Raw genomic sequence first — 55,746 nt, forward strand, 5'->3', positions numbered from 1 at the left:
CGGGCCGCGGCTCGATCACGATGCGTGCCGTGGTCAGCGTCGAGGAACTGCAGGGTCGCACCTGCCTGGTGGTCACCGAGCTTCCGTACCAGGCCAACCCGGACAACCTGGCGATCAAGATCGCCGACTTGGTCAAGGACGGGAAGATCTCAGGCATCGCCGACCTGCGCGATGAAACCTCCGGCCGTACCGGCCAGCGCCTGGTCATCGTGCTCAAGCGAGATGCCGTCGCCAAGGTCGTGCTGAACAACCTGTACAAGCACACCGAATTACAGTCGAACTTCTCGGCGAACATGCTCGCCATCGTCGACGGGGTGCCACGCACGCTCTCGCTCGATGCGTTCATCCGCCACTGGGTTGCCCACCAGCTCGAGGTCATCGCCCGACGCACCCGCTACCGCCTGCGCAAGGCCGAGGAAGAAGCGCACATCCTGCGTGGCCTGCTCAAGGCCCTGGACATGCTCGACGAGGTCATCGCGCTCATCCGCGCCTCGAACACCACCGAGATGGCACGAGACGGACTGATGGGCCTGCTGGACATCGACGAGCTCCAGGCCCGCGCGATCCTCGATATGCAGTTGCGCCGCCTGGCTGCGCTGGAACGCCAGAAGATCCAGGATCGCCATGCGGAACTGGAATCGATGATCGCCGAGTTCAACGCGATCCTCGCCTCCGAGTCGCGCCAGCGCCAGATCATCAGCACCGAGCTGGCCGAAATCGTCGCCAAGCACGGCGATGACCGCCGCGCGAAGATCCTGATGGGCTACGACGGCGACATGAGCGTCGAGGACCTGATCCCCGAGGAAGAAATGGTTGTCACCATTACCCGCGGCGGATACGTCAAGCGCACCCGGTCGGACAATTACCGCTCGCAGAATCGCGGCGGCAAGGGCATCAAGGGCGCTGCGCTGCGCGGGGACGATGTGGTCGAGCACTTCTTCGTCACCACCACCCACGACTGGCTGCTTTTCTTCACCAACCACGGCCGGGTCTACCGCTCCAAGTGCTACGAACTTGCGGAGGCCGGGCGCGACGCCAAGGGCCAGCACGTGGCGAACCTGCTGGCCTTCCAGCCGGACGAGCACATTGCTCAGGTCTTGGATCTGCGCAACTACGAGCAGGCCCCGTACCTGGTGCTTGCCACCCGCAACGGCCTGGTCAAGAAGACGCGTCTGGTCGACTACGACACCAACCGCTCCGCCGGCGTGATCGCCATCAACCTGCGCGAGGGCGACGAACTGGTTTCGGCTCGCCTGGTTTCGGCTGAAGACGATTTGATGCTGGTTTCCCGCAAGGGTCAATCGGTGCGCTTCACCGCGACGGATGAGGCACTGCGCCCGATGGGCCGCAACACCTCGGGCGTCACCGGCATGAAGTTCCGCGATGAGGACGAACTGCTCGCGGCGGACGTCGTCACCGAGGGATCATTTGTGTTCATCGTCACAGAGGGCGGCTATGCCAAGCGCACCTCGGTCGATGAATACCGCGTGCAGTCGCGGGGTGGTCTGGGCATCAAGGTGGCCAAGTTGGCCGAGGAGCGCGGCCATCTGGCCGGCGCCCTGATTGCCAATGAAGAAGACGAAGTGCTGGTGGTCATGGAGGGTGGCAAGGTCGTTCGCTCCGATGTCTCGCAGGTTCCAGCCAAGGGCCGCGACACCATGGGCGTGATCTTCGCGAAGCCGGACAAGAAGGACCGCATCATCGCCGTAGCCAAGAACGTGGAGCGCGGACTCGGCGGAGACTCCGAGGATGATGCAGTACCGTTGGTTGACGAACAGTCCCAGGACCAGGTTCCGCAGGGCGCTGGCGCGCAGGACGATGCGCCGCAAGCCACCATCATGGTGGAAACGCCGACTGACGGAGCCGAAAACGACGGAGGTAATGCGTGAGCACCCCCAATACTCCACGCCCGGCAACTCCCCGTCCGGCGGCAGGCAACGGAGCAGGCCGCCCGGCCGCGCCGCGACAGACCCCGGCGGGAGCTTCCCGTCCGGCAGGCGCGGCGCGCCCGCCGGCAGCGGGTCAGCGCCCGGCAGGCGCACAGCGCCCGCCCGCAGCGGGCCAGCGCCCAGCGGGAGCTCGGCCCCCGGCGGCGGGCCAGCGGCCCCAGCAGCTGGTGCGCCCCGCACCCAAGGCCAAGGTCCGCAAGGCCCGCCTGCTCATCAGCAAGGTCGACCCCTGGTCGGTGCTGAAGATGGCGTTCCTGCTTTCCGTGGCGCTGGGCATCGTCACCGTGGTGGCGTCCGTCGTGCTCTGGTCGGTCCTCGACCTCACTGGAACCTTCGACCGGGTCAATGAACTGCTGCAGCAGATCGTTGGCACCACCGACAGCAAGTTCGACCTCAAGACGCTGGCATCGCTGGGGCAGGTTGCCTCGTTCGCTACCATCATCGCCGTGGTGAACGTGGTCCTGCTGACCGCACTCGCCATGCTCTCGGCAGTGCTTTACAACATCTCCTCGACCTTGGTCGGCGGCATTGGCGTGACGCTCACCGACGACTAAAAGCAGTCGGTTTCGGCCCCCGAAAAGGTTCCATGTGGACAGCGTCGGGGGCCGATTTGTTTCTTTGGCATTTCGTCAGGTAGAGTCTTATCTCGTCCTCACGGGGACAAAGAGGGCGCATAGCTCAGGCGGTTAGAGCGCTTCGCTGATAACGAAGAGGTCCCAGGTTCAAGTCCTGGTGCGCCCACGGATCCCCTCATCCGTACATGGAAGAACGGAGCTCCGCATGCGGAAACTACTATTGGTGGTTGCCACGGTTGCTGGAGTCGCCGGATATCTGAAATGGAAGGAATCCGAGGCCGATAAGGCCACATGGAGCAAGGCAACTGATAAGGTTGTTTAGCAACACTTCGGGGGCATGGCGCAATTGGTAGCGCACCTGCTTTGCAAGCAGGGGGTTCGGGGTTCGAGTCCCCGTGCCTCCACCGAAGAAAAGAAGTCCCGGATCGGAAGATCCGGGACTTCTTTGTTTAATCAGTGGCTTTGGACCCCGGAGTAGGCTCCGGGCATCTGTTTTCAGAAAATGTGACTCAAAGTACAAAACTGCTTCACGGCCGGAATCGAGCCAGGTGAAGCTCCAGCGAACCCTAGAGTGTACGGGTGATGTATCTTCTCGCGCTGATCGGCGTTCTCGGCGTTTCGGCGTCCGGGCCCATTGTTGCAGCGTTCCCCTCAGTTCCCGCGCTCTCCATGGCCCTGTGGCGCAACGCCTTGGGAACTGCTGTGATGGCCGCTCCCGTCCTCGTACGCGATCCGAGGTCCTTTGGTCGCCTAAGGCGCCGCGAGTGGGGCTGGAGTGCCGCTGCAGCCTTGTCGCTGGCTCTTCACTTCGCCTGCTTCATGACATCGATCAGAATGACCAGCGTTGCTGCCGCAACGGCCTTGGTCTGCCTCCAAGCCGCCTGGATCGCCCTCTTCCAGACGCTGCAGGGCGTACGGTATGGCTGGAGAGTCGGCGCCGGGTCGCTCTTGGCCGTGGCGGGTGTGATCGTGATCACCGGATTCGATCTAGGTGGATCGTCCCAGGCGCTGACCGGGGACCTGCTGGCCATTCTCGGTGGCGTCCTGGCTGCCTCCTACACGCTGTGTGGGGCGAAGGCCCGCGAAAGCATGGGGACCGGCACCTATACGAGCCTTTGCTACGGCATGACCGCGGCGGTCCTGCTGGTCATGTGCCTGGCCCTTGGAGAACCACTGTGGGGATTCGGTGTCAAAGGGTGGATCGGGATCATCGCGCTGGCCATCTGTGCCCAGGTGCTCGGGCATTCGGTCTTCAACCACCTACTCTCCAGCATGGGCCCGCTGACGGTTTCCACGCTGGTCCTCTTCGAGATTCCGGGTGCGGCGATCTTGGCTGCCGTCTTCCTGGGCCAGGAACTTCCGGCAGGTACGGTGGTGGGCCTAGTCATCATCCTGGCCGGGCTCTACTTCGTGGTCCGTGGCCAGGTACCGCGCAAAGCGGCCCTATCTACCGCCGAATAGTGGCGGTGGCTACGAGTGGGGAAAACGAAGGCGGGAACACCCCAAGGGTGTTCCCGCCTTCCTCCCGGCGGGTGCCGGTCGGCAGAAGCTAGGCCTTCGGATCTGCGTCCTTGGCCCGCGGTGCCGGCTTCGGGCCGGGCTTGGGAGTCGCGGACTTGGCCTCGCCGGTTTCAGTTGTCGTCCCCGCGTCGTCGAGCGCCTCTTCGGCGGAGGACACGGCATGGCGGGCGCTGGCCTTGACCGACGCGGCGGCCTCGGTGGCATCTTCCTTCACGGATTCGGCTGCCTGGGCGGCAGCCTCGGCTGTTGCCGATCCGGTCTCGGCAACCTCCTCGAAGGTTTCGGCGATCTTTTCGCGCACCGTTTCCACCGGAGTTTCCTTGGCGGCCGGGACGGTTGCCGGTTCGATCGGAGCCGGGGACTTCCACGGATCATCGACCGGGCGCGAGGCGCGCCATGCCGCGACACCGGCCGTTGCAGCGGTGGCACAGACGGCAAAGATCAGCAGTCCCCTGCGGCGCTTGTGCTTGCGCTGTTCCTTGGACAGTTCCTTGGCGGCCTCATGGGCGACGGCTGCCGCTGCCTTCTGGGCCCGGGCCAGCGCCTTGGGATCGGGGGTGGGAAGGGAATCAAGCTTCCGCGCCGTGTATTCGGCCGCCTCGCCCAGCTTGGCGCTGGCTGCGGGAATGTAGTCGTTCACGACGACGTCGCGGGCGTGCTGCAGGGCCGGGGCGGCCTTGTCCAGCGTGTCACTGATGACCGGTGTCGCACGGTCAACTGCCTGCTGCAGGCGAGGCGCGGCATCGTCGATGGCGTCGGAGATCCTAGGGCCGACCTTTTCCAGGCCCTCCTGCAGGTAGGGGGTCACCCGGGCGACGCCATCGGACAATTCCTGGGCGGCGCGGGTCAAACCCTCCTGGATTTTGGGGGATGCCGATTCAATGCCCCTTTCAATGCGCGGCACCGCCCACTTCACGGCAGCGTCGACGCGCGGAGCCGCCCAATCCTTGGCATGTTCCGCGCCGGAAACAACGGTGTCGCTGAAATCTCGGACAATACGGTCAGACTTTTTCATAGGACCCTCCATCGAATTGGAACTTCGCCCCTAGCCTACGTCGTGAGCACCTCTCATGGAGGCCCCGGGCAAGATCGGTGGCGCACACTCACCGGTGTTCACTGAACGCGTAGCGCTGGAGTTCGGGGTAGATCGGCGACATGGAAGAATGAACGCATGACTGCAATCCCCACACACAAGGCCATCATCCACACCAACGCCGGTGACATCGTCGTCAGCCTCTTCGGGAACCACGCCCCGAAGACGGTCAAGAACTTCGTTGGTCTCTCCACCGGCGAGCAGGCTTGGACCGACCCGAGCTCGGGCGAAGAAAAGACCGGCACCCCCCTGTACAACGGGACGATCTTCCACCGCATCATCTCCGACTTCATGATTCAGGGCGGGGACCCACTGGGCCAGGGCATTGGCGGCCCGGGCTACAACTTCGATGACGAGATCAGCCCGGATCTGGACTTCACCGCACCGTACAAGCTGGCCATGGCCAACGCCGGCACCCGCGGCGGCAAGGGCACCAACGGTTCCCAGTTCTTCATCACCTCGATCCCGACCACTTGGCTGCAGGGCAAGCACACCATCTTCGGTGATGTCGTTGACGCCGATTCACGCGCCGTGGTCGACAAGCTGAACGCCGTTGCAACCGACGGCCGCGACAAGCCGCTCGAAGACGTCGTGATCTCCAGCATCGAGATCGAAGCACTCTAAACCGACTCCCGACCGGAAACGGTCGAGTAGCGATTTGCGGCCCTGCCGCGGTTTCCCGAATCGGAACCCGCGGCAGGGCCGTCTCGTTTAACCAGCCAGCCCACCCATACACAGCCCAGGAGTCCCCATGAATTTCGGCGCCACCCCTGAACAATCCCCGACGCAGGTCCCGGTATGCCCCAGGCATCCCGACCGCGTCTCGTATGTCAGCTGCCAGCGCTGCGGTCGGCCCGCCTGCCCCGATTGCCAGGTTACTGCCGCCGTGGGCACCCAGTGTGTGGATTGCGTGCGCGAATCCGCCAAGACCGTCCCGCAGACCAGAACGGCCTTCGGCGGCAGGGCAGTCGGTGGCAGGCCGATCATCACCTACATCCTGATTGGGCTGTGTGTCGTCGTCTACGTCCTGCAACTGCTCATTCCGGGTGTCAGTGGCCTTGTGCAGTACGCGGGCCTGTACACAAGCCCCTACTTCGAATTCGAACCGTGGCGGATGATCACCTCGGCATTCGCACATGATCCCGGTTCCGTTTTCCACATCCTGTTCAACATGTATGCCCTGTATCTATGCGGACGCTACCTGGAACCGGTGCTTGGAAGGATGCGCTTCCTGGCGCTCTACCTGATCTCGGCCCTGGGAGGATCGGTGGGCGTCTTGTTGCTGTCGGACCCTCGGGTGCCCGTCGTGGGGGCCTCAGGGGCCGTTTTCGGATTGTTCGCTGCCATGTTCGTGCTCTTGCGTTCGCGCGGCGTGCCGGCCACCCAGATCCTGGTTCTCGTGGGGCTGAATCTGGCGCTGGGGTTCTTCATGACGGGCATTTCCTGGGAAGGCCATGTGGGGGGCTTGGTGACCGGTGGGCTCGTTGCCTCGGTGTTCGCGTTCGCGCCCAAGGGGCCGAACCGGCAACTGCTCCAGTGGGTGGGAACAGGGCTTGTCCTGGCTCTTTTGGTGGCCTTGACGATCTTTGGGTACAACAACATTCGACTGGGTTAGGCGCTGGCCGGGGAACCAGATCCGATATCCACACAGGTTATCCACACTGTTAATAACTTACAGAGGTGTAATTCAGCGGCGGAATAGGGTATGAGAACCCCGGAAGGTGGCGCTGAAACGGGTTATCAACATCAGAAGGGCGGGATGTGCACAATTTCATCCACAGCTGTGGATAACTTAGTGCACAACCTGTGTAGAGCGAATTGTTCCGGCAACTGAAGCTAGAAGCATGATTTTTTCGAATACTTAGACGATTTTTCGAGGGGTTGTGGGCATGGGTGGCGCGGAAGTAGTGTTGTCCACACTAGTTATCCACATTGTTAATAACCCAGCTTCCGGCTTTGCGGGAGGCCGGAAGGGCTGCTTGTCGGCAATGACGGGGATCCGGCCCAGTTACCAACAATTTCATCCACAGCTGTGGATAACTATGTTCACAGCTTGTGGCTAAGTGATCGACATCCACGAAAGCGGTAACAGTGATGGAACCGGACTTCCGAGCCCTGGGCGGTGGGCACGGCTAATGCAAAGTCGGTAGCGGTGGAATCCAACCCCGGCGCAACACGCGCCCAACGGTGCTTCTGATGACGAAAGACCCCTGTTAGAACTGGTGATTGTCGAGATCATCAGTGCAACAGGAGTCCTTCCATGCCATCTTCCCCCATCACCCGCATCCGCCGCCAGCTGGAGGACCTGCCCCGGGACCTCGCCCAGCACATCGAGGCGCAATCCATCGCCGAGGTCTTGGCCTTGTTTCCCGATCCCCGCAAGCCCCGCGGCGTCCGCCATGCCCTGGCCTGGATCCTGGCCACCACCCTGTGCGCCGTGCTCGCCGGCTCGAAATCCTTTGCCGCCATCGCTGACTGGGCGCTTCACGCCGCCGACACCTCCCTGCACGGCACCGGCTTCCGAGCCCCGCACGTGACCACCTACCAACGCGTCCTGGGTTCCCTTGACGCCGACGCGTTCGACCAGGCCGTGGGAACCTGGGTACGCACCCGCATCGATGCCCAGGTCATTGCCATCGATGGCAAGGAGGTCCGTGGCGCCAAGCACGCAGGCGGAACCCGGGTGCACCTGATGGCCGCGGTCGACCACAACACCGGCGCCGTCCTGGGACAAGTCGAGGTTGGTGGGAAAACCAATGAGATCACGCAATTCGAGACGCTCCTGGAAACCCTGGGTGACCTGCAGGGCAGGATCTTTACCGCCGACGCCCTGCATACCCAGCGGGCTCACGCCGAGTTCCTCCACCAGCAGGGGGCGCATTTCGTGCTCACCGTGAAAGCCAACCAGCCCAAGCTGCTCAAGCACTTGACTGCCCTGCCGTGGGAGCTTGCACCGGTGGGCAATGACCAGCGCGATACGGGCCATGGACGCCGGGCCATCCGGAGGATCAAGGTCTCCAGCGTCCCGAAAGGCCTGGGCTTCCCCCACGTCGCCCAAGTGGCCCAACTGATCCGCAAAACCAAGAAACGAGGCACGAACACCTGGTCCATCGAAACGGTCTACATCATCACCTCCGTGCCCGTGCATCGGGGCAGCCCAAAGCAACTGAACACCTGGGTCCGGGGGCACTGGGGCATAGAAAACGGTCTCCATTGGCGGAGGGACTCAATTTATTTGGAGGACAAATCACAGGTCCGGACCGGATCAGCACCCCGGGTGATGGCCTCCATGCGGAGCCTGGCGATCAGCGTCCTACTGCTGGCCGGCACCAAGAATGTCGCCCAGGGCAACCGCAAGATGTCCTTCAACCCGGCCCGTCCAATGAAAACCATTGGGATTACGGGCCTATCAACGACTTTGCATTAGCCGTGGGCGGTGGGGACGTCGCCGCATGGAGCAGGCTATGCAATCTCCTGGCGGAGGTTGACCAGACCGGGGAATTCTATGAACCCGAAGACTTGGCCGAAGAGCTGCTGGCCCCCGGGTTCGACGCCGACCTTGACTGTCTCGCAGTTTGGGACGGCGAGGAAATGACGGGTTACGTCCAAGTCGGCGTGGCGGACAGCTTACGTGATGGACTGGCCAGAGGGTCGATCATGGGTGGGGTGCTTCCGGACTTTCGTCGGCAGGGACTGGGTGGGAGGCTCATGGACTTTGCCGAGGCTCGCGTCGTTGAACTCTCGACGAACCTCCATCCGCATGCTGCCTTGTCGGTCGATCTTCATGCGAATCTGGATGTTGCGAACTCGGACGTGCTGGCACACGCCCGGGGGTACCTGCCCGTGCGCTACTTCCAGCAGATGGGCTTGCAGCTCGAGCACCTTGAGCCGGCAATGCTTTCGCTGCCTGATGCGGAAACGGCGCCCATGATCCGTACCTACTCCCCCCAATTCACGGATGGCGTACGCGGTGCGCACAACGAGGCCTTCGCCGATCATTGGGGCTCGACCTCCCACTCGACAAGTCGCTGGAATACCTATACCTCTGCGCGCAGCTTCCGCCCGGGCTTCGGGCGCCTGCTGGTGGAGCCGTCATCCGATGGGGACCCACTGGGCCGGGTCCTGTCCTATGTGCTGAGTTCCGAGTGGGTCCCGGGTGAGCTTTATGTCGACCTGGTCGGGACACGTCGCGCGGCCCGCGGAAAGGGCTACGCAGCGGTGCTGTTGTCCGAAGTGCTTAGGGCAGCAGCGGCCGCCGGCTACCGAAGGGTCGAGCTGCAGGTGGACTCGGAGAGCCCCACCGGCGCCGTCGGCCTGTATGAGCGGCTCGGCTTCGGGCGCATTCGTACGATGGTCGTTCACCAGCGGATCTTTCCCGCCACAGCCGCCTAGGTGCGTGGGTCGGTAGTCGGGTGCCGGGCTCAAATGATTCTTAAAACGCCGAGGAATTAACCAGGGCCGCAAAGGGGTCGCTGGAAGAATGAGGGGTATGAACTCCCCTTCTTCTTCCATCCCGCAGGACGGCTTGTTCGACGCATCCCTGGTGGAGCGCCTCGAGCCCGTTGATGACGGGCTGATGGATGCCAACGGCGGGGAGCGGAAGCGGTTCAGGGCCTTTGAACCCGATGCGGTGATGCTGGTGCCACCCTCCCTGGAGGAGTGGCTGCCCGAGGGGCACCTGGCCCGGTTCATCGCCGAACTGGTCGAGAACGAGCTGGACCTGACCCGGTTCTACGCCTCCCACAAAAAGGCCAAGGGCCAGCCGCCGTACGACCCACGGCTGATGCTGCGCATCGTGCTCTACGGCTACTGCACCGGGGTCCGCTCCTCCCGCCAGCTGGAGCGCGCATGCACGGATGTGGTCGCGTTGCGCTGGCTGGCTGCCCAACAGGCCCCGGATTTCCGATCCATCGGCCGCTTCCGCCAACGCCACCTGGCCGCCTTGGCCAACGTGTTCCTGCAGGCGCTAGAACTCTGCCGGGCCGCGGGCATGGTCAAACTCGGGATGGTCGCGCTGGACGGAACGAAGCTGCGGGCCAACGCCTCTCGGCACAAGGCGATGTCCTACGCGCGGCTGACCGAAAAGCAGAAGGTCCTGGCCCAGGAGATCAGCGATCTGATGGCGGAGGCCAAGACCGTGGACGAGTCCGAGGATGCGAAGTTCGGTCCCGGTAAGCGCGGGGACGAGCTGCCGGTGGAACTGGCCAACCGGCAGGCCCGGTCCAAGGCCATGGCCGCCGCGCGGGCTTCCTTGGAGCAGGAGGCCGCGGACAAGGCACGGGCCGAAGCCGAAGAGAAGGCCGCCAAGCGCGGGGATGACGATGACGAGATCACCGGTGCCGGTGACACCGCGGCCCGGAAGGCGGAACCGAAGCCCGCGGCGCAACGGAATTTCACGGATCCGGAAGCGCGGATCATGAAGACCGCCGACGGGTCCTATCACTATTGCTATAACGCGCAGGCGGTGGTGGACGCCGGGCATCAGGTCATTGTTGCCGCCGAGTTGGGCCAAGGGGCCAACGATTACGGACAGCTGGTCCCCATGGTCGAGCGGGTCCAGGAAAACCTGGGCATGATGCCCAAAACGTTGAGCGCCGATGCCGGGTACTGCTCGAAGGCGAACCTGGTGGAGGCGGGGCGGATGGAGGCGGAGCACGGGACCGGGTTCTTCATCTCCACCGCCCGGGTGAAGCACGCCACCCCGATCCCGGAGTCCCCGCGGGGCCGGATCCCGGCGAACGCCACCTTGGGTGAGCGGATGGCCCGGAAGCTGAAGACCAAGCCCGGCAAACAGGTCTACTCGCGCCGGAAGGTCATCGTGGAACCGGTGTTCGGGCAGATCAAAACCCGTCAGGGTAAGCACTTGTTGTTGCGCGGACTTCAGAACGCGCAGGCGGAGTGGAAGTTGTTGGCGGCAGGGCATAACCTGCTCAAGTTGCATGCGTTCCGGGCCCAGGGTGCCGGATAGCCAGGGTCGGAGGTGGGCCCTGGCGCTGCGCGCCAGAACCCACTGGTCCGGTTTGAGGGCCCCGGGGAAGGGCGGATGCGCCCGAAGGCCTTTTTCTCCGTGGTGCGACCCTGCGGCGGCCGGGCCGGTATTCCTTCGTGTGTGGTGCCGTTGGTCAAACGACTACCGACCCACGCACCTAGAAGAGCGGAATGATCAACAGCGCGGCAATGACCAGCATGACCACTGCGACCGCCGCATCGAGGATCCGCCATGACAGGGGCTTGGCAAAGAACCCGTGCAGGAGGCGGGCGCCGAAGCCCAGCGCTCCAAACCAGATGATGCTGGCCAGGACGGCTCCGACGCCGAACTTCCAGCGGCCGGGATCACCCTGGGCGGAGGCCACGGAACCGAGCAGGACCACCGTGTCAAGGTAGACGTGGGGGTTCAGCCAGGTCAGCGCCAGGGTTGTGAGAATCACGGGTCCACGAGAGGGCCCCGAAGCACCCTCCTCCACTGACATGGTGGCGGGATGCAGCGCTCGTTTGGCGGCGAATACCGCATAGGTGAGCAGGAACAAGGCGCCTCCGATCCTCGCCGCAGAAAGGATCCATGGCGCAGCCGAGACCAGGAATCCCAGGCCGGCGATTCCCGCGAAGATCAGCACGGCATCGGAAACGGCGCAGACCAGGACCACCGCCCACACATGTTGACGCCTCAGCCCCTGACGAAGAACGAAGGCGTTCTGGGCTCCGATGGCGGCAATAAGTGAGAGGCCCGTACCGAAACCGGTGAGCAAAGGAAGTGAAAGCACCTATCGAAACTACTGGGCTTTAATTTCCTCGTCCAGCTAATGTTTCTTACCTTCCATTAGAGTTTCTAAGTATGGATTTCAGCATGGAGCAGTTGCGCACCCTTTCGGCGGTCATTGAGACGGGAAGCCTGGAGGCCGCTGCGGCAGGCCTGCAGCTCACGGCATCCGCCGTGAGCCAACGGCTCAAGGCCATGGAACTGCAAGCCGGCTCCGTGCTGGTGGTCCGCACCCGCCCGGTCAGAGCGACGGCGAGCGGGGAAATCCTCCTGACCTTGGCCAGGCAGGTACTCCTGCTGGGTGCCGAGGCCGAGGCGGCACTGGTGGGCCCGGAGTCCGATGTCGACCCGGGACGGGTGCACGTGACCGTTGCGGTGAACGCCGATTCACTGGCCAGCTGGTTCGGTGCCGCACTATCTGGTTTGGCGCGGGAAACGGGGCTGAGCGTCGAGATCCTGCGCGAGGACGAGGAGCATGCCAGTGGGCTGCTTCGATCGGGGTCCGTCATGGGGGCAGTGACAACCAAGAAGGCCCCGGTCCAGGGATGCTCGTCGACCCGCCTGGGGGTCATGCGTTATCGGGCCATGGCAAACCCGGAATTCGCCGAGCGCTGGTTTGGCTCCGGCTCCGACCCTGCATCCATCGCCGGAGCACCTGCCGTCCATTTCGATCGCAACGACTCGCTCCAGACATCGATGCAGCGCATGATCGCCCGGGAAATCGGGCTTCAGGGGCTGGTGTTTGCCCCGGCCTTCTACGTCCCCGATTCTCGCCAATACGTCAATGCAGTGGTTCTGGGGCTGGGGTGGGGCATGGTGCCGGACGTGCAAGACCCTGCAGACGGGTCGCTCGTCAGGTTGAACCCGGGCTGGGAGCACTCCGTCACTTTGTACTGGCAGCGATGGAAACTGGAATCCGCGGCGCTGGATCGGATCACCAAAGTGGTCCTGGATGCCGCGGCGGAAGCCGGACTTGACGGTCCAAACCCAAAACTCAACGACGGGTAGCTTTGTGTCCTGGTGTTGATCCGTGTCTGCCTCACCGCGCACCAGCTCATCATCACCGGCTTCCTCACTCCCCTCCAAGATTGCGGTCCCGGTGGGTAAAATTCATGGTGGATCCGCGGATGCTCCGCCATGGCATGGATCTCTGGTTGCCCCTTCCCGGCGCAGGCATCACGATCAGGGACATCGCCGCTGATTGGCGCAACTGCACCGTTGAATTGCGTCAGCTGCCTTGGAACCGCAACTACGTGGGGGTCCCCACCCGCTCATCGCCGTGACGGCTCCGTTTTGGACGATGGCGGTGCCGCACAACGTGGGCCCGGGATACGTCGTGTGGGACAAGGTCGCCACTGGTTCCATGTGGACTTTCTCGACGTATCGGGTGAGGTGGTGCCAGTGGTGCACAAGGAGCCCAACGTCAGGACAAGTCCGGGTCGAAAATTTGAGCCCCGTCCCGGTTTTCCGGGACGGGGCTCAACAAAGCCTTGGTCAGGAACCGGGAGGGCCGATGATCAGCAGCACCGTGGTGATGGCGGCTACGGCGACGAGGCCAACCACTCCCGCCAGCAACGGGCGGCGTAGGCACAGTGCCTGGACCTTTTCGATGAAGGAGACGGGGGCTTCCCCTCCCGGGGCAAGCCGCCAGCCGCCTTCGAGCAGCCCGTGCTTTGCGGCGGAACGCTCGAACGGCAAGGTGGCGAACGGGATGATGGCCGAGAACAGGCCAGCGACGCCGCGTCCGAAGCTCCAGCGCTGATTGACCCAGACGAAACAGGTCACGATGCAGTAGGAAATGAAGACGATGCCGTGGATCAGGCCGAAGACACGCACCAGGGCGTCGGTGACTCCCGTGTATTTGAACACCATTCCGGTGATCAGCAATGCCCAGGTGACCATCTCCGCCGCCGCCAGGGCGCCATAGAGCCGCTTGGGTGGCAGCGTACCCAGGGCCGGAAGATCCCGGGTGGCTTCGTCGTTGATCGTGGGCATGGTGGTGTCCTTTCGCTGCGCCTGCTGCAGGCGTTCAAACGGTCTGCGGAGGGGCTGGTAGCCTGAAAATCGGTGCACATGCGCACCACCGGACGATGGCGCCGTACCCGGACTGCGACAAGACGGCCACCGAAAGGAAACGGTGCGCCATGTCTTGGATCGTACTTATTATTTCCGGCCTCTTCGAGGCCGTCTGGGCCGTGGCCCTAGGGACCAGCGAGGGTTTCACCAAGGTGGTGCCCAGCATCGTGTTCGGGGTGGGGCTGGTGATCAGCATGGTGGGTTTGGCATATGCCATGCGTGAGATTTCCACCGGTACAGCGTATGCCGTCTGGGTGGGCATCGGGGCCTCGCTGGCCGTGGGCTACGGGATGATCTTCGGAGGCGAAAGCGTCAGCATCCTGAAGATCGGACTCATCATGCTGCTGATCGGCTGCGTGGTGGGCCTGAAATTCGTTGACTAGCGCCAGCCGGTAGTCATGAAGAAGCCGACCATCGCCAAGCCGAAGCCAATCACGATGTTCCAGGCGTCGATGCCCGGGATCGGGAACGCTGTCTGCGTGATGTAGTAGACCATGATCCAGAGCAGGCCCAGCAGCATCAGCCCGAACATGATCGGCTTGTACCAGACGGGCAGGGGGCGGTGATCGGCGTGGGCCGAGGCCTCCGGCTGTTGTTTCCGCCGGTTGCGACGGGTCTTTGACTCGGGCACTGCAACTCCTTCAATCGGGTGCGCCGGCAGATCCGAAAGTAGGCTTCGCCGAACGATAGTCTGTAAGTCAGTGGGAATGGCACCCGTTTCGGCGTGCAGCCCACACCCTTCAATACTAGCGGGTATGGCCGCGGAAGCGTTTCCGACGGCCGAACAAACCGAAAGGCATCAGCAGCTATGCGCGGTAGCAAAGTCCACACGCGCAGCCGGCCCCGCGCCGGACAGCGGATCCTGGGAGGCGCCGGGGAAATCCTGATCACGCTCGGCCTGATCTTGCTGCTCTTCGTGGCCTGGGAACTGTGGTGGACCAACATCGATGCCGACAAGTCCCAAGCCGATGTCACCCGGGACCTGGTCCAAGGCTTCAAGTCCGGCACCTCCGGCAAGCCCTCCACATCGGGCAAGCCTTCCGATGCGGGGATCATGATCGAGGGACAGGCCTTCGGGATCATGTACATCCCCCGCTTCGGCAAGGACAACGCGCACCCGGTCACCCACGGTGTGGGCCCGGAGGTGCTGGACAAGGTGGGCATCGGACACTATCCGGGTACTCAGATGCCCGGTGAGATCGGCAACTTCGCCGTTGCCGCACACCGCCAGACCCACGGTCAGGTGTTCTGGGACATCGATAAGCTGGTGGACGGGGACAAGGTCTATGTCCAGACCCTCGACGGTTTCTTCACGTACGGATACAAACGGACCACTATCGTGGATCCCAGCCGGAACGATGTCCTCTACCCGGTGCCTATGGAGCCGGGTGTGGAGCCCGCGGTTGCCACGCTGACCCTGACCAGCTGCCATCCCCCGTTCACCACGCGGGAACGCATCATTGCGTTTGCCGAACTTGAATCCAAGACACCGGCCGGCTCAGAGCCGCCGGCGGAGATCGCTGATACGGTGGCGAAGCTCTTCAAGGACACCAAGGAAGGCGGCAAATAATGTATGGCTGGATCTTCTCCAGGTTGCCAGGTCCGGCATGGCTTCGCGTCATCTTCGCACTGGTGCTGATCGCTGCGGCGATATTATTGATGATGAACTACGCTTTCCCGTGGCTGAGTCAATACAGCCCCTTCACCGAATCAACGATTGGCATGGTGCTGCAGCGATGAGTCCCACCCGGATCCTCGTCATCGATAACTACGACAGTTTCGTCTATACCCTCGTGGGCTACCTCCAGGAGCTCGGGGCTGAAACCACCGTGGTGCGCAACGACGACGTCACCCTGGCCGAAGCGATCGAGCTGGCCGAGGCCCGCGACGGCGTGATGGTCTCTCCCGGCCCCGGCAACCCCGCGGGAGCCGGTATCTGCATCGAGGTGATCAAGTGGTGCGGCGATAACGCCAAGCCGATGCTCGGCGTCTGCCTGGGACACCAGGCGTTGGCTGAGGCCTACGGCGGCCTCGTCGGCCATGCTCCCGAACTGATGCATGGCAAGACCTCACAGGTATTCCACGAGGGGCACCCGGTCTTTGCCTCTATCCCCAGTCCGTTCACGGCCACCCGTTACCATTCGCTTGCCGCAGTGAACGGCACGATCCCCGAAGTCCTCGAGGTGACCGCGCGGACCGAAAACGGCATCATCATGGGCTTGGCACACCGCACCGCACCGTTGTGGGGCGTGCAGTTCCACCCCGAATCGGTACTCACCGAAGGCGGCTACCAGATGCTCGGTAACTGGTTGGAGTCCCTGGGCCTGGGCGGAGCCGCGCAGCATGCTTCCACGCTGAGTCCGCTGATTCACGGCGGACGCTAGAAACTCCGGCAACGCGGAAGGTGCCGGTTCCTGCCCCGCTGGGGCAAGGACCGGCACCTTCCGCGTGAAACCGGGTCTACCCGGTGGCCGAGGGGTCGGCCGGCGGCGAGGGGGTTTCGGAACCGGGGTCCTGGCTCGGTTCCCCGCTCGGGCTCGGTTCCCCGCTCGGCGAGGGGTCCGGTGGTGGCGGAGCCGTGGCCACCGTCACCACGACGGTTCCGCCCTGGTCAATGTCCGAATTCGCCGGGGGATTCTGATCCATGATCGTCCCGGGTGCCACCACCGAATTCTCTTCCTCGCGCACGTCGAGCATCAGGCCCAGTTTCGGGTCTTCCAGGACCGCGCGGGCGTCGTCGAGGTTCATGGAGATCAGTCGGGGCACCGTCACCTTGCCGGTGGAGAGGACCAGGTCGACGCTGCTGCCGGTCTTGACCTTTGATCCGGGTTTGGGCGTCATGGAAACGAGCCGGTCGAAGGGGACTTTGGGATCGTTCACGCTGGTCGAGGCGCCGACCACCAGTCCCAGCTTGGCCAGCGCATCGCGCACTGCGGGTTCGCTCTGGCCCAGCAAGTCCTTGGGGATGGTCTGCTGCGCTTTGCCCTTGGAAACCAGCAGCTGGACCTCGGAATCCTTTCTGACCTGTTCGCCTTGGCCGGGAACCGTCTTGACGGCCCGGCCGATGGCGACATCGTCGTCGAAGACCTCCTCGAGCTGTGGGCGCAGGGTCAGCGCCGTCAGCCTGTTCTGCGCGTCGAGCTGGGTCATGGAGGTCACCGAGGGGATCTCCACCAACGCATTGCGTACGCGTTCGGCCTGCGACCAGGAAAAGACGAACCAGGCGCCGACCGCCAGCGCGAGCACCAGCACCACGGAGAAGACGGTGATCCAGGCCTTACGGCGCGATGCCTCGTAACGGCGGCGCTCCTGTTCATGGGGATCCTCGGAGACCCACAGCGGCTCCTGCGCCCAGGCCTCCTCGGATTCGGCTTGGACGATGTCGTCCCCGACCGCCGGAGGCAGGCCGTAGACAGTATCTTCCAGGCGCGGCTCCGCTACGTAGGGGGGAGGGGCAACCGCCGTGGGGCCCACATGGGTTCCCACCCGTTCCGAGAGCGGCAGGTCGTTGCCGGCCGCGGCGTTGCGCAGTGCGGTGGCAAAAGCTAAGGCATCGGCGAAGCGGTTCTCGCGGTCCTTGGCCAGGGCCTTGAGCACCACTTCGTCATAGAGCTCGGGAATGCCGGCGGCCAGCGTGCTGGGGGTCGGGGCCTGCTCTCCCACGTGCTGGTAGGCCACTGAGACCGGCGAATCGCCGACGAAGGGTGGCCTGCCGGTCAGCAGCTCATAGAACAGGCAGCCGGTTGAGTAGAGGTCGGTGCGGGCATCGACGGTTTCGCCGCGTGCCTGCTCCGGGGAGAGATACTGGGCGGTGCCCACGACGGCCTGGGTCTGGGTCATCGTGCTCGAGGCATCGGCCAGGGCCCGGGCAATGCCGAAGTCCATGACCTTGATGCCGCCCGATTCGGTGACCATGACGTTGGCCGGCTTGATGTCACGGTGCACGATGCCCTGCCGGTGGCTGTGCCCGAGCGCGTCGAGCACGCCGAGGGTGTATTCAACGGCCAGGGCCGGGGTCATCCCACCGGATTTGATGAGGTCGCGCAGGGTACGCCCGGCGACGTATTCCATCACGATGAACGGGGACAGGACCGGGTCCCCCTCCCCGTCGGATTCCATCTCGCCGGTGTCGTAGACGGCGACGATATTCGGGTGGTTCAGCCCGGCAACGGCCTGTGCCTCGCGGCGGAAGCGGGCATGGAGCATCGGGTCGCGCGCCATTTCCTTGCGCAGCAGCTTGATGGCGACCTTGCGGCCCAGGATGATGTCACGCCCGAGGTGCACATCGGCCATGCCTCCCCGGCCGATGAGGTCCCCCACTTCATAGCGTCCCCCGAGGAGGCGTTCCGTTCCCACAATGCCTTCCATGCCCGGCTACTGGCCTAGGTTCTCGGAGGAGGCGTTGCCGCCCTTAACCGAGCCCTGCTTGGCGCCCGAGCTGGGGGCGGGTGCGGAGCCGGACGTGCCCGGATCAGCGGGACCCTCACCCTGCGCCGGCGGCGCCTCGGTTGAAGGCGTCGGGGTCGGCGTCGGGGTGGGGGTCGGTTCCGGGGGTGGACCCGCTGAAACGAAATACGTCACCGGCTCACCGGATTCGAGCGTGGTTCCGGCACCGGGGGTGGTGGCAACTACCTCGCCTTGGGGGCGGTCGGACTTCCGCTCTCCGCCGGGGATGGCGACCAGGCCCGCATCATTGATGATGCTGGCTGCCACATCGCCCTGTTTACCTACGACGTTGGGGACGGAAACCTTCTGGACCTCGGGTGCCGTTGCATAGGTAACGGTGATCTGCGTTCCCGCGGTGAGCTGACCGGTCGGGGTAATCTCCACGACGGTGTTCAGCGGCTGGTCCTCCGGCTGCCCCACTGTCTTGACGCTGAGGCCCATTGACTCCAGACGTGCCACGACGGCGTCCTTCTGCTTGCCTAGGAACTGATCAGCAGAGATCTGGATCTTTTCGGGGGTCTGGCTTGGTGTTTCGCTGGGGCTTTGGCTTGGGGTTTCACTGGGGCTCTGGCTCGGCGTCTCACTCGGCGTCGTCGGGCTGGTCACCGGGGCCGGTGTATCCGATGGAGCCGGTTCGTTGGCACCGGTCAGGATCGGGTAGAGCCAGGCACCGAGGACAGCGAAAACGATCAGGATCAACAGGACAACCAGCGGAGTGTTCCAGGGGCTGCGCTTCTTCTTGTTGCGCGGCACCTCGTAGGCCTGGTGGTCGGCGTCGTCGGCCGGGTGATCCGGTTCCGACGGATCCCAGGCCTGGCTGGCGCCGAGCAGCGAATCGAAGTTGGTGGGCTCATCGACGTATTCCGATTCCTGATCGGCGGCGATCAGCGGCATGGCGCTGGTTGCCGGGCTTGCCAGATCGGCTGGCCGGATCGCCATGGTGGCTTGGGTGGGCGCATCGCCCATGCTCATCGCCGCGGTTGCGGCGTCGGACTCGCCAAAGAGCAGCATGCCGGGTACTGCGGCCTCGGCACCGCGCGGGTTGCCGGCGCGGATGGCGTCCGCTGCCGCAGCCAGGGCATCGGCGTCCGCCGGGCGGTCCGCCGGGTCCTTGGCCAGCATCGACATCACCAGGGCGCGCACCGGCGCCGGGATGGACTCGGGAAGCGGCGGCGGCGTGTCGTTGACCTGGGCCAGCGCGATGGCGATCTGCGATTCTCCGGTGAACGGGCGACGCCCGGCCAGGCATTCGTAACCGATGACGCCCAGCGCATAGATGTCCGATGAGCCGGTGGCCTGCTGGCCGGTGGCCTGCTCGGGAGCGAGGTACTGGGCAGTGCCCATGACCTGTCCGGTGGCCGTCAGCGGCACCTGATCGGCCAGCCGGGCGATGCCGAAGTCGGTGATCTTGACCCGGCCGTCGGGCAGGATCAGCAGGTTTCCGGGCTTCACGTCGCGGTGCACCAGACCCTGTACATGGGCGGCCGCCAGGGCCTTGGCGGTCTGCGAAATGATAGAGAGGGTACGGTCCGGGGAGAGTACTCGCTCGCGTTCGATGATTGTGGACAACGGCAGGCCGGGGACCAGTTCCATGACCAGGTAGGCCGAACCGTCCTCCTCGCCGTAGTCGAACACGTTGGCGATGCCGTTGTGGTTCAACAGGGCCGTATGCCGGGCTTCGACGCGGAAACGCTTGAGGAAGCCCGGGTCGCCGGTGTATTCCTCCTTGAGGATCTTGATGGCAACCATGCGACCCAGGATCTGATCGCGCGCCTTCCACACCTCACCCATACCGCCAATGGCAATCCGATCGGTCAATTGGAACCGACCACCCAGGGTGATACCGGATGTTGGCCTCACTGGTTGAACACCGCCTCTAGAATCTTCTTCAGGTTGGGACTGGTCAATGAAGAGCCAGTCTTAAAATCAATTTTTTCCATCACGATGGTGACGGCTACCTGCGGATCGTCCGCAGGAGCGAAGCCGGTGATCCACGAGTTCACCAGATCGGTATTGCCGATCTGCGAGGTTCCGGTCTTTGCCGCGATGTCCAGGCCGGGGATCGCCGCCGAACGGGCTGTTCCGTACTGGACCGGGCCGCGCATCAGATCGGTGACCTGGGCCGCGATTTCCGGGCTCGTCGCCGTGCCCAGCACCTTGGGCTTCGTGGTTGACAGGACCCGCAGATCCGGTGCCATCACCTGCTTGACCAGGTTCGGTTCCATGATCACACCGCCATTGGCGATGCCCATGGCAGCCATGTTCATTTGCAGCGGGGTGACCTTCACATCGAACTGCCCGATGACCGACTGGGCCAGCTGGGACCCGGTCAGCTCGGCCGGGAAGACGCTGGGGGTGACCTTCACGGGAATGTTGAGCTGCTGGCCGAAACCGAAGTTCGTGGTCACCTTGCGGAACGCCTCGGCACCCAGGTCCTGGCTCATGGACACGAAGGGGGTGTTGCAGCTGTTGGCCACGATCCAGGCCAACGTGGCCTCGGTCTTGGCAGCGCAGTTTCCACCGTAGAAGTTTCCCAGGGTCGCCGTGGAACCGGGCAGTTTGATCCGGGCGGGATTCTTCATCACGGTGTCGGCGTTGTACTTCCCCGACTCGAGGCCGGCGACGATGTCGAAGATCTTGAACGTGGACCCCGGCGGGATCAGGTGCCCGACGGCGGGGTTCACATTGATGTTCAACCCCGGAACGTCCAGCAGCTTGTTCATGTTCTCGTTGGCCCGCTTGGAGCTCTGTACGGCCATCAAGTTGGTGTCGTAACTCGGCTTGGAGACCATGGCCAGGATGTTTCCGGTCTTGGGCTCCGAGACGATGATGGTGCCTTGGACCCCGTTCGGGATCAGGTCGTAGGCAACCTTCTGCAAGCGGGGATCGATGGTGGTTTCCACCGATGCGCCCTGGGTGGCCTGGCCCGAGAACAGGTTCTTGATCCGGTCCAGCCACTGGTCATCGCTCTGGCCGGTCAGTTCCTTGTTCATCGCCGATTCCAGCTGGCGGGATCCGAAGGTCAACGAGTAGAAGCCGGTCAGGTGGGCGTAGAGCTCGGGGTCGTTGTAGACGCGCTGGTAGTCGAACTGCCCCTCGGTGGTGGGCACGGATTCGGCGATCGGCTTGCCGTCGGCGAGGATCGCGCCGCGCGGCAGGTCGAATTCCTTGTAGAGCGGACGCCGGTTCAGGGCGTTGTCGTTCAGGTCTCCTGCTGCGAAGAACTGGACGTAGCTCAGGGCTCCGAGAGCCAGCAGGAACATCAGCATCACTGCCATCCAGGTGTTGCGTATTGCCTGGTTCATGCCTTGGCTCCTTTCCTGAGTCGGTTCTTGCCCGGGGCGGCGGTTGCCACCTCACCGGTGGCCGAGGGGTTCACGGCGATCGGACGCCTGGCGTTGTGCGAGATCATCAGCAATAGGGCGACGATGATCCAGTTGGCCAGCAGCGAGGAACCGCCAGCGGCCATGAACGGCGTGGTCAGACCGGTCAACGGGATCAGCCGGGTGACGCCGCCGATGACCACGAAGCACTGCAGGGCCAGAGTGAAGGACAGCCCGGTGGCCAGCAGCTTGCCGAAGGTATCGCGGGCACCCAGGGCAGCCCGCAGGCCGCGGCTGACGAGGATCACGTAGAGCAGGACGATGGCGCTGAGCCCGATCAGGCCGAGTTCCTCGCCGAGCGAGGCGATGATCATGTCGCTGTTGGCCAGCGGCACGTCACCGGGGCGCCCGTTGCCGAGCCCCGTGCCCAGCAGGCCTCCGTTGGCCAGCCCGAACAGTCCCTCGACGATCTGCGCGCTGCCGTATTTGGCGTAGTAGACATTGGGATCGAAGGCGTTGAGCCAACCGTCGATGCGCCGGGTCACGTGGGCCATGGTCTGGTAGGCGAAGATGCCTCCGACCGTCACGAACACCATGCCGATCACGATCCAGCTGATTCTGCCCGTGGCGACGTAGATGATGACGAGGAAAAGGCCGAAGAGGAGGATCGAGGACCCCAGGTCGCGCTGCATGACCAGGACGCCGATGCTGACCAGCCAGGCCACGATCATCGGTGCGAGGTCGCGGGCCCGCGGCAGCTGCAGCGGGCCGATCTTGCGCCCGGCCATGAGGATCAGGTCGCGGTTGCTCGATAGATATCCCGCAAAGAATATGGCCAAGGTGATCTTGGCGATTTCACCGGGTTGGAAGGTCATGGAGCCGATCTTGATCCAGATCCGTGCGCCGTACACCTCGTGTCCCAGTCCCGGAACCATCGGCAGGAGCAGTAGCACGACGCTGACCAGCAGGGCGATGTAGGTGAACTTGCCCAGTGTCCTGTGGTCGCGGATGGCCCAGAGGACTACAATCGCGACGACGATGGCCACGCCGGTCCAGAGCAGCTGGCGGAAAGCCACCGTGCTTCCCTTGCTGATGTCGATGCGGTGGATCATGGCCAGGCCGATGCCGTTGAGTGCCACCACGGACGGAAGTATGACCGGATCGGCATATTTCGCCCAGATGCGCAGACTCACGTGCACCATCAGCGCCAAGCCGGCCAGGATTCCGCCCTGGACGAGGAAGTCCTGGTCGAAGCCTACGTCGGTGTTCAGGCCGACCAGGTAGTACGCGGCCAACGACACGAACAGGGCGAGCAGCAGCAGCAGCAATTCCATGTTCCGGCGCGGTACGGGCGGGGTCTGCAGCTCGCTCATTGTGTGGCCTCCAGGCAGTATGCCGGTAGCGCCGGTTGCGTGGGCTGGGTACCGGGCTCGGACGGTGCGACAACGGGGCATTTCTGCTTCGCCGTGATCAGGAGTTCATTCACAATTGTTTGGGCATGTGCGAGGTCACGGGCGGCCAGCGAGGATTCGATGCGCTGGCGCGTGTATTCGGGAAGCGCGTCGAGTGGGATGTCGGTGACGGTATCCACATGGGAGAGCTTGATCGGGCCGAGGTCCTGCGAGACGCCCTTGAAAATCGCGACCTTGTTGTCGTAGCTGCCCACGAAGTACTGGGTCTGCGTCCACACGTATCCGAACCAGAGCACCGACGCGAGGATCAGTGCGGTCAGACCAAGGAACGCGGGCATGAGCCAGCGGGCCGACGGCTGCTGCGAGGGCGACCGGTGATCTCCGGTGCCGGTCTCGATGACGGGGGCCTTGTGCGTGAGGAAGGCCGCCGCGCGCTTCTCGGCGGAGCGCTGGGTCACCACGGGAATCTGTCCGGCAACGGTGGCCAATTGGGCCGCACCGACCAGCACGTGGGCCCGCTGGGCCATATCGTGGCGGATCAGGGCGGCACTGGCTTCCAGGTCTCCCTCGCGGGCAATGGTGATCTGGCCGGTATCCGGCGCCGGTTCGATGCGCTCGGGGACGGCGGCTTCCGGCAGTGCGTCGCTATCGTCGGCCACCTCGAAGACGATGATCGTCACGTTGTCCGGGGAGCCGTGGGAGAGCGTGGTCTCGACCAGGTCGTCCACGGTTTCCTGCAGCGAGGCAGTGCCACGCATGATCTGTTCGGTAATGCTGTCGGGCACCACCGCATTCAGCCCATCCGAGCACAGCATCCAGCGTTCCCCGACCTCGACCGGGTACTGCTCGACATCGAGTTCGGGGCTGGCATCGGAATCGCCAAGCACGCGCATGAGCACGTTCTTGTGCGGATGCAGCTCGGCATCCTCCGGGCGCAACCTGCCCTCGTCCACGAGGCGCTGGACGAAAGTGTGGTCCTTGCTGATCTGTTCGAACACACCGTTTTTCAGGCGGTAGGCCCGTGAATCACCGATGTGCGCCATCTGCAGCCGGTCGTTGGCCAGCAGCAGGGCGGTAACAGTGGTTCCCATGCCCGAAAGCTTCGGGTTGGCGTTGACCAGTTCGTTCAGGACGTGGTTTGCCGCCTGGATCTCATCGGGCAGCACCGTTTCGGCGTTCGGGGTGTCCGAAACGTCGAGATGCACCAGATCCAGCACAGTGGAGGCGCTTGCGACATCACCACCGACGTGTCCGCCCATGCCGTCGGCAACTACGGCGAGGTAACGACCAACATAACCGGAATCGTCGTTTTTAGCACGGACCTTGCCGACGTCGGAGCGCGCGGCAAACCTGAGAACCAACGCCATAACTAGGCCCTCAGCTCCATGACCGTCTTGCCCACCCGGATGGGCTGGCCCAATTCAACGGGCTGGGCGCGGGTCAACTGGTTGTCGCCCAGGAAGGTTCCATTGGTGGAGCCCAGATCTTCGATGAACCAGCGGCTGCCCTGGGGGAACAGACGTGCGTGGCGCCCTGAGGCGTAGTCGTCCTCGAGCACCAAGGTTGCCTCCTGGGCACGGCCAAGCAGGATCGGGCTGGCTGCCAACTCGATCTGGGTTCCGGCCAAGGGTCCCTCGAGCACGCATAGGATCCGGGCCGGGCGCTTAGCCGGTGCTTCAGGTGCGGGCGTGAGCTCGGGGTGTTTGCGGATTTCACGTGCCGAGGGCACGCCGGTGCGGGCTCGTTTGCCGATCACCAGGTCCCGGCGCAGTGCGCCGACAATGCTCAGGATCAGGACCCAGAGGAGGATCAGGAATCCGAGTCGCAGTGCGGTGAAGACTAGCTCATTCATACGCGGCCCCCTTGCGGTTGCGGTAGGAGTCGAAAGGTAATGCGGGTCCGCCCCATGGTGATGACGGATCCGTCGAGCAATTCGGTTTCGCCGGAGACGCGCTGGCCGTTGACGTAGCTGCCATTGGTCGAGCCGAGGTCCACGGCAAAGGTGGCTTTTCCGCGCTGCTGGATTTCCAGATGCTTGCGCGAGACCCCCGAATCATCCACGGGGATGTCGGCCTCGGCGGAACGGCCCAGCACGATGGAGCCGGCGTTCAGCGCAAAGCGCTGACCATCGATATCCAGGACGGGTTGCATTCTCGACGGTTGGCGCGGGGGCAGGGAAGGCTGCGGGGGAGCGGGGGCAGCAGCCGGGGCTGCGGACTTCGCCGACCCGGAAGATGCAGAAGCCGACGAAGAATCGATCTCGAAGATGCCCTGCTTCAACCCGGAGTCCTTGTGGAAGTTGACCCGTACGGCGCCCTGGAGGGAATATCCCTGGCTTTTGGCATGCTGTACGGCAATTGAACAGAGTTCCTCCGCCAACGGGGAACCCCATTCCCTGGCCCTGGCGAAGTCGCTTTCGCTGAGACGGATCTCGAAGCGGTTGGGGGCGAGGGTGCGGCCGCGTGAAACCGGGAGTGACTTGGCATCCATGTGGTTGCGCAGCCGGCTGGCAATTTCCACCGGTTTCACCTCGGAATTGCCGGCACCGCGAAAGACGCTGGTGACCAGCTTCTCGAGGCCACGCTCAACATTGTCTACAAGACCCATGGCGTTGCTCCTTTCGGGGTTCCATCGATTCCGGGGATCATCTCATGCCCCGGGAAGGGGCACTTAAAACGGCCTCGGTTGCCCGACGCCTTCACTGATACTACTTGCCTTGCCTTCGAACGGGCATTGAGAACCCTAGTTCGGGGCCTCGTGGATTCAACGTTCCGGGTGCCGGGAAAGTTGCATCAACGTGCCGCTGGTCACACGCAGTCTCTCCGATTGGCGTTCTGTTGAAATTGATGGTTATATTGATCTCGCTGTTGAGGACGAAATGAAAATGAATCCGAAGCAAGCAACTTGCGCGAGTGGCGGAATTGGTAGACGCGCTGGCTTCAGGTGCCAGTGCTCGCAAGGGCGTGGGGGTTCAAGTCCCCCCTCGCGCACAAGTTGAGAAAGAGCTTCGCAGAACTAAGTCTGCGAAGCTCTTTCGCTTTAATCGGACACTGTCCGGATTCTGGCGCGAAGCCTATGATCGGTGCATGGTTACTTTTCTGATTCGAACCGTGATCTTTCTGGTCAACGCCACACTGGGCCTGCTGGTTGCCAGTTGGATTCTGGATGGCTTCAAAGTCTCTGTGAGCGGTTTTCTCGTGGCAATCGTCGTTTTCGCCATTGCCCAAAACATCTTGGCACCGTTCATCTTCAAAATGGCCAGGCTCCATGCCCCAGCGCTGCTTGGCGGCATCGGTTTGGTCTCCACCTTTGTCGCACTGCTTGTTGCAACGTTCTTCTCCGGCGGGATAACGATCAGCGGCATCAGAAACTGGGTGCTGGGCACCCTGATCGTTTGGCTGGTCGGTGCCCTGAGCGGATGGATCCTGCCGATCTTCCTGCTTAAGAACCGAGGTGCCAGCCGCAAGGCTGATCCCTTGCTCGGATAGCCGGACATGCACAAGGCGTGGAACCCGTTCCGGGTTCCACGCCTTGTGCATGTCTTGGCTCTTTATTACTCGGCCGAAGTGGCTTCGACACGCTTGGCTTCGGTGTGCCCCTCTTCGATATGCAGGTCTTCCACTGCCTTCTCGACGAGGGGAGGGGGGAAGAGTAATTGGTAGCTCAGTCCGGCGATGGCGGCGCCCAGCAACGGGGCGAGGATGAACAGCCAGACCTGGCCCAGAGCATCCGGGCCGGCAAACCAGGCGACGCCGAGTGAACGGGCCGGGTTCACCGAGGTGTTGGTGATCGGGATCGACACCAGGTGGATCAGGGTCAGTGACAGGCCAATGGCGATCCCGGCGAAGCCCTTCGGAGCGCGCTCATCGGTGGAACCGAGAATGACGTACAAGAAGACGGCGGTGAGGATGATTTCGATGAGCAATGCGGAAAGCATGCTGTAACCGTCGGGGGAGCGGTATCCATAGCCGTTGCTGGCAAACCCGGAGGCAACCGGATCGAAGCCGTGCTTGCCCGTGGCAATGGCAAACAGGGCCAGGCCGGCCACTGAAGCGCCGAGCACCTGGGTGATCACGTAGGCCGGGACGGCCTTCCATTCGATGCGACCGGCCAGGGCTGCGCCGAAGGTGACGGCCGGGTTGAAGTGCCCGCCGGAAATGTGGCCCACCGCATACACCATGACCATGACGGTCAGGCCGAAGGCCAGCGCGACGCCCAGGAATCCGATGCCCATGTTAATGGTGGAGGATGCCAGTACCTTGGCCGAGAAGATTGCAGCGCCGCAGCCGCCGAAAACAAGGACGCCGGTGCCCAGGAATTCGGCAGCCAAGCGTGAAGGCATGGTATGAGACAAGGTGCACCCTAGCCGATCGGATTGTTTATTAGGCAAAACGTTCTTCACCACTACGTTAGCGCCGAGATGTGGCCCCGCCCATATGTGGCACGACACTAATTCGCCCCAAACAATCCCGGAATCGTGATTCCCGTCGCTAGGTGATCCAGATCAACCCGAAATCGGGCCTGCTGTGCCTAGACTGGTGCAAAGAAGCTAGAACCCCACGAATTCACTGCGCGAGGAGCTGCCCCTAACATGGCTGATAAGACACCGCACCAGAACATGGCGTTCGAATCGGTCGAGGGCACGGCCCACGGATACCTCGCACTGCCGGCCTCCGGCAGCGGGCCTGGAGTCATCGTGATCCAGGAATGGTGGGGTCTGACCGACCACATCCGCGATGTTGCCGACCGCCTTGCTGCGGAGGGCTTCGTTGCGCTGGCGCCGGACCTCTTCGGGGGCTCCATCGCCCACGATGGTGCCGAGGCCGCTGAAATGATGTCGAAGCTGCCCGCCGAGGAAGGGGCCCGGCTGTTGGCCGGAGCCGTCGACCACCTGCTGGGAATGGACGAGGTGACCGGAACCGGGGTGGGGGCCATCGGCTTCTGCATGGGTGGCGGTTTCGTCTTGGCCCTGGCGGCGCAGCAGGGATCGAAGATCAGCGCCGCAGTCCCGTTCTATGGTGTCGGCGCCGCCGTACCGAGCAACTATGCCGGCGTCCGCGCCGCAGTCCAGGGGCACTACGGCAACGAGGACGACTTCTACCCGGTGGCCAAGGCACACGAGCAGGAGGCCCAGATCCGGGCCGAATCCGGCGCCGAAGTCACCTTCTACTACTACGATGCACCACACGCGTTCCACAATGACGAGAACCCCGCGGGCAACTACCGCGAAGAATGTGCTCGCCAGGCCTGGGCCCGATCCGTAGCTTTCCTAAAAGAAAAGACTCGCTAGACCATCGCCCCGTGACAGCGGGGACTACCTGAGGAGAACGAACACCATGGCAGAAAAAGTAATCGTCGGCGTCGACGGCAGCGTTACGGCCCAGCAAGCGGCCCTGCGTGCGGCGGAGATCGCCGTCAGCATGGGCGCAGAGCTTGCCGTCGTCACCGCCCACGCATCGGACAACACCGAGGTTGTCCGCATCGGCTCCGACACCTGGATCCTGGATGACGCCGAGCAGGCCCTGAAGCTGGCCGAACAGTGTGCTGCGGCACTGCGCGCAGCCCTCCCCGAGGCAGTGGTCAGCGCCGTTGCAGCAAAGGGCAAGCCGCAGGAAGTGCTGGTCAACGAGGCAGCCCGCCTCAACGCCGGCTTGATCGTCGTCGGCAACGTCGGCATGCAGGGCCTGGGTCGCGTGCTCGGCTCGGTTGCCTCCAGCGTCGCCCACAATGCGCCGTGCGACGTCTACATCGTCAAGACCGCCAAGTAGTCACCGGGTAGATCCTGCGAGCAGTGGCCGCCATTCCCCCCGGGGGGAATGGCGGCCACTGCTGTTTGCGGGTGCTACTTCGTTTCTGCTGCCTCGCGGACACGCTTTTCCTCGGCGCGCACTGCGGCCAAGGAAGCGCGTTCGGTCTGCAGCCACTGCGGACGGTCGGCCAACAGGGCCTCGATCTGCTCGGTGGTCAGCGCATCTTCGACGCCAGCCCGGGCCAGGCCCGCGATGGAAACGTTCAGCTTGTGTGCGACGACCGGACGCGGATGCGGTCCGTTGACGCGCAGTTCCTGCAACCAGGCCGGCGGTTCGGCTAACAGCGTGTTGAGCTCCTCGCGCGTCACCTGGCCCTCCTGGAACTCGGCAGGTGCGGCGGGCAGGTAGATGCCCAGCTTCTTTGCGGCGGTGGCCGGCTTCATGGTCTGCGGGGTCTTCTGGCTCATACCCACCAGCGTACCGGTACGCTGGTGGGGTGGCAGGACTAAGCATCGCCTATGTTCCCGGGGTCACCCCGGGCAAATGGCTGAAACGTTGGCAGGAAAGATATCCGAACGCGCCCCTGAAGGCGAGCCGTTACGACGCGCCCGACCCCCTGGCGCTGCTGCGTTCGGGAGAAGCGGACCTGGTCTTCGTGAGGTTCCCCACGGGAGAAGCCCCGGTCGATGCGCTCACACACGTGATCCGGCTCTACGAGGAGCTTCCGGTGGTCTGTGCCGCCAAGGAGCACGACATCGAACTGTATGAGGATGAGGTCCCGGTCGAGGACCTCACGGGTGCCGCTTTCCTTGACCTGGCCGACTATCCCGAGGACATCGGTGGAGTCGCCATGGCGATGGAGGTCGTGTCCTCCGGCGCCGGCCTGTTGATCGTTCCACAGTCGGTGGCACGCCTGCATCACCGCAAGGACGTGGTTTACCGCGTGCTGACCGGAGTTCCGGAGACCAGCATCGGCGTGGCCTGGAAGCGCCCGCAGGGTGATGATCCAGATGACCTGGTGATCGAGGAATTCGTCGGCATCGTGCGTGGACGCGGTGAGAACTCCTCCCGGCAGCCCTCGGTGCAGGAGCGCCAGCAGGAAGAGGCGATCAAGGCCCGCAAGAAGCGCCAGGGCGGCGATGCCAAGGCTTCCACCGGCGGCGCCAAGGGCGGCAAGGGTGGCGGTTTCGGTTCCAAATCCGGTTCCAAGGGCGGCCCCAAGCGGGGGCCCAAGCCCGGTGGGCGCACCAAGAAACGCTGACCTGTTGGCCCGCCGCAGTCCCTGATGATGGCGACCCTGTGGGACGCTGGTGGTGAGACCACAATCACCAAGGGAGTGCAATGGATTTCGGAGACTACGAGAGCCTGCTCATCGAGCAGCGCGGCAACGCCCTGATCCTCACCGTCAACCGGCCCCGGGCCATGAACGCGCTGGCGGCCCAGGTGGTGGAGGACCTGCACCGGCTCACGGGGGTCCTCGCGACTCTGGGCGAGGGCGGGAACTGGCCGGTGCGCGGGATAGTGCTGACCGGCGCCGGGGACAAGTCCTTCGTCGCCGGTGCCGACATCGTCGAAATGAATTCCATGGGCGCCGATGCCGCAGCCGCCTACGCCCGGCGCATGCACGACGTGACGCTGCGTCTGGAGTCCCTTCCGGTCCCGGTGATCGCGGCGGTGAACGGTTTTGCCCTGGGTGGAGGCTGCGAGCTGGCCATGGCCTGCGACTTCCTCTATGCGGGAGCCGGGGCCAGCTTCGCCCAGCCCGAGGTGAACCTGGGCCTGGTGCCCGGCTTCGGCGGTTCGGTCAGGCTGCAGCAGCGCGTGGGGATTGGCGCAGCCCGCGAGCTGATCTACACCGGCCGCCGGATCAAGGCGGTGGAGGCCGAGCGCCTGGGCCTGGTCAATCGGGTCTTCGAGGACAACGAGTCGCTGCTCGCCGGTGCCTTGGCCACCATCGAGGAGATTGCGTCCAAGTCACCCACGGCCGTGGCAAATGCCAAGACGGCGATTAACGAGATCGCCGGACTGAACGTGGTGGATGGGCTGGGAGTCGAGCTGGAGAGCTTCAGGAAGGCCTTCGGCACGCAGGACAGCGTGGTGGGACGGTCCGCCTTCGTGGCAAAGACCGCACCAGACTTCCCCGGACGCTGATGAGCGACGCGCCGGCCTCCCTCCACGCCTACGGTTCGCACCCGAGCCAGTACGCCGAGCTGTACCTGCCCGAACGGCGTAGCCGGCCCGGCGTAGCCGTGATCATCCACGGCGGCTTCTGGCGGCAGGCCTACGGCGCCGAATACGGACGCCCGCTGGCAGCCGACCTGGCCCGGCGCGGCTGGGTCGCCTGGAACCTGGAATACCGGCGCACCGCCGGCGGCGCCGGCGGGTGGCCCGAAACCTTCACCGACGTGGCTGCAGGCATCGACCTGCTGCACCCGGTGCTTCGCGAAGCGGGGCTGGATTCGGGCCCGGTGGTCGCCATCGGACACTCTGCCGGGGCACACCTTGGACTGTGGGCGGCCGGACGGCACCTGCTGCCCTCCGGGGTGCCCGGGGCGCTTCGACGGCCCTGCCTGGACGGGGTGGTGGCCCAGTCCGGCGCCCTCGACCTGGCGCTGGCCGATGAACTGAACCTGAGCAACGGCGCCGTCCGTGAACTGCTGGGCCTTGATCCGGGGCGCGATGACGGACGCTGGAAGTGGGCCGATCCCATGCAACGGCTTCCGCTCGGGGTTCCCGTGGTGGCCATCCACGGGGACAACGACGGCGACGTGCCGCTGAGCGTGTCGGAATCCTACGCGCGGGCCGCGGCGGCCGCGGGAGATCGGATCGAACTGCTGCGGATCTCCGGTGACCACTATGGCGTGATCACCGTGGGAAACGCCGCTTGGGAGCTTTGCGTTCGGGCGCTGGCCGGGCTGGCGGCAGCCGGTGGTGTCGCAACGGACACTCCGGGCACCGGCGGAGGCGCGGCTGCGGACGGTATATTGGAGCATTGCCCTAAAAACAGAGGTGAGGACGGCTCGTGCTGACAGTCATTGGTGAATCCCTGGTCGATGTCTTGTCCGGCGGCATGAGTGCGCCCGCCGCCTATGTGGGTGGAAGTCCCCTGAACGTCGCCGTGGGACTGGCCCGGTTGGACCACCCGGTGACCTTCGTGGGCCGCTACGGGAAGGACGAATACGGCGCGATGATCCACGAGCACCTGCGCGCGAACTCGGTGCTCGAGGTCCTGGCCCCTGATGACCATCCGACCAGCACCGCTCGCGGCGTGCTGGATCCGGCAGGAGCGGCAACCTACGAATTCGACCTCGTCTGGGACCTGAGCGGCTTCCCGGAAGCCGGCTCGGCCGTGCTGGATGAGGCGCGACTGGTGCATACCGGGTCGATCGCCACCATGGTCGAGCCGGGAGCCGGTACCGTACTGGAGGCCGTCATGCGGTCCCGTCCGCACGCCACCATCTCGTTCGACCCCAACATCCGTCCCAGCTTCGTTTCCGACCATGCCGAGGCGGTGGCCAAGGTGGAACAGTTCGTGCAGCTCAGCGACGTGGTGCGCGCGAGCGACAGCGACTTGGAATGGCTGTACCCGAGCCGTTCGGTGGAGGATACGGCAGCGGCCTGGCTGCGGATGGGCCCGGCCATGGTCGTGGCCACCTACGGCAGCCGCGGCCCGTGGGGGATCACCGCCGCGGGCCCGACGCAGGTGGCCGCCCCCATCGTCGATGTCGTCGATACCGTCGGTGCCGGCGACTCGTTCATGGCGGCCCTGCTCTCGGCCCTGGCCGACCGCGACCTGCTCGGTGCCGAGCACCGCGACAAGCTGCGTGGATTGACCCTGGACCAGTTCACCGAGGTGCTCGACTATGCTGCGCGCGCAGCCGCCGTGACGGTCTCCCGCGCCGGCGCCAATCCCCCGGGGCGCCGCGAGATCTCCCAGCAGCACTCCGCCGCATCCTAGATGGCTCCCATGCGGATGATTGCCAGCGATCTCGACGGAACGATCATCAGGCCAGACGGCACCATTTCCCCGCGGACCGTTGCGGCCTTCGAGGCGGCCCGCGCCTCGGGGATCCACATCGTGTTCGTCACCGGCCGTCCGTTCCGCTGGCTGGCACCGGTCAGCGCGGCCTTCGGGCATCTGGGCACGGTGATCTGCTCCAACGGCGCCGTGGTGTATGACCTGGAGGCCGAGCGCCTGATCGAGGCGAAGACACTGCCCGCCGCCTCGCTGAGGGAGGTCAGGGACATCGTCTTGGAGTTCGAACCCGGGGCCCGGTTCGCCGCCGAAACCACGCGCGGAGTCCATCTGGAGCGTGGTTTCCTGGATCCGGCAGAGCGGAGCATAGTGAAGGAGCCGGAGCAGGGGATGCCCGACGTGGGCGTGCTGGCGTCCGAGGGAGTGGTGAAGTTCCTGGCCAAGTCCTGGCGGACCACCCCCGACGCGTTCATGGAGGAAGTGGCACCGCATATCTCGCACCTGGTCTCGGTGACACATTCTGCACCGAGCATAGCGCTGCTGGAGATGGCCCGCCGGGACGTGAACAAGTCGGTGGCGCTGGCCGGATACGCCGCCGAATTGGGCATTGGCGCGGCCGAGATCATGGCGTTCGGCGACATGCCCAATGACGTGGAAATGCTGGGCTGGGTGGGCCATGGATATGCGATGGCCTCCGGGCACCGGCTCGCGAAGGAAGCGGCACGGCACCTGGCCGGGCCGCTCGAGGACGATGGCGTGGCGTTGGCCATCGAGCAGATGCTCTGCCTGTAGGGACAGGGGAATCCACGTATCGGGGCGGTGGCGCATTCCCGCCGCGGAATGCGTGGGGCGCTGGAATTCCGCGGCCGCCACAGGGTCCAGCGGCCGCCGGCATTACCAAGGCAACTACCGGCGTCGGGCAATCTATTCCGTTTCTGGAATACTTCGGAGCTTCGGGGGACGGGACGCTGCGCAGGATTCTCGTTGCGGGACGGTAATATCCTGAGGGTGATCACCCCCCGAGTCGGCACGGCCCCGTACCTGAAAAACACCTCCACAGGACAGCTGTCCGGCTGGCCGCTGGCCTTCGCCCACCGTGGGTTCTCCCCGTCCGGCGCCGAAAACACCATGGCGGCCTTTGCGGCCGCCGTTGAACTGGGATTCGGCTACCTGGAGACCGACGTGCGGACCTCTGCCGACGGAGTGCTGGTGGTTTTCCACGACGAAACGGTGGACCGGGTGACCGACGGCACCGGGAAGGTCTCGGACCTTTCGCTCGAGCAGCTGCGCACGCTGCGGGTGGCCGGCCGTGAACAGATTCCCACGTTCGATGAGCTGCTCTCGGCCTGGCCTGATATCAGACTAAATGTGGATGCCAAGGACGAATGCTCCGCCACGTTGCTGGCGCGGGCCATCGAACGCCACGGGGCCCATGACCGGGTGCTGGTTGCGTCCTTCGACGAGGCGCGTAGCCGGTTCGCGCTGGCGGCAATGGGCCGTCCGGTGGCCTGGAGCTCGGGCAGCGCCACGGCCGCGTTGGCCGTGGCGCTCGGGGCGCTGGGCCTGCACCGCCTCATCCGCTCCCGGCTCTCGCGGACGACGGCGCTGCAGGTGCCGGTGCGCCAGGGCCCGTTCAGGGTCATCACCCCCGGTTTCATCCGGCGGGCCCATGCGGCGGGGGTGCAGGTGCACGCCTGGGTCATCGATGACCAGCAACAGATGCGTGAGCTGCTCGAGATGGGCGTCGACGGGCTGATGAGCGATCGGGCGGACCTTCTTGCCGCCGTCATGGCCGAACGCGGCACCTGGCCGCAACGGAACTAGCCGAAAGCCCCGCCAGCCAGCTTCGAGAGCGGCTCCAGCGCCATCGGAGCGAAGCGGAGCAGGTCGGATTCGGGGGCGTCGGCCAGCAGCCGCATCCAGGTGGCGTGGCGGTGCAGCGGTTCGACCACCAGCGCCGCCTCGAGCAGCGGGTAGAGCTCGTCGGGAGTCCCGAAGTCGGCCCACTGTCCGAGGTAGGCCCCGATCACCCGCATGATCCGCGGATCGTCGGCATCGGTGTTCCATCCGGTGGCCAGCCGCTGCAGCGGGTGGGCCAGCGAGGCGAACGGGTGGCCCCAGCTGGCATCGCCGAGGTTCAGGATGCGCAGCATCGCATCCCCGCTGCCGGGCAGGAACGCGCGGCTCCTATCGAACGATCCGTGATCCAGGCTCAACGGCACCGGACCGGCGGCCAACAGCTCGCAGGCCCGCCGGAACCCCGTGGATTCGCGCAACAGCGCCTCGGCGTCGTTCGCGGGGATCCCCAGCGGGTGCCCGGGGGGCAGTGAAGCGTGGAGCATGAGCTGGTTTTCGAGGTCATCGGCCAGCCACTGCGGATCGAGGTGCTGGATGCCCGCATCGAAGAGGAGCTCGCCGGAGTCCAGCAGCCCGATCTGCAGCAGCGCCAGCTCGGCCAGGAGCCGCTCCCAGATCTCGTCGGTGACCTCGACCCGGTCGAACGTGGTGCCGTAATCGGGGCTGAGCATCCACCCGCGCTCCGGTTCGATGGCCAGCGGCATCACCAGCCGGTCGGGGAGCACAGTGGCCGCTGCCGCCGTGATGGATGCCTCGGCTACCTGCCCGGGGGACAGGGCCTTGAGGAAGATCAGCCCATGGTCGGTGGCCGCGGTGAAGTGCGCGGCGCGGAAACCGATCCCGGCCGGCTGGAGCGGACCGGTCCGCTGCAGTGAGTAAGCAGCGCAGGCCAGATCGACCCACGCCTCGGCGTCGGGGCGCCATTCCTCGCTATCCCAGTGCATGTTCCATTCGGCCACCTTCCCATCCTATCGACCCTGTCCCCCAAGACGGTGGCCGGAACCCGGACCTGAACGGGGGACGGGTGCCGGCCACCTGGCGGGGCTTGGTCGGATCAGCCCAGCTTGCTGGGCGTGGTGCCCTGGTCCGTATCGGATGCAACCGGTTCGGTGCCGCGGGCCCGGGCGATGGAACGCATCAGGTGGTAGACCACCAGCGTGGCTGCCGTGCCCAAGGCAATGCCGCCGAACTGCACCTGGCCGATGGCAAGCACATTATCGCCGTAGAGCGCGATGGCGATAATCAGGCCGGTTCCGGCGGTCATCAGGTTGATCGGGTTGGCGAAGTCGACCTTGTTCTGCACCCAGAGCCGGGCGCCGACGATGGCGATCATGCCGTAGAGCACTATGCCGGCGCCACCGGCAACGCCCTCGGGAATCGTGTTGATCAGCACGCCGAACTTCGGGAAGAACGCCAGGGCGATGGCCACGGCGCCGGCGATCCAGTAGGCGGCGGTCGAGTAGACCCGCGAGGCGGCCATGACGCCGATGTTCTCGGCGTAGGTGGTGGTTCCGGATCCGCCGCCCATGCCGGCGATCATCGTTGCGGCCCCGTCGGCCATCAGCGCGCGGCCGTTGACATCGTCGAGTTCCTTGCCGGTCATCAGCGAGACCGTCTTCACGTGTCCGACGTTCTCGGCGATCAGCACGAAGACCACGGGAAGGAACAGGGCGAGCGTGTCCACGTGGAAGGTGGGTGTTGCGAAGTCCGGCAGGCCGATCCAGGCCGCACTGCCGATCTTGGAGAAGTCGACTTGGCCCTGGGCCCAGGCGGCCAGGTAGCCCACGATGATGCCCAGCAGGATGGAGAGACGTCCCAGCATGCCGCGGAACAGCACTGTGGTGATGATGATCGCCAGCACCGTGGTGAAGGTGGTTAGCGGGAAATCGACGATCTTCGAGGTGGTGGAGGTCGCCAGGTTCAACCCGATCAGCGCGACGATGGTGCCCATGACCACCGGTGGCATCAGCGCGTGGATCCACGCAGTGCCCGCCTTCTGCACGATCAGGCCGACAATGAACAGAGCGGCACCGGCGATCACGATGCCGCCGAGTGCGCCACCCATGCCGTGGGTGGCCATCGCCCCGGTGACCGGGGCGATGAAGGCGAAGGAGGAGCCCAGATAGCTGGGGATCCGGCCGGCGGTAATGATCAGGAAGAGCAGCGTTCCAATGCCGGTGAAGAGCAGCGTGGTGGTGACGGGGAACCCGGTGATGGTGGGGACCAGGACCGTGGCACCGAACATGGCCATGACGTGCTGGACGCCGACGCCGATGGTCTGTGGCCAAGCCAACCGCTCATCGGGGGCCACCACCGTTCCAGGACGGATTGTGGTGCCATCCCCGTGGAGGGACCAGCCAATGCCTAAACGGTTGCTCATGAGGGCCTTTCGGAACGGGATGCGGGGGAGTCCGGGCCCCAGCTGCCCTGCGGACGCTGGGAACCCGTTTGGCATCCTATCCCGCGGGTGCAAGTCCCCGCTGGCAGAAGCCGACCCCTTCCGGAAGCTGGTGCGCTCCCGGAAGGAACCGACGCGCCACGGGTCAGCGCGAGTCGGCCACCGCTTCCCCGGGAATCAGGGCATCGGCACGCGTCTGGGCGAAGAAGCGCAGCTCGTGCACGCCCGAGGCCTCGAAGGCCGTCCACATCCCGCGCGCAAGTTCCTCGTCGGCCTTGGCCAACAGGTCATCGACGATTTCGATGGCCCGCGCGGTGGATGCATCGAACTGTTCCGAGGCATAGGTGGACAGCCAGTCCGCGTAGGGATGTCCGGGGTGGTTGGCGGCCGCCAGCCGGACCCCCACATCCTGGTAGATCCAGAAACACGGCAGCAGCGCGGCAGCCAGCACCGCGTACCCGGTGCCGCTGGCGAGCAGATGGTTCAGGTAGGCGGTGGTGGTCCCGCTGGGTTCCGGCACCTCATCCCCGAGCCTGCCGCGGTGCAGCAGCAGTTCATCCTCCAGGCATTCGCTGGCTGAGGCCGCCCAGAAGCGCTGCTCGGCCACCGTCGGAGCCAGTTCGCTGGCCCGCGACAGGGCCTGTGCGTAGGTGCGCAGATAGAGCGCGTCCTGTCCCAGATAGTCCTCGAAGTCGGCCCGGTCCAGCTCGCCGGAGCTCAACTGCCGGATAAAGGCCAACCGGTCTATCGCCTCCCTAATCGCTGAGATCCGTTCCCACCAGGCTGCCGTGGTCTGGCGACGGCCGGGGAGCCGGTTCCCGGCCCAGAGCCAGGCGAAATGGTTGACCGGGCCGTGGCCGGTGCCGACGGCCAGCTCGTCGGCGGCCGAAATCGACCCGGTCAGCCAGGCCTTCGCGGAGCGCAGAGCCTCCGCCCAGTCCCCGCTGCGGGCGTGGAGCGTGGCCAGGGCGGAGGACAGCGAACACCCCGTCCCGTGGGTATTGCCGGTGGCGATCCGTGATCCGGTCAGCTGGAGGAGCACGCCGTCTGCATCCACGAGCGCATCGGGGCAATCCCCGCCTTCGAGGTGTCCGCCCTTGGCCAGCACCAGCACCCCGTGGGCAGCTGCCACTGAACGGGCCTGGTCGATGGCCGTGGCCCAGTCCACCGCGGGGTGGGCATCACAGAGCACGGCGAGCTCGGGGATGTTCGGGGTGATCACGTCGGCCAGTGGCAGCAGCCGGCGCAGTGCCGCGTCGGCGTCGGCGGAAAGCAGCCGGTCCCCGCTGGTGGCTATCATGACCGGATCGAGCACTACGGCGGGCCGTGGGCCAGGACGTGGTTCGCGCAGGAACGCGGCCACAGCATCGATGTTCGGGGCGGAGCCGAGCATCCCGATCTTGATCGCGTCGATGCGCACGTCAGCGGCGACGGCCGCCAACTGCTCAACCAGGAAGGCGGCGGGCGGCACGTGCACAGCGCGCACGCCGTGGGTGTTCTGGGCCGTCAGGGCGGTGATCACACTCATCCCGTAGCCGCCGCACGCGGCAATGGATTTCAGGTCGGCCTGGATGCCGGCACCGCCGGAGGGGTCGGAGCCGGCAATGGACAGGATGTTGGGGATGGAATTCATGCCCGGATCCCCGCTTCCCATTCGGCTATCAGCTCAGCAATGGCGCCCCGCGGGTCATCGGCGGCGCAGATGGCCCGGACCACCGCCATGCCGTTGGTCCCCGCGGCAATGAGCTGTGTGGCGTCCCCCGTGCCGATGCCGCCGATCGCCACTGTGGGCAGCGTGCACCGGGCGGTCGCCGCTGCCAGTCCGTCGAACCCGAGCGGTTGCGGGTGGTCCGGTTTGGTCGGTGTGGCGCGCACGGCGCCGATGCCCAGGTAGTCGATGGTCCCGGCGGGAAGCGCATGCGCTGCGTCGAGTTCCTCCGGTGTGGAGGCGCTGAGTCCCAGCACGGAGTCGGGGCCGATCATGGCCCGCACCAGCGCAGGCGGCAGGTCCGATTGGCCGATGTGCACGCCGTGGACCTGTGCCCCGGCGGCGCGCGCGGCGAGGAACACGTCCACGCGGTCGTTGACCAGGATGCGGGCTCGGCCGGACGCGGCCCGTGCCGCGGTCAGCACTTCGTCGAGGAACGACCCCGCTGCCATGTCCTTGCAGCGCAACTGGATGGTTTGGGCCCCGCCGGCCACCGCTGCGGCGACGATCTCAGTCAATGGACGGCCCGCCGTGCTGGCGGAGTCGGCTACCAGGTAGATGCCGATGTCCCGGTTCATGCGATGACCGCCTTTTCCGCCAGCTCCGCCGGGGTAATGGCCGCCAGTTCGTCGATGAAATGCATGGCGAACGAGCCGGGTCCGGCACCGAGGGCGGCCGCGCGTTCGGAGGCCAGTGAGTAGTAGGCGTGGGCTGCCACGGTTGCCGCGAGCAGGTCGGGGGACTCAGCGGCGAAAGCGGCGCACACTGCGCCGAGCGAACAGCCGCCGCCGGTGACCCGGGTGAGCAGTTCGTTTCCGCCGTGCACCAGCACGGACCGCGTTCCGTCGGTGATGAGGTCTATCGGTCCTGAAACGGCGACGACGGCCCCGGTGCGCCGGGCCAGCTCCAGCGCGGCGTCGCGGGCCGATTCAACACCGTGGGTGGCATCCACGCCGCGGCCTCCGCCGCCATTGCCGGAGAGCGCGATGATTTCCGAGGCGTTGCCGCGGATCACCGCGGGGCAGAGGTCAAGCAAACGGCGGGCCAGTTCGGTGCGGACCGGAAGCGCACCGACGGCCACCGGATCCAGGACCCAGGGCGTTGCGTGGACGCCGGCCGCCGTAGCGGCCAACACCATGCCCTCGCGCTGTTCGGCATAGGGGGTGCCCAGATTGACCAGTACCCCCGAGGCGATGGCGGCGAATTCGGTTGCCTCGCCGGGCAGGTCGACCATGGCCGGGGCCGCCCCGATGGACAGCAGGATATTGGCGGTGAAGTTGGCGACGACGGTATTGGTCAGGCATTGGATCAAGGGGGTCTTGGAACGCACCGATTCGAGGGCGTTCGCCAGGTGGACAGGGTGGACATGTGGTGAAGGCGCAATGGAAACCATGGGCGACATCCCTCCGCTAGTGCTAACTAGATCAGGTGCGACGGGTCTTATCTCAGTCCGGCCGCTGGCCGGACACCCCGTGTCACTGCCTGTGAGCTTACTCCGATTCGGAAGGGCCGGGGCAACTCCGGCGCGGATATTGCGTGCCCACGGCCCGTGCCGGCGCGCGCGGGGGACTACGCTCGGAACATGGGCATTTTTTCTTCGCGTGGCATTGCGCCCCAGACCGCTATGGCAACGGGATCCGACGACTTCGATGACGTCCCGGAAAGCCTGGACCGGGTCGAATCGGCCGGAATTGCGGCAGTGGTGGAGTCCCTGCGCGATGCGGTGGATACCCGGTTGGCCTATCCACGCCGCTTCCGGGCCACCCAGCTCAAGGCGTTGGAGCGGATGCTGGATGCCCACGAGGCGGAATTTGTCGCTGCGCTCTACACCGATTTGGGCAAGTCCCCGGTTGAAGCCAAGCTCACCGAACTGGACCTGGTGCGGGCCGAGATCGACCACGCCCAGCTGTACCTGAGCGAATGGATGGAAGCGAAGTCGGTCAAGGTGCCGCTGGCGCTGCAGCCGGCAGCGGCGAAGGTCCAGGCCCAGCCGCTGGGCCTGGTGCTGATCATCGGCCCCTGGAACTACCCGCTGCAGCTGATCCTCGCTCCGCTGGTGGCCGCTCTTGCCGCGGGCAACGCGGTGGTGCTCAAACCCTCCGAGCTGGCCCCGGCCACCTCGGCGCTGCTGGCGAAGCTCGTGCCGCAATTCCTGGACCGTCGTGCCGTGGCGGTCATCGAGGGCGGGGCCAGCGCATCGAGCGTGCTGCTGGAGCAGAAGTTCGACCACATCTTCTACACCGGTGGCGAGCGTGTGGGACGGATCGTTGCCCTGGCCGCCGCCGCCCAGCTGACACCGGTCACGCTGGAACTGGGCGGCAAGTCCCCGGCCGTGGTGATGGATGGCAGCCACGTGGCAGTCGCCCGTCGCCTAGCCTATGGAAAGTTCATGAATGCCGGACAGACCTGCGTCGCCCCGGATTACGTGCTGGCCGTCGGCAAGGCCGCCGAACTACTCGAGGTCCAGCTGGCCAAGGCCATCGGCGGGTTCTATGGGAAGAATCCGCTGCGCAGTAAGGACTATGGCCGAATCGTGAATCTCGACCACTTCCAGAGGCTGCGCTCCTACCTGGACCAGGGTACCGTCGTGATCGGCGGCGGTTTCGACGAGGACGAGCTGAAGATCGAACCCACCGTCATGATCGATGTGGACCCGGATTCACCACTGATGCGCGAGGAAATCTTCGGCCCGATCCTACCCATCGTGAAGGTGGAGAGCTTCGACGCGGCAGTACGCTTCATCAATTCCCGCCCGCACCCGTTGGCGGCCTACCTGTTCAGTGAGAACCCGCGCCTGCAATCGGCCTTCGAGGACCAGGTCCGCGCCGGGGCGATAGTGCACAACGCACCGAACATGCACTTGGCGGTGCCCGGGCTGCCGTTCGGCGGGGTCGGGGCATCGGGCATGGGCGCGTACCATGGGCGCCACGGCTTCGAGCGTTTTTCGCAGCTGCGTCCGGTGTTCTCCAAGACGGCCGTGATCGACACGCTCAGGGCCGTGTATCCGCCCTACACCTGGGCCAAGAACAAGATCATCGGCAAGCTGCTTTAGGCGCGAACGCCCTGGACAGGGCGGGGGACCGGTTCCACCGCATCGTTGCGGTGGAACCGGTCCCCGGTTAATCCCGGCCCTCGGGGGCGCTGTCGCTACTTCTTTGCTGTCAACGCATCGACGAAGGCCTGGTTTTCGGTGATCCATTTGTCGACGATTGGTGCGTAGTTCTTGGTTTCACCGCTGTTGAACATGGCATTTTCAAGTGAGAACAAGTGTTCGTCGTCCATCTTGAAGGAGGCCATCCATTCGGTCAGCATCGGGAAATCCGTCTTGAAGTCCTTCTTGCCGTAGGTGTGGATCTTCTCGGCGGTGCCAAGCGTTCCCTTGGGGTCCTCGAGGTCGACGATCGGGAATGCGGCATAGGCCCAGTGCGGGCGCCACAGCGTGACCGCGATGTTGTCCCCGGAATCGGTGGCCTTCTTGAGTTCCGTCAGCATGGCGGCGGTCGAGGATGTCACGAAGTCCATCTTTTGCAAGCCGTACTGGGGGATTACCCGGTCGGTCACCGCCTTGGTCAGGCCGGCACCGGGCTCGATGCCCACGATCCGGTTGTCGAACTCCCCGGCCTTGGCCGCCAGCTCATCGAGCGAGGTCACGCCTGAGGATTCGTTCACGGCGACGGTCAGTTTCGCGTCGTCGTACCAGGTGCCGAGTTCGGTGATCTTGTCGCCGAACGTCTCCATGTAGCTGGCGTGGGTTTCCGGTAACCACACGTCCATGGCCATGTCCAAGTCGCCGGAGGCCATGCCGGAGAAGACCGGGGCGACATCAGCGGTGGTTAACGTCACATCGTAGCCCTTGGAGTCCAAGATGCGTTCCCACAGGTGCGAGGCGGCAAGCCCCTCGTCCCAGCCCGCGAAGACGCCGATAGTGACTTTTTCCTTGTCGCCGTTGCCCGGGCCCGAGGATGCGGCCATGTCGTTATTGGTGGCTCCGCCACCACAGGCGGTCAGTGCCAAGGCCGATGCGGCGGCCAGGGCGATCAAGGAGGTGAATCTCTTCATCATGGTGGTTCCTTTCTTGGCATCCGGGGGTGTTGCCGGATGCCCGTGCGGGATGGGGTTAGACGTGTACTGCCTTCTTGGCACCGCCCAGCGAGGCTGTGATGCGGTCAAGGAAGATGGCTAGGATGACCACCGATAGTCCGGACTCGACACCGAGGGGAGTATTGAGACCGGTCAGCGCCTGGTAGACGGCCCCGCCCAGGCCGCCGGCGCCGACCATTCCGGCGATGACGACCATGGATAGGGAGAGCATGATGATCTGATTGATGCCGGCCATGATGGTCGGCAACGCCAGCGGGAACTGGATCTGGCGCAGGATCCGCATCGGTGAGGCACCGAAGGCCTGACCGGCCTCCACCACCTCGGCCTCGACGCTGCGGATGCCCAGCTCGGTGAACCGCGCACCGGGAGCCAGCGCGAAGACCACCGTTGCCACGATGCCGGGGACCGGCCCGATGCCCAGCAAGAGCAATACCGGAATCAGGTAGACGAAGGCCGGCATCGTCTGTAGGAAGTCCATGATCGGTTTGACGATGGCCGAGACCGCATTGACCTTTGCCGCCAGGATGCCCAGCGGAACGCTTAACAGGATCGCCACGATGCTTGCCACCAGGACGAGTGCCAGCGATTGCATCGAATTTTCCCACTGGTCCATTCCGTAGATGACCGCCAGGCCGATGGCGCTTCCGATGGCCAGCTTCACCCCCTTAGCCCAGAAGGCAAGTGCCACCAGGACGATGATGACTGCCCAGAACGGAGGGGTGATCAACACCCAGGCCAGGGAATCGTACGCGGTCTGGAAAACGGCCTTGATGACGTTGAAGAGTCCCGCGAGGTTTTCTATCACCCATTCGAGGACCGAGTCGGCCCATTCGCCCACGGGGATGCGGAAGGAATCAGAGGCCAGGATCACCATCTGGTTCATGCCGGATCTCCGCCTTCCAGCATTGCCGCGTCAAAGACCGGTGGACCGGTCGCGGCCCTTCGGGATCCGTTGTCGTTTCCGGCCGTCTGTCCGGATGCGACGATGGACATCGCATTGGTCGAGGAGGGAACGTTGCCCAGGGCCGCCAGTAGCGTGGCCCTGGCGACGGCGCCGACCAAGCGGTCTTCGGAGTCGACAACCGGAAGCGGGGTGGAGCTTTCCACGGCACGGCCGAAGAGATCGTTCAATGCAGTGTCCTTCGAGACCGCATCGGCCTCCCGGGTGAGGATCAGGGCCAGGTCGGAGCCGCCGCCGTCGATCAGGGCCATGGTTTCGCGGTCGGTGACGATGCCGCGGAACCGATGTTGGCGGTCGATGACAAAGGCCCCGGAGGTCTGCTGCTGGCGCATGGTCAACAGGGCTGCGCGCGCGCCACCGTGGAGGGTGACCACTGCCCGCGGGTTTTCCATGACGGTTCCTGCCGTGAGCACACGGGTCCGGTCGACATCCCTGATGAAGGCAGCAACGTAGTCGTTGGCCGGGTGGGTGAGGATGTCATCGGGGGTGCCGATCTGGACTATCTCCCCGTCCTTCATGACGGCGATACGGTCCCCGAGGAACATTGCCTCATTCAAGTCGTGGGTGATGAAGATGATGGTCTTGCCCAGGTCTGCCTGCAGGGAAACGAGCTGGACCTGCATGTCGCGGCGGATTAGCGGATCCAATGCAGAGAAAGCCTCGTCCATGAGCAGGATGTCGGTTTCGGCGCACAGGGCCCGGGCCAGGCCCACGCGCTGCTTCATGCCGCCGGAAAGCTGGTCGGGGTATTTGGCACCCCACCCTGCCAGCCCGACGGTTTCCAACATGGTCGTCGCGCGTTCGGTGCGTTCCTGGTTGCCGACGCCCTGGATCTCCAGCCCGTAGGCCGCGTTCTCCAGAACCGTGCGGTGCGGCAACAGTGCGAAGTGCTGGAAGACCATCGAGATGCTCTTCTGGCGAACATTGCGCAGCTGCTTGCCGGTGATCCGCGCGATGTCGGTATCGCCGATGAGGACCGATCCGCTGGTCATCGGCAGCAGGCCGTTGAGCATCCGGATCAGCGTTGATTTTCCGGAGCCGGACAGGCCCATGACCACGAAGATCTCACCCGGGAAGACCTCGAAGCTTGCATCGATGACGGCCGCGGTGCCGAGCGGCTCGACATCCTTGCGGGTTTGCCCGGCCTTCAGCGCCTTGACGGCTTCCTGGGGACGGCGCCCGAAGACCTTGAATGCATTTTCCACCCGCAGTGCCGGGGCTGACTGCGTTGTCATCGGCTTCATTCGATCCCTCCACGCACCTTCCGGGGAGTTCCCGTGGCGCGATTTGTGCATCGTGGATCCCGGTGGTCGGCAATGCCCGGAGAAGGAGGGAAAAGCCAACCGTCGGAACTTTGACCCCACGCTAACAGCACGCAATTTCGTTCAGGGCGATATTGGGCCCCGGCAGCGCCTTTCTGGACGCTCCCGGGGCGCATATATGACCAATACACCCACGTCAGAACGTAGATTGTGATACGTTACGACATTGTGATACTTAAGTTTAATTGTGACTTGTAACACATTGATATACGAGCTCTTCCGCGCTCAGCCGATCACCGAATCGACCAGCGCCTTGGCCTCGGACTGGACCAGGGCCAGATGCTCGGGACCGCGGAACGACTCGGCATAGATCTTGTACACGTCCTCGGTACCCGAGGGGCGCGCGGCGAACCAGGCGTTGGCCGTGGTGACCTTCAGCCCTCCGATCGGAGCCCCGTTGCCCGGGGCCTCGGTCAGTCTGGCAGTGATCTCCTCCCCGGCCAGCGTCGTTGCCGTGACGTCGGCTGCCGACAGCCCGGCCAGCGCCGCCTTCTGCGCCGGGGTGGCCGGCGCATCGATGCGCGCATAGGCCGGGGCGCCGTGTTCAGCGGTCAATCCGGCATAGCGAAGGCTCGGCGAGCGGCCGGTGACCGCCGTGATTTCGGCACCGAGCAGCGACAGCAGGATGCCGTCCTTGTCGGTGGTCCAGGGTGATCCGTCGAAGCGCACGAAGCTGGCGCCAGCCGATTCCTCCCCGCCGAAGACCCCGCTGCCATCCAGCAGGCCGGGCACGAACCACTTGAATCCGACCGGGACCTCGAACAGCTTCCGGCCCAGTGATGCGGCGACCCGATCGATCATCGAGGAGGAGACCAGCGTCTTGCCGACCCCGGCACCGATGGGCCACAGCGGCCGGTTCCGGTAGAGGTAGTCGATGGCCACCGCCAGGTAGTGGTTCGGGTTCATCAGCCCGGCATCGGGGGTGACTATCCCGTGCCGGTCCGCATCCGCATCGTTTCCGGTGGCCAGATCGAAGTCGTGACGGCGGGAAATCAACGAGGCCATGGCGTACGGGGAGGAACAATCCATCCTGATCTTTTCGTCCCAGTCCAGGCTCATGAAACCGAAACGTGGGTCCACCTCGGGGTTCACCACGCTCAGGTCCAGCCGGTGGGTCTCGGCGATCGCTCCCCAGTAATCAACAGAAGCCCCGCCCATCGGGTCGGCTCCAATGCGCACGCCCGCGGCCCGGATCGCATCCAGGTCCAGCACCGAGGGCAGGTCGCCCACGTAGGCAGCCATGAAGTCGTGGCTTCCGATGGCCCCGGACAGTCGGGCCGCTGCCAGTTGCCGGCGTTTAACCCCGCAGAGCCCGGCCTCGAGCAGCTCATTGGCCCGGTCAGCGATCCAGCCGGTGGCCTCCGAATCGGCGGGTCCCCCGTGCGGCGGGTTGTATTTGAAGCCACCGTCGGCCGGAGGATTGTGCGACGGTGTGACCACGATGCCGTCGGCCCGCGCGGCACCGGCCACGGCGTTGTGGCACAGGATGGCGTGGCTGACGGCCGGGGTGGGGGTCCATCCGTTGCGGGCATCGGCGAGCACCCTGACCCCGTTGCCTGCCAGCACCTCGAGCGCCGTGTCCTGGGCCGGGCCGGAGAGGGCATGGGTGTCCTTGCCGATGAACAGCGGGCCGGTGATCCCGGCGCGGGTGCGGTAGTCCACGATCGCCTGGGTGGTCGCCGCGATGTGGTCCTCGTTGAAGGAGGCCCTCAACGAGCTGCCGCGGTGGCCCGAGGTGCCGAAGGCAACGCGTTGGTCGGCTTGGCCGGGATCCGGATGGACGTCGAAGTAGGCGCCGAGCAGCGCATCGATGTCGACGAGGTCCTGGGGGAGGGCACGGGTGCCCGCACGATTTTCGGTCATGTCACCAGCTTGTCAGAAAACCCTGACGTGGGCCGGTTGGTTTCGGACAAATGGCGGCGGGCCGGCGTCCCGTCCCCGAAGGGAGGGGACGCCGGCCCGCCGCGTGCCTTGGCGGGTCCTAGCGGACCGAACCCATCAGCTTCTTGAGCATCGGCGCGCAGGCGGCCAGTGCGATCGACAGCACGATGGCCGTGCCGCCCAAGGCCAGGAAGTACGGGATCTCATTGCCCGGGACGTAGTACCCGGCCAGAATGCCGGCCAGGGTGGTGCCCAGGGAGATCGAGAGGAAGAACAGTGCCACCATTTGGGTTCCGAAGGCCGCCGGGGCGAGCTTCGTGGTCACCGACTGGCCGATCGGGCTCAGTAGCAGTTCCGCCAGGGTGCACAGGAACAGGATGCCGACCAGGGCCATCAACGGGGTCTTTTCCAGCGATTCGAGCGGGATGAAGGTCAGGAAGGCGAGGCCGACGATGGCCAGCGATAACGAGAACTTGATCGCGGTGCCCGGCTGCCGGGTACCCAGCTTCGTCCAGAGCGCAGCGAACACCCCAGCCAGCACGATGATGAACACCGGGTTGATCGACTGTACCCAGCTGGCCGGCATTTCCCAGCCGAAGATGGTGCGGTCCAGGCGTTCCTCGGAGTACACGGCAATGAACGTGAACTGCTGCTGGTACAGGGCCCAGAAGGCGGCGGAGGCGATGTACAGCGGGATGAAGGCAAACACCTGACGGCGTTCGGTGTGGGTGACGCGCGTGGAGGAGAGGATAACCCAGAAGTAGATGATGGTGCAGAGAATGACCACGACGGCAATCGTATTGGCCAGGTTCTCTACCTTGATCCACCCCAGGAGGAAAACTGCGGCGAGGCCGACGACGCCGGCCAGGAAGAATCCGGCGTAGCGCGGGCGCTTGTCGACGGGCAGCGGGTTGGCCACATGGTGGACCGATGCCGGGAGGTTCTTGCGGCCCATCGTGTAGATGGTCAGGCCCAAGGCCATGCCGATCGCCGCAGCGCCGAAGCCGATGTGGAAGCCGAGCGTCTGCTGGAGGAACCCGGTGAGCAGCGGGCCAAGGAGCCCGCCGACGTTCACGCCCATGTAGAAGATGGAGAATCCGGCATCGCGCCGGGTGTCTTCCTTCGTGTAAAGCGAGCCGACCAATGCCGTGGCATTGGCCTTCAGCCCGCCGGAGCCCACTGCGACCAGGACAAGGCCGATGGCCAGGCCCATGCCGCCGGGGATCAGGGCCAGGGCAACGTGGCCGCCCATGATCAGGAACGCGGAGAAGTACAGGACACGCTCGGAACCGAGCAGGCGGTCAGCGACCCAAGCGCCGAGGATGGTGCTCAGGTACACGGCTCCGCCGTAGGCGCCAACCAGGCTCAGGGCGAGTTCCTTGGACAGGCCGAGACCGCCCTGCTCCACGGTGAAGTACATGTAGTAGGCCAAGATGGCCTGCATGCCGTAGAAGGAGAACCGCTCCCACATTTCCACGCTGAAAAGATTCGAGAGAGTTCGAGGATGTCCAAAGAAACCTGTGTTCTTCGCGTCCACGGACCCGGTGGTGATCGTCATAATTCATATTTTCCGCCTGATTGGCGAATATCTCACACTTATTAGATGTGCATCACATTCGCGCAAGTTGGGCGGCGACGGCCAAAAGCAGAGCTTCGGATCCCTTCCGGCCGATGAGCTGGACACCCATCGAGAGCCCGCCGGCCGTCCGCAGCGTCGGGATGACCAGCGCCGGAAGGCCGGCGACATTCACCATCGAGGTGAAGGGCGTGTATTGGCACTGGAGCATGTAATCGGTGTCCGCGTCGTGGGACAGGTAGTGTCCCACCGGCGGTGGCAGCGTGGCCATGGCCGGCGTCAGCACCAGATCGTAGCGACCCCACTGGGTGCGGAAATCCTCGGCGATCTCCCGCAACACGGTGGCCGCCTCGAAGTTGGCCTGCGGGGCGCGGGCAAGCGCGCGTTCGCGGAAAGAGCGCGCCAGTGCGGTTAATTTTCCAGCTCCGCCCGCTGGCAGCGGAGCGGCGCCAAGCCCGGCGGTCCAGATCGTCGAGAAGGCCTCGGGGTATCGGGGGTCGTAGTGGAACGCGGCTTCCTCGGTGTGGTGGCCAGCCGCTCCCAGCCGTGCCGTGCCCGATGCCAGGGCCCGATGAGCCTCCGGCGCCAACGGGATCGGGTAGGTCGTGGCGAAGGGGGATGCCAAGGAGATGCCGATGCGCAGCCCCTGCAGTGCGTCCAGTTCCCGCTCGCCCAGCGCAGAGAGGTAGCCCTCCTGCGGATCCCCTGTCATGGCATCAAGCAACATTGCCGCATCGCCAGCCGCATGCGCCAGCGGGCCGGAGACGGTCAGCTTCGGTGCTCCGAAGGCATCGGTTCTTCCCTCGCGCACGTCGGTGGGCACGGTTCCCAGTCCCGGCTTCAGCCCGATCAGTCCACATGCCGAAGCAGGAATGCGTACCGAGCCACCGCCGTCGTTCCCCGGTCCGACGGGCAGCATGCCCGAAGCGACGGCCGCCGCGCTGCCGCCGCTGGACCCGCCCGCTGAGCGCGAGGGGTCCAGCGGATTGCGGGCCGGGGCGCTGATGAGGTTCTCCGAATGGCAGCTGAGTCCGAATTCCGGGACCTGGGTCTTGCCCAAACACACTGCCCCGGCGGCCGAAAGCAGTGCCACCAGGGGGTCGTCGCGCTCGGCGGGCGCCGGTTTCATGGCGGCCGTGCCGTAACTGGTGGGTACCCCGGCCACATCCAACAGGTCCTTGTAGGCCAGTGGCATCCCGTGCAACGTCGGGAGTGGATTCCCGGCCCGCAGTATGGAGCCGCGGCGCTCATCGGCGGCCGCGGCCGATTTCAGCGCGGATTCGGCGGTGATCGTGATGAAGCTGCCTAGCGTCGGGTTCAGTTCGGTGATGCGGTCCAGGAAGTACGTGGTGGCCTCCCGGGCAGAAACGTGTCCGTTGGCCAGTGCAGCGCGCAGTTCGGTGGCGGCCAGCTGCGAAATTTCAGTCATGCTCGGATCATCCCATTGTGGCGGACTTCCTGCACGTCTGGCCGCTTCATCTTCGGCCCCCGCGGGTCCCCCCGGTTATAGGCTTGAGGCAAAACCCCGGTGTCGCAGTATGAAGGGACGCAACATGGATGGCTTGGAAATAGTAGGCGTCAGCGAGATCCCGCAGGACGCCATGATCGTGGACGTGCGCGAGGACTATGAATGGAACGAGGGCCACGCCTTGGGCGCGGTTCACATTCCGATGGCCGATCTGCCCGCGCGCATCGACGAGCTGGATCCCGATGAAGACACCTATGTGATGTGCCGGACCAGTGGGCGTTCACTGCACGCCGCTGCCTGGCTCCTCGATCAGGGGTACAGCATCTTCGTGGTCGGCGGCGGCGCCGGCGCGTGGATGGAAGCAGGCCTTCCCATGGCCTCCGAAAACGACCAGGAGCCTAACGTCCGATGATCTATACCTATTTGGGCCCAGCCGGAACCTTCACCGAGGCTGCCCTGCTGCAGGTTCCGGGGGCAGCACAGGCCACCCGAGTGCCCTCCACCAACGTCAACACGGCATTGGAGATGGTCCGGTGCGGCGAGGCGGACGCTGCCATGGTCCCGATCGAAAACTCGGTCGAGGGCGGCGTCTCGGCGACCCTAGACGCCATTGCCACGGGCGAACCGCTGCAGATCCTGGCCGAGGTGCTGGTCCCGATCACCTTCGTACTGACGGTCCGCGAGGGAGTGGAATCACTGGCACAGATCCGGACGGTGGCCACGCACGGGCACGCCTGGGCGCAATGCCGCGGGTGGGCCGAGAAGAATATTCCGAAAGCGGAATTTGTTCCGGCCTCGTCCACGGCTGCCGGAGCGCTGGGGCTGCTTGATCCGCTGGCCCACCACGATGCGGCGATTTCCTCGCCGCTCGTCGCGGCCGAGGAAAACCTGCGCGTGCTGGCCGGTCCGGTGGAGGACAACGCCGGTGCGGTGACCCGCTTCGTACTGGTCGGCAAGCCTGGCCCTATTCCCGAACCGACCGGCAATGACAAGACCACGGTGATCCTGCCGTTGGCCGAGGACCGGCCCGGTGCGCTGATGGAGATCCTCGAGCAGTTCGTGGTGCGCGGGGTCAACCTCAGCCGCATTGAATCCCGCCCCACCGGCGAAGGGCTCGGGCACTACTTCTTCTCGGTGGACGTCGAGGGCCATCTGGCACAGGCGCGGATCGCCGACGCGCTCACAGGGCTGCACCGGGTCTGCCCGGACCTGCGCTTCCTGGGATCATACCCGGCCGCCGGAGGCCTCGTCACGACGGTGGACGACCACACGTCGGATAAGGCCTTCGCCAGGGCCAACGCCTGGGTCGCGGGGCTGCGGGGCAACCTGGGCAGTTAGCCGGATCCGTTGCTCAGATCCCGTCAAGCCGGCCCAGGCGCATCCTGATCGATGCCGGCTTCACGGTGACTGTCAGCCCGTTCACCAGCCCGGTCGGGTCCCCGTCGATCTGGGTGTTCATCGGCTCGTGGCAGCGCAGCGAGAGCGACGCCGTGGGGTAGAAACCCATCTGCGGGATCGATCCCCGATGACGGAAGGTGGTCTTCAGCAGGATCCAGACCCAGCCGGCCACGCTGCGCGGGCTGAGCACCACCACGTCGAGCAGCCCGTCATCGACCCGGGCGTCGGGCACCAGGTCCAGGCCCTGCAGCTTGCCGCAATTGGCAAAGAGTACCGAGCGGACGCTACGCGTCTGTTCCGGGGCGCCGTCCAAGGCGATGGAGATCTTCTTCCGCTTGCCCGGGAGGTGCCGGAAGCCGGCTTCCGAGTATGCGAGCCAGCCGACCTTGGCCTTGAGCCCCTCGTCGGTGTCGTCCATGATGTCGGCATCGGAGCCGATGCCGGCGATGACCAAGAAGGTGTGCTCGACGCGTTTCCCGTCCGTCTGTTCCAGCTCGATCAGCCCGGTGTCGATGAGGCGCACCGCGCCGGTCACCGCATCGAAGGCGGCCGCCAAGGGATCATCGAGCGGAATTTCGAGGTTCCTGGCCAACAAGTTCCCGGTGCCCAGCGGAATGATGCCCAAGGACGCCGTCCCGTGCACCAGCGATTCGGCCACGGCGCGCACCGTCCCGTCCCCGCCTGCGGCGATGACCAGGTCGCAGCCGGCTTCGAGGGCCCTGAGCGCAGCATCGCGCCCTGCGTCTTCGGGCGTGGTTTCGAAGATCAACGGTGCCGGGATTCCGGCCTCGGCGCAGACGTGGAGCACGGCGGCGGCCGCCGCTCCGGTGCCCGCCTTGGTCGGGTTCAGCACCACGGCTACCTTGCGTGCTGTCGATTCCCCTCCGGCGCGCGGCAGCTTCGAGGTGGGTCGGTTCCGGTTGGCGAGCTTGCGTACGGAGAACCAGCTGACCGCGGCGGTGATGCCCGCGACGGCCGACAGGAGCAACGCAATGAGGCGATTCCTTGGCATGATGCACCCACACTAACCGGGATTCGATACGCTTGTGGGGTGATCGACGTAAAAGAACTCAGCGAGAATCCTGATTTGTTCCGTGCCTCGCAGCGGGACCGTGGGGCCGACGAATCCGTGGTTGACCGGATTATCGCCGCGGATGCGCTTCGACGCGAGTCGATTGCCGCCTTCGAGGCGCTGCGCGCGGAGCAGAAGATCTTCTCCAAGAAGGTCGGCGCCGCCAAGGGCGAGGAGAAGGCCGCGTTGCTGGCCGAGGTCAAGGACCTCTCCGCCAACGTGAAGGCCGCCGAGGCCGCCTCCAACGCGGCCCAGGCCGAACTCACTGCCCTGGCGCGCTCGGTGCCGAACCTGATCCAGGAGGGTGCTCCGGCCGGTGGCGAAGACGACTTTACCGTCGTCAAGATCGTGGGTACTCCGCGTGACTTCGCCGCCGAGGGCTTCGAACCCCGCGACCACCTGGAACTGGGCGAACTGCTCGGCGCCATCGACATGGAACGCGGCGCCAAGGTCTCCGGATCGCGCTTCTACTTCCTCAAGGGCGTCGGCGCACGGCTCGAAATCGCGCTGATGAACATGGCATTGGAGCAGTCGTTGCAGAACGGCTTCATCCCGATGATCACCCCGACCCTGGTGCGTCCTGAGACCATGCAGGGCACCGGATTCGACGTCGCCCACGACGACGAGATCTATAAGCTCGAGCGCGACGACATGTACCTCGTCGGTACCTCCGAGGTGGCCTTGGCCGGCTATCACGCTGAGGAGATCCTTGACCTGTCAGACGGTCCGACCCGCTATGCCGGTTGGAGCTCCTGCTACCGCCGCGAGGCCGGTTCCGCAGGCAAGGACACCCGCGGCATCATCCGCGTGCACCAGTTCAACAAGCTGGAAATGTTCGTTTACTGCCCGGTGGAGCAGGCGGCCGAGGAACACCAGCGCCTGCTGGCCTGGGAAGAGGAAATGCTGGCCAAGGTCGAGCTGCCCTACCGGGTGATCGATACGGCCGCCGGTGACTTGGGCATGAGTGCCGCACGCAAGTTCGACTGCGAGGCATGGGTCCCGACCCAGGGCGACTACCGCGAACTGACGTCAACCTCGAACTGCACCACGTTCCAGGCGCGTCGCCTGAACATCCGGGAACGAGAGATCGACGCCGAAGGCAAGCCGGGCAAGACCCGCTCCGTCGCGACACTCAATGGCACCCTAGCCACGACCCGCTGGATCGTCGCCATCCTGGAGCACCACCAGAACCCGGACGGCTCGGTCAACGTGCCCGTCGCACTGCGCCCGTACTTGGGCGGCATGGAAGTCCTGCCGGTCCTCTAGGCGGCAGCAGGGCACGAGCCGGCCCGGCCCGGATCCGTCAGCGGCGGATCCGGACCGGGCCGTTGCGTTTGACGCGGGTTCGGGGGGGGGGGGGGGGGGGGGGGTCGCCCGGAATTCACCTCCCGCGTGACCGGCATCATGCGCTTTTATCGCCCAGTGGTGGTCTACTGGATGAATGACAGTGATGACAAGGACCGGCATCGAAGACCGGCAAGAAGACAACAAGATCATGGTGTGCCTGGACGTCGATGGCACCCTGGTGGACCACGACGGGGCCATGAGCCCGGCAGTGAAGGAAGCGGCCCACGCGGTCGTCGCGGCGGGCCACGAGGTGGTCATCTCGACCGGCCGTTCGCTCGGTGCGACCCTGCCGGTGATCAGGATCCTGGGCATCGAGAGCGGCTATGCCGTCTGCTGCAACGGCGGCATCACGGTACGCATCGACATGGGCCTGCCCGATGGCTACGAGGTCATCGACCGGCGCACCTTCGACCCGGCCCCCGCGCTGATCGCCCTGCGCCAGGCCCTGCCCACGGCCAAGTACGCGCTGGAAGACAACCACGGCAACTTCCTCTCCACCTCCCGCTTCCAAGATGCAAGCTTTGGCGTCGTGGCTCAGGCCGTGGACTTCGAAAAAATGCTGGCGGCCACCGCGGTGCGTCTGGTGGTCTTCTCCACCGACTCCACGGCCGAGGAATTCGGTGAGGCGGTCGCCGCCATCGGGCTGCACGGGGTTACCTACTCGGTCGGGTGGACGGCCTGGTTGGATATCGCAGCCGAGGGAGTCTCCAAGGCCAGTGCGCTGGAGATGCTGCGCGAACAACTGGGCTTCGAGGTGGCAGATACGCTCGCCGTGGGCGACGGGCGCAACGACATCGAAATGCTCGGCTGGGCCGGGCGGGGCGTGGCCATGGGCCAGGCCCCCGACGAGGTCAAGGCGGCAGCCGACGAGGTCACCGACTCGGTAGATCAGGACGGGCTGGTCCTCGTGCTCGCCGGGCTTCCGGTTCCCGCCCTTTAGGCTTCCGAAGCGGAATCCGGCCAGGGAGCCATGTCCCCGCGCCGATGCAGCCAACCCAGTACGGCCTGGCCCTGCCGCAGTTGAAACGCGCGCAGCGTCGGCAGCCCCGGCGAACACCACGTGGGTGGAGAGCCAGGGCTCCGGATCGGACCCCGCATCAAGCGTCGCTGCATTGACCAGCAGGCTCAGCGCATCGAACCAGGCCGGAGCGCGGCAGGCATGGGGCCAATCAACGAGGATCATGTTCCCTGCGGCGTCGACAAGCATGTTGTCGGCGCGCGAGTCGGCATGCACCAGGTGCCCGCCGGACAATGCCGCGGTCGACCGGGCAGCCAGCGCAGCCAGGACCCGCAGTCCATCGGTGTCCCGGGCACCCGGCGCCGGATCATTCAGCAGGCGTTCCCACCCGGCAGGCAACGGGCCGTGGCTCTGGGCCGCAGCGGGAAGGAAACCCGGAACCAGCCCCGGGTCGATCGCTGCAAGCCGCCCGAGTGCATCAAGTGCAGCTTCGAGCTGGGCCGGATGCCACGGCGAATCAGGGTGTCCGCCGTCAATGTCCGCGAAGGCCAGGGCCACCCAGCCCGCTTCTTCCACGAAGCCCAGGAAGGCCGGATAGCGCCGCGCTACACGGCCGCTTCGCGCCGGTGTAGCGCGGCGCTATCCGGGTGCGCTGCGGAATCCACCGCCTTGATGAATGCCCTGCGGCCCGATGCCAGTGTGCCCCCAACTGCGCTGCCAGGGGAAAAGCCGCCGCCGCAGGCCTCGGGCAGCAGTGAGAGGGGGAGGAGCAGGTTGAGCACGGTGCGTTGGAACATCAGCCAGCAACCGCGCCACTCACC

General features: G+C 65.1%; 55 protein-coding genes, 3 tRNA genes and 2 riboswitches (2 of these 60 running past the window's edge). Of the genes, 32 read left to right on the forward strand and 26 right to left on the reverse strand.

The annotated features are described in order from the left end of the window. The 6 genes from gyrA to E9229_RS05470 form a co-directional block, all read left to right on the forward strand. Window positions 1-1,889, forward strand: the 3' portion of a protein-coding gene (gene gyrA, locus E9229_RS05450; RefSeq protein ID WP_183510258.1) for a DNA gyrase subunit A. 766 nt of this gene lie to the left of the window's left edge; 1,889 of the gene's 2,655 nt are visible here — the last part of the coding sequence; the start codon falls outside the window, past its left edge; it ends in the stop codon at window positions 1,887-1,889. Next, window positions 1,886-2,503, forward strand: a complete 618-nt coding sequence (locus tag E9229_RS18965) for a DUF3566 domain-containing protein (RefSeq protein ID WP_183510259.1) — start codon at window positions 1,886-1,888, stop codon at window positions 2,501-2,503. The genes gyrA and E9229_RS18965 overlap by 4 nt, the downstream gene beginning before the upstream one ends. 113 nt (window positions 2,504-2,616) lie before the next feature. After that, a tRNA-Ile gene (locus E9229_RS05460) sits at window positions 2,617-2,690 on the forward strand. A gap of 39 nt (window positions 2,691-2,729) precedes the next feature. Further along, window positions 2,730-2,846 (forward strand): DLW-39 family protein, encoded by a 117-nt coding sequence (locus E9229_RS18970; protein WP_221184383.1) that lies wholly within the window; start codon window positions 2,730-2,732, stop codon window positions 2,844-2,846. A 9-nt stretch (window positions 2,847-2,855) separates the two neighbouring features. Continuing rightward, window positions 2,856-2,928 (forward strand) — tRNA-Ala (locus E9229_RS05465). A 175-nt stretch (window positions 2,929-3,103) separates the two neighbouring features. Beyond that, window positions 3,104-3,985 carry a DMT family transporter gene (locus E9229_RS05470; RefSeq protein WP_183510261.1) on the forward strand — a complete coding sequence of 294 codons (882 nt, stop codon included), beginning with the start codon at window positions 3,104-3,106 and terminating at the stop codon, window positions 3,983-3,985. 88 nt (window positions 3,986-4,073) lie between these two features. Here the strand turns inward: E9229_RS05470 and E9229_RS05475 are convergent, their stop codons facing one another. Then, entirely contained in the window at window positions 4,074-5,060 is a 987-nt protein-coding gene (locus E9229_RS05475; protein WP_183510262.1) for a hypothetical protein, read from the reverse strand. Window positions 5,061-5,216: 156 nt separating this feature from the next. On the opposite strand from E9229_RS05475, the gene E9229_RS05480 reads away from it, so the two are divergent. The 5 genes from E9229_RS05480 (at window position 5,217) to E9229_RS05500 (ending at window position 11,106) form a co-directional block, all read left to right on the forward strand. Beyond that, on the forward strand, window positions 5,217-5,762 hold the full coding sequence (locus E9229_RS05480; protein ID WP_183510263.1) for a peptidylprolyl isomerase: 546 nt from the start codon (window positions 5,217-5,219) through the stop codon (window positions 5,760-5,762). Window positions 5,763-6,024: 262 nt separating this feature from the next. Continuing rightward, a complete protein-coding gene (locus E9229_RS05485) occupies window positions 6,025-6,753 on the forward strand; it encodes a rhomboid family intramembrane serine protease (protein ID WP_312855608.1) in 729 nt (242 codons plus the stop codon). A 645-nt stretch (window positions 6,754-7,398) separates the two neighbouring features. Beyond that, window positions 7,399-8,565, forward strand: a complete 1,167-nt coding sequence (locus E9229_RS05490; protein WP_221184360.1) for an ISAs1 family transposase — start codon at window positions 7,399-7,401, stop codon at window positions 8,563-8,565. A 2-nt stretch (window positions 8,566-8,567) separates the two neighbouring features. Further along, entirely contained in the window at window positions 8,568-9,530 is a 963-nt protein-coding gene (locus tag E9229_RS05495; RefSeq protein ID WP_345075397.1) for a GNAT family N-acetyltransferase, read from the forward strand. Between the two features lie 184 nt (window positions 9,531-9,714). Continuing rightward, on the forward strand, window positions 9,715-11,106 hold the full coding sequence (locus E9229_RS05500) for an IS1182 family transposase (protein WP_246380589.1): 1,392 nt from the start codon (window positions 9,715-9,717) through the stop codon (window positions 11,104-11,106). 178 nt (window positions 11,107-11,284) lie between these two features. Here the strand turns inward: E9229_RS05500 and E9229_RS05505 are convergent, their stop codons facing one another. Continuing rightward, window positions 11,285-11,899, reverse strand: a complete 615-nt coding sequence (locus E9229_RS05505; protein WP_183510267.1) for a LysE/ArgO family amino acid transporter — start codon at window positions 11,897-11,899, stop codon at window positions 11,285-11,287. Between the two features lie 83 nt (window positions 11,900-11,982). On the opposite strand from E9229_RS05505, the gene E9229_RS05510 reads away from it, so the two are divergent. After that, window positions 11,983-12,903 carry a LysR family transcriptional regulator ArgP gene (locus tag E9229_RS05510; RefSeq protein WP_246380370.1) on the forward strand — a complete coding sequence of 307 codons (921 nt, stop codon included), beginning with the start codon at window positions 11,983-11,985 and terminating at the stop codon, window positions 12,901-12,903. 146 nt (window positions 12,904-13,049) lie between these two features. Beyond that, window positions 13,050-13,178: a hypothetical protein gene (locus E9229_RS19655; RefSeq protein ID WP_281369462.1), complete on the forward strand. Its 129-nt coding sequence runs from the start codon at window positions 13,050-13,052 to the stop codon at window positions 13,176-13,178. A 211-nt stretch (window positions 13,179-13,389) separates the two neighbouring features. Here E9229_RS19655 and E9229_RS05515 read toward each other — a convergent pair whose 3' ends face one another. Next, window positions 13,390-13,890, reverse strand: a complete 501-nt coding sequence (locus tag E9229_RS05515; protein WP_183510269.1) for a DUF3817 domain-containing protein — start codon at window positions 13,888-13,890, stop codon at window positions 13,390-13,392. 66 nt (window positions 13,891-13,956) lie between these two features. Next, a riboswitch (guanidine-III (ykkC-III) riboswitch) is annotated at window positions 13,957-14,021 on the forward strand. 18 nt (window positions 14,022-14,039) lie between these two features. On the opposite strand from E9229_RS05515, the gene E9229_RS05520 reads away from it, so the two are divergent. Beyond that, entirely contained in the window at window positions 14,040-14,354 is a 315-nt protein-coding gene (locus E9229_RS05520) for a DMT family transporter (protein ID WP_183510270.1), read from the forward strand. Here the strand turns inward: E9229_RS05520 and E9229_RS05525 are convergent. Continuing rightward, entirely contained in the window at window positions 14,351-14,602 is a 252-nt protein-coding gene (locus E9229_RS05525; RefSeq protein ID WP_183510271.1) for a cell division protein CrgA, read from the reverse strand. The genes E9229_RS05520 and E9229_RS05525 overlap by 4 nt on opposite strands. 177 nt (window positions 14,603-14,779) lie before the next feature. On the opposite strand from E9229_RS05525, the gene E9229_RS05530 reads away from it, so the two are divergent. Genes E9229_RS05530 through E9229_RS05540 form a run of 3 tightly spaced genes read left to right on the forward strand, consistent with a single transcriptional unit; the run spans window position 14,780 to window position 16,355 of the window. Then, window positions 14,780-15,541, forward strand: a complete 762-nt coding sequence (locus E9229_RS05530) for a class E sortase (RefSeq protein WP_183510272.1) — start codon at window positions 14,780-14,782, stop codon at window positions 15,539-15,541. Then, the gene (locus E9229_RS05535; RefSeq protein ID WP_183510273.1) at window positions 15,541-15,711 is read left to right on the forward strand and encodes a hypothetical protein; all 171 of its coding nucleotides are present in this window, start codon (window positions 15,541-15,543) and stop codon (window positions 15,709-15,711) included. Before E9229_RS05530 ends, E9229_RS05535 begins: the two co-directional genes overlap by 1 nt. Beyond that, complete coding sequence (locus tag E9229_RS05540; RefSeq protein ID WP_183510274.1) at window positions 15,708-16,355, forward strand: anthranilate synthase component II; 648 nt, start codon at window positions 15,708-15,710, stop codon at window positions 16,353-16,355. The genes E9229_RS05535 and E9229_RS05540 overlap by 4 nt, the downstream gene beginning before the upstream one ends. Window positions 16,356-16,431: 76 nt before the next feature. On the opposite strand, the gene pknB is transcribed toward E9229_RS05540, so the two are convergent. From pknB to E9229_RS05575, 7 genes are read right to left on the reverse strand one after another with little or no spacing between them, the layout of a single operon-like run. Then, window positions 16,432-18,339 (reverse strand): Stk1 family PASTA domain-containing Ser/Thr kinase, encoded by a 1,908-nt coding sequence (gene pknB, locus E9229_RS05545; protein WP_183510275.1) that lies wholly within the window; start codon window positions 18,337-18,339, stop codon window positions 16,432-16,434. 6 nt (window positions 18,340-18,345) lie between these two features. Next, complete coding sequence (locus E9229_RS05550; RefSeq protein WP_183510277.1) at window positions 18,346-20,277, reverse strand: protein kinase domain-containing protein; 1,932 nt, start codon at window positions 20,275-20,277, stop codon at window positions 18,346-18,348. Continuing rightward, complete coding sequence (locus E9229_RS05555) at window positions 20,274-21,722, reverse strand: peptidoglycan D,D-transpeptidase FtsI family protein (protein ID WP_183510278.1); 1,449 nt, start codon at window positions 21,720-21,722, stop codon at window positions 20,274-20,276. The genes E9229_RS05550 and E9229_RS05555 overlap by 4 nt, the downstream gene beginning before the upstream one ends. Further along, the gene (locus E9229_RS05560) at window positions 21,719-23,113 is read right to left on the reverse strand and encodes an FtsW/RodA/SpoVE family cell cycle protein (protein ID WP_183510279.1); all 1,395 of its coding nucleotides are present in this window, start codon (window positions 23,111-23,113) and stop codon (window positions 21,719-21,721) included. The genes E9229_RS05555 and E9229_RS05560 overlap by 4 nt, the downstream gene beginning before the upstream one ends. Further along, window positions 23,110-24,519, reverse strand: a complete 1,410-nt coding sequence (locus E9229_RS05565; protein WP_183510281.1) for a PP2C family protein-serine/threonine phosphatase — start codon at window positions 24,517-24,519, stop codon at window positions 23,110-23,112. The genes E9229_RS05560 and E9229_RS05565 overlap by 4 nt, the downstream gene beginning before the upstream one ends. A 2-nt stretch (window positions 24,520-24,521) precedes the next feature. Beyond that, entirely contained in the window at window positions 24,522-25,004 is a 483-nt protein-coding gene (locus E9229_RS05570) for an FHA domain-containing protein FhaB/FipA (protein WP_183510282.1), read from the reverse strand. After that, window positions 25,001-25,759 carry an FhaA domain-containing protein gene (locus E9229_RS05575; protein WP_183510284.1) on the reverse strand — a complete coding sequence of 253 codons (759 nt, stop codon included), beginning with the start codon at window positions 25,757-25,759 and terminating at the stop codon, window positions 25,001-25,003. Before E9229_RS05575 ends, E9229_RS05570 begins: the two co-directional genes overlap by 4 nt. 299 nt (window positions 25,760-26,058) lie before the next feature. On the opposite strand from E9229_RS05575, the gene E9229_RS05580 reads away from it, so the two are divergent. Together E9229_RS05580 and E9229_RS05585 are read left to right on the forward strand one after the other, a co-directional pair. Then, a tRNA-Leu gene (locus E9229_RS05580) sits at window positions 26,059-26,142 on the forward strand. A 96-nt stretch (window positions 26,143-26,238) separates the two neighbouring features. Next, complete coding sequence (locus tag E9229_RS05585; protein WP_183510285.1) at window positions 26,239-26,640, forward strand: phage holin family protein; 402 nt, start codon at window positions 26,239-26,241, stop codon at window positions 26,638-26,640. Window positions 26,641-26,705: 65 nt separating this feature from the next. Here the strand turns inward: E9229_RS05585 and aqpZ are convergent, their stop codons facing one another. Further along, the gene (gene aqpZ / locus E9229_RS05590) at window positions 26,706-27,494 is read right to left on the reverse strand and encodes an aquaporin Z (protein ID WP_183510286.1); all 789 of its coding nucleotides are present in this window, start codon (window positions 27,492-27,494) and stop codon (window positions 26,706-26,708) included. A gap of 249 nt (window positions 27,495-27,743) precedes the next feature. Between aqpZ and E9229_RS05595 the strand changes: the two genes are divergently transcribed. Both E9229_RS05595 and E9229_RS05600 read left to right on the forward strand, forming a co-directional pair. Continuing rightward, window positions 27,744-28,442, forward strand: a complete 699-nt coding sequence (locus tag E9229_RS05595) for a dienelactone hydrolase family protein (protein WP_183510287.1) — start codon at window positions 27,744-27,746, stop codon at window positions 28,440-28,442. Between the two features lie 46 nt (window positions 28,443-28,488). Continuing rightward, window positions 28,489-28,920 carry a universal stress protein gene (locus tag E9229_RS05600; protein ID WP_183510288.1) on the forward strand — a complete coding sequence of 144 codons (432 nt, stop codon included), beginning with the start codon at window positions 28,489-28,491 and terminating at the stop codon, window positions 28,918-28,920. Between the two features lie 74 nt (window positions 28,921-28,994). On the opposite strand, the gene E9229_RS05605 is transcribed toward E9229_RS05600, so the two are convergent. After that, window positions 28,995-29,369 (reverse strand): DUF5997 family protein, encoded by a 375-nt coding sequence (locus E9229_RS05605; RefSeq protein ID WP_183510289.1) that lies wholly within the window; start codon window positions 29,367-29,369, stop codon window positions 28,995-28,997. A 29-nt stretch (window positions 29,370-29,398) separates the two neighbouring features. On the opposite strand from E9229_RS05605, the gene E9229_RS05610 reads away from it, so the two are divergent. The 6 genes from E9229_RS05610 (at window position 29,399) to E9229_RS05635 (ending at window position 34,702) form a co-directional block, all read left to right on the forward strand. After that, complete coding sequence (locus E9229_RS05610; protein ID WP_183510290.1) at window positions 29,399-30,163, forward strand: LysR family transcriptional regulator substrate-binding protein; 765 nt, start codon at window positions 29,399-29,401, stop codon at window positions 30,161-30,163. Window positions 30,164-30,243: 80 nt separating this feature from the next. Then, a complete protein-coding gene (locus tag E9229_RS05615) occupies window positions 30,244-31,053 on the forward strand; it encodes an enoyl-CoA hydratase/isomerase family protein (RefSeq protein WP_183510291.1) in 810 nt (269 codons plus the stop codon). Further along, window positions 31,053-31,931 carry an alpha/beta hydrolase family protein gene (locus E9229_RS05620; protein WP_246380373.1) on the forward strand — a complete coding sequence of 293 codons (879 nt, stop codon included), beginning with the start codon at window positions 31,053-31,055 and terminating at the stop codon, window positions 31,929-31,931. The genes E9229_RS05615 and E9229_RS05620 overlap by 1 nt, the downstream gene beginning before the upstream one ends. Further along, on the forward strand, window positions 31,925-32,860 hold the full coding sequence (locus E9229_RS05625; protein ID WP_183510292.1) for a carbohydrate kinase family protein: 936 nt from the start codon (window positions 31,925-31,927) through the stop codon (window positions 32,858-32,860). Before E9229_RS05620 ends, E9229_RS05625 begins: the two co-directional genes overlap by 7 nt. Before the next feature lie 15 nt (window positions 32,861-32,875). Next, the gene (locus E9229_RS05630) at window positions 32,876-33,670 is read left to right on the forward strand and encodes an HAD family hydrolase (protein WP_312855609.1); all 795 of its coding nucleotides are present in this window, start codon (window positions 32,876-32,878) and stop codon (window positions 33,668-33,670) included. Window positions 33,671-33,880: 210 nt separating this feature from the next. Beyond that, window positions 33,881-34,702, forward strand: coding sequence for a glycerophosphodiester phosphodiesterase (locus E9229_RS05635; RefSeq protein WP_407671353.1), 822 nt, complete (start codon window positions 33,881-33,883; stop codon window positions 34,700-34,702). Here E9229_RS05635 and E9229_RS05640 read toward each other — a convergent pair. The 5 genes from E9229_RS05640 to thiM form a co-directional block, all read right to left on the reverse strand. Continuing rightward, window positions 34,699-35,694, reverse strand: coding sequence for a hypothetical protein (locus E9229_RS05640; protein WP_183510294.1), 996 nt, complete (start codon window positions 35,692-35,694; stop codon window positions 34,699-34,701). The two genes, E9229_RS05635 and E9229_RS05640, sit on opposite strands and share 4 nt — an antisense overlap. Window positions 35,695-35,789: 95 nt before the next feature. After that, window positions 35,790-37,115, reverse strand: coding sequence for a uracil-xanthine permease family protein (locus E9229_RS05645; RefSeq protein WP_183510295.1), 1,326 nt, complete (start codon window positions 37,113-37,115; stop codon window positions 35,790-35,792). A 163-nt stretch (window positions 37,116-37,278) separates the two neighbouring features. After that, the gene (locus tag E9229_RS05650) at window positions 37,279-38,766 is read right to left on the reverse strand and encodes a bifunctional hydroxymethylpyrimidine kinase/phosphomethylpyrimidine kinase (protein ID WP_183510296.1); all 1,488 of its coding nucleotides are present in this window, start codon (window positions 38,764-38,766) and stop codon (window positions 37,279-37,281) included. Beyond that, a complete protein-coding gene (thiE, locus tag E9229_RS05655; protein ID WP_183510298.1) occupies window positions 38,763-39,419 on the reverse strand; it encodes a thiamine phosphate synthase in 657 nt (218 codons plus the stop codon). Before thiE ends, E9229_RS05650 begins: the two co-directional genes overlap by 4 nt. Then, the gene (gene thiM / locus E9229_RS05660) at window positions 39,416-40,234 is read right to left on the reverse strand and encodes a hydroxyethylthiazole kinase (protein ID WP_183510299.1); all 819 of its coding nucleotides are present in this window, start codon (window positions 40,232-40,234) and stop codon (window positions 39,416-39,418) included. Before thiM ends, thiE begins: the two co-directional genes overlap by 4 nt. Next, a riboswitch (TPP riboswitch) is annotated at window positions 40,226-40,324 on the reverse strand. Its footprint overlaps the gene before it by 9 nt. A 141-nt stretch (window positions 40,325-40,465) precedes the next feature. On the opposite strand from thiM, the gene E9229_RS05665 reads away from it, so the two are divergent. Further along, complete coding sequence (locus tag E9229_RS05665; RefSeq protein ID WP_183511900.1) at window positions 40,466-41,893, forward strand: aldehyde dehydrogenase family protein; 1,428 nt, start codon at window positions 40,466-40,468, stop codon at window positions 41,891-41,893. Window positions 41,894-41,988: 95 nt separating this feature from the next. Here the strand turns inward: E9229_RS05665 and E9229_RS05670 are convergent, their stop codons facing one another. The 6 genes from E9229_RS05670 to E9229_RS05695 form a co-directional block, all read right to left on the reverse strand. Next, window positions 41,989-42,903, reverse strand: coding sequence for a glycine betaine ABC transporter substrate-binding protein (locus E9229_RS05670; RefSeq protein ID WP_183510300.1), 915 nt, complete (start codon window positions 42,901-42,903; stop codon window positions 41,989-41,991). 55 nt (window positions 42,904-42,958) lie between these two features. Then, entirely contained in the window at window positions 42,959-43,825 is an 867-nt protein-coding gene (locus E9229_RS05675) for an ABC transporter permease (RefSeq protein WP_183510301.1), read from the reverse strand. Beyond that, complete coding sequence (locus tag E9229_RS05680; RefSeq protein WP_183510302.1) at window positions 43,822-45,147, reverse strand: quaternary amine ABC transporter ATP-binding protein; 1,326 nt, start codon at window positions 45,145-45,147, stop codon at window positions 43,822-43,824. The genes E9229_RS05675 and E9229_RS05680 overlap by 4 nt, the downstream gene beginning before the upstream one ends. Before the next feature lie 303 nt (window positions 45,148-45,450). After that, the gene (gene pgm, locus E9229_RS05685) at window positions 45,451-47,088 is read right to left on the reverse strand and encodes a phosphoglucomutase (alpha-D-glucose-1,6-bisphosphate-dependent) (protein WP_183510303.1); all 1,638 of its coding nucleotides are present in this window, start codon (window positions 47,086-47,088) and stop codon (window positions 45,451-45,453) included. Between the two features lie 118 nt (window positions 47,089-47,206). Further along, window positions 47,207-48,664 (reverse strand): peptide MFS transporter, encoded by a 1,458-nt coding sequence (locus tag E9229_RS05690; RefSeq protein ID WP_183510305.1) that lies wholly within the window; start codon window positions 48,662-48,664, stop codon window positions 47,207-47,209. 52 nt (window positions 48,665-48,716) lie between these two features. After that, window positions 48,717-50,111 (reverse strand): amidase, encoded by a 1,395-nt coding sequence (locus E9229_RS05695; RefSeq protein WP_183510306.1) that lies wholly within the window; start codon window positions 50,109-50,111, stop codon window positions 48,717-48,719. A 124-nt stretch (window positions 50,112-50,235) separates the two neighbouring features. Between E9229_RS05695 and E9229_RS05700 the strand changes: the two genes are divergently transcribed. Both E9229_RS05700 and pheA read left to right on the forward strand, forming a co-directional pair. Next, complete coding sequence (locus E9229_RS05700) at window positions 50,236-50,562, forward strand: rhodanese-like domain-containing protein (protein ID WP_183510307.1); 327 nt, start codon at window positions 50,236-50,238, stop codon at window positions 50,560-50,562. Then, window positions 50,559-51,488 carry a prephenate dehydratase gene (pheA, locus tag E9229_RS05705; RefSeq protein WP_183510308.1) on the forward strand — a complete coding sequence of 310 codons (930 nt, stop codon included), beginning with the start codon at window positions 50,559-50,561 and terminating at the stop codon, window positions 51,486-51,488. Before E9229_RS05700 ends, pheA begins: the two co-directional genes overlap by 4 nt. 13 nt (window positions 51,489-51,501) lie before the next feature. On the opposite strand, the gene E9229_RS05710 is transcribed toward pheA, so the two are convergent. Beyond that, window positions 51,502-52,560, reverse strand: coding sequence for a diacylglycerol/lipid kinase family protein (locus tag E9229_RS05710; RefSeq protein WP_183510310.1), 1,059 nt, complete (start codon window positions 52,558-52,560; stop codon window positions 51,502-51,504). A 39-nt stretch (window positions 52,561-52,599) separates the two neighbouring features. Between E9229_RS05710 and serS the strand changes: the two genes are divergently transcribed. Together serS and E9229_RS05720 are read left to right on the forward strand one after the other, a co-directional pair. After that, complete coding sequence (gene serS / locus E9229_RS05715; protein ID WP_183510311.1) at window positions 52,600-53,886, forward strand: serine--tRNA ligase; 1,287 nt, start codon at window positions 52,600-52,602, stop codon at window positions 53,884-53,886. Between the two features lie 175 nt (window positions 53,887-54,061). After that, window positions 54,062-54,907: an HAD family hydrolase gene (locus E9229_RS05720; RefSeq protein ID WP_183510312.1), complete on the forward strand. Its 846-nt coding sequence runs from the start codon at window positions 54,062-54,064 to the stop codon at window positions 54,905-54,907. A gap of 623 nt (window positions 54,908-55,530) precedes the next feature. On the opposite strand, the gene E9229_RS05730 is transcribed toward E9229_RS05720, so the two are convergent. Then, window positions 55,531-55,746, reverse strand: partial view of a hypothetical protein gene (locus E9229_RS05730; protein ID WP_183510313.1) — the 3' portion only. Its footprint extends 183 nt past the window's final position; the window shows 216 of its 399 coding nt (coding positions 184-399); its start codon lies beyond the right edge, outside the window; its stop codon occupies window positions 55,531-55,533.

The sequence above is a fragment of the Paeniglutamicibacter cryotolerans genome, from assembly GCF_014190875.1.
In the GTDB taxonomy this organism is placed as follows: domain Bacteria; phylum Actinomycetota; class Actinomycetes; order Actinomycetales; family Micrococcaceae; genus Paeniglutamicibacter; species Paeniglutamicibacter cryotolerans.

What these genes read in the sequence shown, in the direction of transcription:
- E9229_RS05500 (WP_246380589.1), top strand. Translation starts at nt 9,715, where the DNA reads ATGGATGCCAACGGCGGGGAGCGGAAGCGGTTCAGGGCCTTTGAACCC.
- E9229_RS05665 (WP_183511900.1), top strand. Translation starts at nt 40,466, where the DNA reads ATGGCAACGGGATCCGACGACTTCGATGACGTCCCGGAAAGCCTGGAC.
- E9229_RS05565 (WP_183510281.1), bottom strand. Translation starts at nt 24,519, where the DNA reads ATGGCGTTGGTTCTCAGGTTTGCCGCGCGCTCCGACGTCGGCAAGGTC.
- E9229_RS05555 (WP_183510278.1), bottom strand. Translation starts at nt 21,722, where the DNA reads ATGAACCAGGCAATACGCAACACCTGGATGGCAGTGATGCTGATGTTC.
- E9229_RS05630 (WP_312855609.1), top strand. Translation starts at nt 32,876, where the DNA reads ATGATTGCCAGCGATCTCGACGGAACGATCATCAGGCCAGACGGCACC.
- E9229_RS05615 (WP_183510291.1), top strand. Translation starts at nt 30,244, where the DNA reads ATGGATTTCGGAGACTACGAGAGCCTGCTCATCGAGCAGCGCGGCAAC.
- pknB (WP_183510275.1), bottom strand. Translation starts at nt 18,339, where the DNA reads ATGGAAGGCATTGTGGGAACGGAACGCCTCCTCGGGGGACGCTATGAA.
- E9229_RS05645 (WP_183510295.1), bottom strand. Translation starts at nt 37,115, where the DNA reads ATGAGCAACCGTTTAGGCATTGGCTGGTCCCTCCACGGGGATGGCACC.
- pheA (WP_183510308.1), top strand. Translation starts at nt 50,559, where the DNA reads ATGATCTATACCTATTTGGGCCCAGCCGGAACCTTCACCGAGGCTGCC.
- E9229_RS05650 (WP_183510296.1), bottom strand. Translation starts at nt 38,766, where the DNA reads ATGAATTCCATCCCCAACATCCTGTCCATTGCCGGCTCCGACCCCTCC.
- E9229_RS05720 (WP_183510312.1), top strand. Translation starts at nt 54,062, where the DNA reads ATGACAGTGATGACAAGGACCGGCATCGAAGACCGGCAAGAAGACAAC.
- E9229_RS05595 (WP_183510287.1), top strand. Translation starts at nt 27,744, where the DNA reads ATGGCTGATAAGACACCGCACCAGAACATGGCGTTCGAATCGGTCGAG.
- E9229_RS18970 (WP_221184383.1), top strand. Translation starts at nt 2,730, where the DNA reads ATGCGGAAACTACTATTGGTGGTTGCCACGGTTGCTGGAGTCGCCGGA.
- E9229_RS05520 (WP_183510270.1), top strand. Translation starts at nt 14,040, where the DNA reads ATGTCTTGGATCGTACTTATTATTTCCGGCCTCTTCGAGGCCGTCTGG.
- E9229_RS05575 (WP_183510284.1), bottom strand. Translation starts at nt 25,759, where the DNA reads ATGGGTCTTGTAGACAATGTTGAGCGTGGCCTCGAGAAGCTGGTCACC.
- E9229_RS05515 (WP_183510269.1), bottom strand. Translation starts at nt 13,890, where the DNA reads ATGCCCACGATCAACGACGAAGCCACCCGGGATCTTCCGGCCCTGGGT.
- E9229_RS05570 (WP_183510282.1), bottom strand. Translation starts at nt 25,004, where the DNA reads ATGAATGAGCTAGTCTTCACCGCACTGCGACTCGGATTCCTGATCCTC.
- pgm (WP_183510303.1), bottom strand. Translation starts at nt 47,088, where the DNA reads ATGACCGAAAATCGTGCGGGCACCCGTGCCCTCCCCCAGGACCTCGTC.
- E9229_RS05490 (WP_221184360.1), top strand. Translation starts at nt 7,399, where the DNA reads ATGCCATCTTCCCCCATCACCCGCATCCGCCGCCAGCTGGAGGACCTG.
- E9229_RS05675 (WP_183510301.1), bottom strand. Translation starts at nt 43,825, where the DNA reads ATGAACCAGATGGTGATCCTGGCCTCTGATTCCTTCCGCATCCCCGTG.
- E9229_RS05690 (WP_183510305.1), bottom strand. Translation starts at nt 48,664, where the DNA reads ATGACGATCACCACCGGGTCCGTGGACGCGAAGAACACAGGTTTCTTT.
- E9229_RS05670 (WP_183510300.1), bottom strand. Translation starts at nt 42,903, where the DNA reads ATGATGAAGAGATTCACCTCCTTGATCGCCCTGGCCGCCGCATCGGCC.
- E9229_RS05710 (WP_183510310.1), bottom strand. Translation starts at nt 52,560, where the DNA reads ATGCCAAGGAATCGCCTCATTGCGTTGCTCCTGTCGGCCGTCGCGGGC.
- E9229_RS05535 (WP_183510273.1), top strand. Translation starts at nt 15,541, where the DNA reads ATGTATGGCTGGATCTTCTCCAGGTTGCCAGGTCCGGCATGGCTTCGC.
- E9229_RS05480 (WP_183510263.1), top strand. Translation starts at nt 5,217, where the DNA reads ATGACTGCAATCCCCACACACAAGGCCATCATCCACACCAACGCCGGT.
- thiM (WP_183510299.1), bottom strand. Translation starts at nt 40,234, where the DNA reads ATGGTTTCCATTGCGCCTTCACCACATGTCCACCCTGTCCACCTGGCG.
- E9229_RS05620 (WP_246380373.1), top strand. Translation starts at nt 31,053, where the DNA reads ATGAGCGACGCGCCGGCCTCCCTCCACGCCTACGGTTCGCACCCGAGC.
- E9229_RS05475 (WP_183510262.1), bottom strand. Translation starts at nt 5,060, where the DNA reads ATGAAAAAGTCTGACCGTATTGTCCGAGATTTCAGCGACACCGTTGTT.
- E9229_RS05695 (WP_183510306.1), bottom strand. Translation starts at nt 50,111, where the DNA reads ATGACTGAAATTTCGCAGCTGGCCGCCACCGAACTGCGCGCTGCACTG.
- thiE (WP_183510298.1), bottom strand. Translation starts at nt 39,419, where the DNA reads ATGAACCGGGACATCGGCATCTACCTGGTAGCCGACTCCGCCAGCACG.
- E9229_RS05680 (WP_183510302.1), bottom strand. Translation starts at nt 45,147, where the DNA reads ATGAAGCCGATGACAACGCAGTCAGCCCCGGCACTGCGGGTGGAAAAT.
- E9229_RS05540 (WP_183510274.1), top strand. Translation starts at nt 15,708, where the DNA reads ATGAGTCCCACCCGGATCCTCGTCATCGATAACTACGACAGTTTCGTC.
- E9229_RS05600 (WP_183510288.1), top strand. Translation starts at nt 28,489, where the DNA reads ATGGCAGAAAAAGTAATCGTCGGCGTCGACGGCAGCGTTACGGCCCAG.
- E9229_RS05605 (WP_183510289.1), bottom strand. Translation starts at nt 29,369, where the DNA reads ATGAGCCAGAAGACCCCGCAGACCATGAAGCCGGCCACCGCCGCAAAG.
- E9229_RS05510 (WP_246380370.1), top strand. Translation starts at nt 11,983, where the DNA reads ATGGAGCAGTTGCGCACCCTTTCGGCGGTCATTGAGACGGGAAGCCTG.
- E9229_RS05560 (WP_183510279.1), bottom strand. Translation starts at nt 23,113, where the DNA reads ATGAGCGAGCTGCAGACCCCGCCCGTACCGCGCCGGAACATGGAATTG.
- E9229_RS05700 (WP_183510307.1), top strand. Translation starts at nt 50,236, where the DNA reads ATGGATGGCTTGGAAATAGTAGGCGTCAGCGAGATCCCGCAGGACGCC.
- aqpZ (WP_183510286.1), bottom strand. Translation starts at nt 27,494, where the DNA reads ATGCCTTCACGCTTGGCTGCCGAATTCCTGGGCACCGGCGTCCTTGTT.
- E9229_RS05585 (WP_183510285.1), top strand. Translation starts at nt 26,239, where the DNA reads ATGGTTACTTTTCTGATTCGAACCGTGATCTTTCTGGTCAACGCCACA.
- E9229_RS05530 (WP_183510272.1), top strand. Translation starts at nt 14,780, where the DNA reads ATGCGCGGTAGCAAAGTCCACACGCGCAGCCGGCCCCGCGCCGGACAG.